At 23.0% G+C, this 57,671-nt stretch carries 49 protein-coding genes, 3 tRNA genes and 2 rRNA genes (2 of these 54 only partly in view); 25 read left to right on the forward strand and 29 right to left on the reverse strand.

The features are described from left to right. From fbaA to recD, 5 genes are all read left to right on the forward strand, one after another. Positions 1-826: the 3' portion of a class II fructose-bisphosphate aldolase gene (gene fbaA / locus AB4W51_RS01980; protein WP_367676461.1), read on the forward strand. 266 nt of this gene lie to the left of the window's left edge; only the last 826 of its 1,092 coding nucleotides appear in the window; its start codon lies off the left edge, out of view; its stop codon occupies positions 824-826. A 296-nt stretch (positions 827-1,122) separates the two neighbouring features. Next, positions 1,123-1,968 (forward strand): small-conductance mechanosensitive channel MscS, encoded by an 846-nt coding sequence (gene mscS / locus AB4W51_RS01985; RefSeq protein ID WP_367676462.1) that lies wholly within the window; start codon positions 1,123-1,125, stop codon positions 1,966-1,968. A 200-nt stretch (positions 1,969-2,168) separates the two neighbouring features. Continuing rightward, positions 2,169-5,411 carry an exodeoxyribonuclease V subunit gamma gene (locus AB4W51_RS01990; RefSeq protein WP_367676463.1) on the forward strand — a complete coding sequence of 1,081 codons (3,243 nt, stop codon included), beginning with the start codon at positions 2,169-2,171 and terminating at the stop codon, positions 5,409-5,411. Between the two features lie 99 nt (positions 5,412-5,510). Next, positions 5,511-9,011, forward strand: a complete 3,501-nt coding sequence (gene recB, locus AB4W51_RS01995; RefSeq protein ID WP_367676464.1) for an exodeoxyribonuclease V subunit beta — start codon at positions 5,511-5,513, stop codon at positions 9,009-9,011. 72 nt (positions 9,012-9,083) lie between these two features. Next, entirely contained in the window at positions 9,084-10,868 is a 1,785-nt protein-coding gene (gene recD, locus AB4W51_RS02000) for an exodeoxyribonuclease V subunit alpha (protein WP_367676830.1), read from the forward strand. Between the two features lie 60 nt (positions 10,869-10,928). On the opposite strand, the gene argA is transcribed toward recD, so the two are convergent. Together argA and AB4W51_RS02010 are read right to left on the reverse strand one after the other, a co-directional pair. Next, positions 10,929-12,260 carry an amino-acid N-acetyltransferase gene (gene argA / locus AB4W51_RS02005; protein ID WP_367676465.1) on the reverse strand — a complete coding sequence of 444 codons (1,332 nt, stop codon included), beginning with the start codon at positions 12,258-12,260 and terminating at the stop codon, positions 10,929-10,931. Positions 12,261-12,475: 215 nt separating this feature from the next. Then, positions 12,476-12,552, reverse strand: a tRNA-Met gene (locus AB4W51_RS02010). Positions 12,553-12,801: 249 nt separating this feature from the next. Between AB4W51_RS02010 and ribE the strand changes: the two genes are divergently transcribed. The 3 genes from ribE (at position 12,802) to nusB (ending at position 15,391) form a co-directional block, all read left to right on the forward strand. Next, complete coding sequence (gene ribE / locus AB4W51_RS02015; protein WP_367676466.1) at positions 12,802-13,272, forward strand: 6,7-dimethyl-8-ribityllumazine synthase; 471 nt, start codon at positions 12,802-12,804, stop codon at positions 13,270-13,272. A 463-nt stretch (positions 13,273-13,735) separates the two neighbouring features. Further along, positions 13,736-14,848 (forward strand): bifunctional diaminohydroxyphosphoribosylaminopyrimidine deaminase/5-amino-6-(5-phosphoribosylamino)uracil reductase RibD, encoded by a 1,113-nt coding sequence (ribD, locus tag AB4W51_RS02020; RefSeq protein ID WP_367676467.1) that lies wholly within the window; start codon positions 13,736-13,738, stop codon positions 14,846-14,848. 102 nt (positions 14,849-14,950) lie between these two features. After that, positions 14,951-15,391 (forward strand): transcription antitermination factor NusB, encoded by a 441-nt coding sequence (gene nusB, locus AB4W51_RS02025; RefSeq protein ID WP_367676468.1) that lies wholly within the window; start codon positions 14,951-14,953, stop codon positions 15,389-15,391. A gap of 291 nt (positions 15,392-15,682) precedes the next feature. Here nusB and AB4W51_RS02030 read toward each other — a convergent pair whose 3' ends face one another. Continuing rightward, the gene (locus tag AB4W51_RS02030) at positions 15,683-16,873 is read right to left on the reverse strand and encodes an MFS transporter (RefSeq protein WP_367676469.1); all 1,191 of its coding nucleotides are present in this window, start codon (positions 16,871-16,873) and stop codon (positions 15,683-15,685) included. 251 nt (positions 16,874-17,124) lie between these two features. Here AB4W51_RS02030 and AB4W51_RS02035 point away from each other — a divergent pair, with 251 nt between their 5' ends. Next, complete coding sequence (locus AB4W51_RS02035; protein ID WP_367676470.1) at positions 17,125-17,457, forward strand: TusE/DsrC/DsvC family sulfur relay protein; 333 nt, start codon at positions 17,125-17,127, stop codon at positions 17,455-17,457. 70 nt (positions 17,458-17,527) lie between these two features. Here the strand turns inward: AB4W51_RS02035 and cyoE are convergent, their stop codons facing one another. The 5 genes from cyoE to cyoA form a co-directional block, all read right to left on the reverse strand. Continuing rightward, on the reverse strand, positions 17,528-18,382 hold the full coding sequence (gene cyoE, locus AB4W51_RS02040; RefSeq protein ID WP_367676471.1) for a heme o synthase: 855 nt from the start codon (positions 18,380-18,382) through the stop codon (positions 17,528-17,530). 11 nt (positions 18,383-18,393) lie between these two features. Beyond that, positions 18,394-18,729 carry a cytochrome C oxidase subunit IV family protein gene (locus AB4W51_RS02045; RefSeq protein ID WP_367676472.1) on the reverse strand — a complete coding sequence of 112 codons (336 nt, stop codon included), beginning with the start codon at positions 18,727-18,729 and terminating at the stop codon, positions 18,394-18,396. Then, complete coding sequence (gene cyoC / locus AB4W51_RS02050) at positions 18,729-19,328, reverse strand: cytochrome o ubiquinol oxidase subunit III (RefSeq protein WP_367676473.1); 600 nt, start codon at positions 19,326-19,328, stop codon at positions 18,729-18,731. Before cyoC ends, AB4W51_RS02045 begins: the two co-directional genes overlap by 1 nt. Positions 19,329-19,350: 22 nt before the next feature. After that, positions 19,351-21,303: a cytochrome o ubiquinol oxidase subunit I gene (gene cyoB / locus AB4W51_RS02055; protein ID WP_367676474.1), complete on the reverse strand. Its 1,953-nt coding sequence runs from the start codon at positions 21,301-21,303 to the stop codon at positions 19,351-19,353. Between the two features lie 97 nt (positions 21,304-21,400). Continuing rightward, positions 21,401-22,255 carry a ubiquinol oxidase subunit II gene (gene cyoA, locus AB4W51_RS02060; RefSeq protein WP_367676475.1) on the reverse strand — a complete coding sequence of 285 codons (855 nt, stop codon included), beginning with the start codon at positions 22,253-22,255 and terminating at the stop codon, positions 21,401-21,403. Between the two features lie 533 nt (positions 22,256-22,788). Between cyoA and AB4W51_RS02065 the strand changes: the two genes are divergently transcribed. The 12 genes from AB4W51_RS02065 to AB4W51_RS02120 all read left to right on the forward strand — a co-directional run bounded on the left by AB4W51_RS02065 (position 22,789) and on the right by AB4W51_RS02120 (position 40,119). After that, on the forward strand, positions 22,789-23,109 hold the full coding sequence (locus tag AB4W51_RS02065) for a BolA/IbaG family iron-sulfur metabolism protein (protein WP_367676476.1): 321 nt from the start codon (positions 22,789-22,791) through the stop codon (positions 23,107-23,109). Between the two features lie 234 nt (positions 23,110-23,343). Then, positions 23,344-24,666: a trigger factor gene (gene tig, locus AB4W51_RS02070; protein ID WP_367676477.1), complete on the forward strand. Its 1,323-nt coding sequence runs from the start codon at positions 23,344-23,346 to the stop codon at positions 24,664-24,666. 180 nt (positions 24,667-24,846) lie between these two features. Then, positions 24,847-25,452, forward strand: coding sequence for an ATP-dependent Clp endopeptidase proteolytic subunit ClpP (gene clpP / locus AB4W51_RS02075; protein WP_367676831.1), 606 nt, complete (start codon positions 24,847-24,849; stop codon positions 25,450-25,452). A 54-nt stretch (positions 25,453-25,506) separates the two neighbouring features. After that, positions 25,507-26,769, forward strand: a complete 1,263-nt coding sequence (gene clpX, locus AB4W51_RS02080) for an ATP-dependent Clp protease ATP-binding subunit ClpX (protein WP_367676478.1) — start codon at positions 25,507-25,509, stop codon at positions 26,767-26,769. Between the two features lie 193 nt (positions 26,770-26,962). After that, positions 26,963-29,305 carry an endopeptidase La gene (gene lon, locus AB4W51_RS02085; protein WP_367676479.1) on the forward strand — a complete coding sequence of 781 codons (2,343 nt, stop codon included), beginning with the start codon at positions 26,963-26,965 and terminating at the stop codon, positions 29,303-29,305. Between the two features lie 166 nt (positions 29,306-29,471). Beyond that, positions 29,472-31,343, forward strand: coding sequence for a SurA N-terminal domain-containing protein (locus AB4W51_RS02090; protein WP_367676480.1), 1,872 nt, complete (start codon positions 29,472-29,474; stop codon positions 31,341-31,343). A gap of 395 nt (positions 31,344-31,738) precedes the next feature. Further along, positions 31,739-33,490 (forward strand): SmdA family multidrug ABC transporter permease/ATP-binding protein, encoded by a 1,752-nt coding sequence (locus AB4W51_RS02095; RefSeq protein ID WP_367676481.1) that lies wholly within the window; start codon positions 31,739-31,741, stop codon positions 33,488-33,490. A gap of 15 nt (positions 33,491-33,505) precedes the next feature. After that, a complete protein-coding gene (locus AB4W51_RS02100) occupies positions 33,506-35,254 on the forward strand; it encodes a SmdB family multidrug efflux ABC transporter permease/ATP-binding protein (protein WP_367676482.1) in 1,749 nt (582 codons plus the stop codon). A gap of 291 nt (positions 35,255-35,545) precedes the next feature. Further along, positions 35,546-36,694 carry a DNA polymerase III subunit gamma/tau gene (gene dnaX / locus AB4W51_RS02105; protein ID WP_367676483.1) on the forward strand — a complete coding sequence of 383 codons (1,149 nt, stop codon included), beginning with the start codon at positions 35,546-35,548 and terminating at the stop codon, positions 36,692-36,694. 244 nt (positions 36,695-36,938) lie between these two features. Then, positions 36,939-37,268, forward strand: coding sequence for a YbaB/EbfC family nucleoid-associated protein (locus AB4W51_RS02110; protein ID WP_367676484.1), 330 nt, complete (start codon positions 36,939-36,941; stop codon positions 37,266-37,268). 187 nt (positions 37,269-37,455) lie between these two features. Further along, positions 37,456-39,330, forward strand: a complete 1,875-nt coding sequence (gene htpG / locus AB4W51_RS02115) for a molecular chaperone HtpG (RefSeq protein ID WP_367676485.1) — start codon at positions 37,456-37,458, stop codon at positions 39,328-39,330. Positions 39,331-39,471: 141 nt separating this feature from the next. Beyond that, entirely contained in the window at positions 39,472-40,119 is a 648-nt protein-coding gene (locus tag AB4W51_RS02120) for an adenylate kinase family protein (protein WP_367676486.1), read from the forward strand. A 24-nt stretch (positions 40,120-40,143) separates the two neighbouring features. Here the strand turns inward: AB4W51_RS02120 and AB4W51_RS02125 are convergent. Then, positions 40,144-40,217 (reverse strand) — tRNA-Arg (locus AB4W51_RS02125). Positions 40,218-40,359: 142 nt separating this feature from the next. Between AB4W51_RS02125 and folD the strand changes: the two genes are divergently transcribed. Beyond that, complete coding sequence (folD, locus tag AB4W51_RS02130) at positions 40,360-41,220, forward strand: bifunctional methylenetetrahydrofolate dehydrogenase/methenyltetrahydrofolate cyclohydrolase FolD (protein ID WP_367676487.1); 861 nt, start codon at positions 40,360-40,362, stop codon at positions 41,218-41,220. Between the two features lie 38 nt (positions 41,221-41,258). Here the strand turns inward: folD and cysS are convergent, their stop codons facing one another. Then, positions 41,259-42,662: a cysteine--tRNA ligase gene (gene cysS / locus AB4W51_RS02135; RefSeq protein WP_367676488.1), complete on the reverse strand. Its 1,404-nt coding sequence runs from the start codon at positions 42,660-42,662 to the stop codon at positions 41,259-41,261. Positions 42,663-42,946: 284 nt separating this feature from the next. On the opposite strand from cysS, the gene ybeD reads away from it, so the two are divergent. Then, positions 42,947-43,210: a DUF493 family protein YbeD gene (ybeD, locus tag AB4W51_RS02140; RefSeq protein WP_367676489.1), complete on the forward strand. Its 264-nt coding sequence runs from the start codon at positions 42,947-42,949 to the stop codon at positions 43,208-43,210. A 244-nt stretch (positions 43,211-43,454) separates the two neighbouring features. Here ybeD and cspE read toward each other — a convergent pair whose 3' ends face one another. From cspE to AB4W51_RS02170, 6 genes are all read right to left on the reverse strand, one after another. After that, positions 43,455-43,664 (reverse strand): transcription antiterminator/RNA stability regulator CspE, encoded by a 210-nt coding sequence (gene cspE, locus AB4W51_RS02145; protein ID WP_265196743.1) that lies wholly within the window; start codon positions 43,662-43,664, stop codon positions 43,455-43,457. A 308-nt stretch (positions 43,665-43,972) separates the two neighbouring features. Continuing rightward, positions 43,973-44,088 (reverse strand): 5S ribosomal RNA (rrf, locus tag AB4W51_RS02150). Positions 44,089-44,171: 83 nt separating this feature from the next. Beyond that, positions 44,172-47,088, reverse strand: a 23S ribosomal RNA gene (locus AB4W51_RS02155). 159 nt (positions 47,089-47,247) lie between these two features. Next, a tRNA-Glu gene (locus AB4W51_RS02160) sits at positions 47,248-47,319 on the reverse strand. A gap of 269 nt (positions 47,320-47,588) precedes the next feature. Then, positions 47,589-48,422: a shikimate dehydrogenase gene (gene aroE / locus AB4W51_RS02165; RefSeq protein ID WP_367676490.1), complete on the reverse strand. Its 834-nt coding sequence runs from the start codon at positions 48,420-48,422 to the stop codon at positions 47,589-47,591. Then, a complete protein-coding gene (locus AB4W51_RS02170; RefSeq protein WP_367676491.1) occupies positions 48,415-49,002 on the reverse strand; it encodes a Sua5/YciO/YrdC/YwlC family protein in 588 nt (195 codons plus the stop codon). Before AB4W51_RS02170 ends, aroE begins: the two co-directional genes overlap by 8 nt. A 237-nt stretch (positions 49,003-49,239) precedes the next feature. Between AB4W51_RS02170 and def the strand changes: the two genes are divergently transcribed. After that, positions 49,240-49,740 (forward strand): peptide deformylase, encoded by a 501-nt coding sequence (def, locus tag AB4W51_RS02175; protein WP_367676492.1) that lies wholly within the window; start codon positions 49,240-49,242, stop codon positions 49,738-49,740. A gap of 4 nt (positions 49,741-49,744) precedes the next feature. Continuing rightward, on the forward strand, positions 49,745-50,686 hold the full coding sequence (gene fmt, locus AB4W51_RS02180) for a methionyl-tRNA formyltransferase (RefSeq protein WP_367676493.1): 942 nt from the start codon (positions 49,745-49,747) through the stop codon (positions 50,684-50,686). 218 nt (positions 50,687-50,904) lie between these two features. On the opposite strand, the gene rplQ is transcribed toward fmt, so the two are convergent. The 13 genes from rplQ to rpsH all read right to left on the reverse strand — a co-directional run. Then, positions 50,905-51,273: a 50S ribosomal protein L17 gene (gene rplQ / locus AB4W51_RS02185; protein WP_367676494.1), complete on the reverse strand. Its 369-nt coding sequence runs from the start codon at positions 51,271-51,273 to the stop codon at positions 50,905-50,907. A 41-nt stretch (positions 51,274-51,314) separates the two neighbouring features. After that, a complete protein-coding gene (gene rpoA / locus AB4W51_RS02190) occupies positions 51,315-52,304 on the reverse strand; it encodes a DNA-directed RNA polymerase subunit alpha (RefSeq protein WP_367676495.1) in 990 nt (329 codons plus the stop codon). A gap of 27 nt (positions 52,305-52,331) precedes the next feature. Next, positions 52,332-52,952 (reverse strand): 30S ribosomal protein S4, encoded by a 621-nt coding sequence (rpsD, locus tag AB4W51_RS02195; protein WP_367676496.1) that lies wholly within the window; start codon positions 52,950-52,952, stop codon positions 52,332-52,334. Positions 52,953-52,982: 30 nt separating this feature from the next. Then, complete coding sequence (gene rpsK / locus AB4W51_RS02200; protein ID WP_367676497.1) at positions 52,983-53,372, reverse strand: 30S ribosomal protein S11; 390 nt, start codon at positions 53,370-53,372, stop codon at positions 52,983-52,985. 18 nt (positions 53,373-53,390) lie between these two features. Continuing rightward, a complete protein-coding gene (gene rpsM, locus AB4W51_RS02205) occupies positions 53,391-53,747 on the reverse strand; it encodes a 30S ribosomal protein S13 (RefSeq protein ID WP_367676498.1) in 357 nt (118 codons plus the stop codon). Between the two features lie 92 nt (positions 53,748-53,839). After that, positions 53,840-53,956, reverse strand: a complete 117-nt coding sequence (gene rpmJ / locus AB4W51_RS02210) for a 50S ribosomal protein L36 (protein ID WP_367676499.1) — start codon at positions 53,954-53,956, stop codon at positions 53,840-53,842. 43 nt (positions 53,957-53,999) lie between these two features. Beyond that, positions 54,000-55,322, reverse strand: a complete 1,323-nt coding sequence (gene secY, locus AB4W51_RS02215; protein ID WP_367676500.1) for a preprotein translocase subunit SecY — start codon at positions 55,320-55,322, stop codon at positions 54,000-54,002. A gap of 6 nt (positions 55,323-55,328) precedes the next feature. Next, positions 55,329-55,769: a 50S ribosomal protein L15 gene (gene rplO / locus AB4W51_RS02220; protein ID WP_367676501.1), complete on the reverse strand. Its 441-nt coding sequence runs from the start codon at positions 55,767-55,769 to the stop codon at positions 55,329-55,331. A gap of 4 nt (positions 55,770-55,773) precedes the next feature. After that, positions 55,774-55,956, reverse strand: a complete 183-nt coding sequence (gene rpmD / locus AB4W51_RS02225; protein WP_367676502.1) for a 50S ribosomal protein L30 — start codon at positions 55,954-55,956, stop codon at positions 55,774-55,776. Between the two features lie 3 nt (positions 55,957-55,959). Then, positions 55,960-56,466, reverse strand: coding sequence for a 30S ribosomal protein S5 (gene rpsE, locus AB4W51_RS02230; protein WP_367676503.1), 507 nt, complete (start codon positions 56,464-56,466; stop codon positions 55,960-55,962). A gap of 15 nt (positions 56,467-56,481) precedes the next feature. Then, positions 56,482-56,853 carry a 50S ribosomal protein L18 gene (gene rplR, locus AB4W51_RS02235; protein ID WP_367676504.1) on the reverse strand — a complete coding sequence of 124 codons (372 nt, stop codon included), beginning with the start codon at positions 56,851-56,853 and terminating at the stop codon, positions 56,482-56,484. Position 56,854: 1 nt separating this feature from the next. Further along, positions 56,855-57,391, reverse strand: coding sequence for a 50S ribosomal protein L6 (rplF, locus tag AB4W51_RS02240; RefSeq protein WP_367676505.1), 537 nt, complete (start codon positions 57,389-57,391; stop codon positions 56,855-56,857). 19 nt (positions 57,392-57,410) lie between these two features. Next, positions 57,411-57,671 carry the 3' portion of a 30S ribosomal protein S8 gene (gene rpsH, locus AB4W51_RS02245; RefSeq protein ID WP_367676506.1) on the reverse strand. Its footprint extends 132 nt past the window's final position, so the window shows 261 of its 393 coding nt (coding positions 133-393); its start codon lies off the right edge, out of view; the stop codon is at positions 57,411-57,413.

Consider the following 57,671-nt stretch of genomic DNA (forward strand, 5'->3'; position numbering starts at 1 on the left):
TGGAGCACAACATGTTCATTTATTAGCTAAACATTATAAAGTACCTGTTATATTACATACCGATCATTGCCATAAAGATATATTACCTTGGATAGACCAATTGTTAGAAGAAGGTAAAAAATTTTTTAAAAACAATGGAAAACCATTATTTACTTCTCATATGATAGATTTATCAAAAGAAAACATTAAAGATAATATACAAACTTGCACTCAATATTTTGAAAAAATGAATAAAATTAATATGATGTTAGAAATAGAATTAGGATGTACAGGAGGGGAAGAAGATGGAATAGATAATAGTTCAATAAATATAGAATCTTTATATACTAAACCAGAAGAAGTAAATTATGCATATCAAAAATTAAAATGTATCAGTCCTAATTTTACAATAGCTGCTTCATTTGGAAATGTTCACGGAGTTTATAAAACAGGAAACGTTCAATTAATCCCTTCTATTTTAAAAAAATCTCAAAAATTTGTTAAAGAAAAAAATTATTTATCTTGTTCTAAACCATTAAATTTTGTTTTTCATGGAGGATCGGGATCATCAATTAATGAAATCAAAAAATCAATTAATTATGGAATTATAAAAATGAATTTAGATACAGATATGCAATGGGCTACATGGAATGGAGTTCTAAAATTTTATAAAAAAAATAAAAATTATTTACAAGGTCAATTAGGGAATCCAGAAGGAATTCATGTTCCAAATAAAAAATATTATGATCCTAGAAATTGGATTCGAGAATCACAAAAATCTATGTCAATAAGATTACAAAATGCATTTAAAATACTTAATTCAAATCATATTTTTAAACGAAAATAATATTGATATGATCAATATATTTTTTTGTGTAACAAAATAAATGATATATATATCATAAATATTATTTAAATTTTTATAATTCAAATATAAAACGTGATACATAAAAATATTTTATAGATATATAAATTATTTTTTATAAATAAAAAAATAATATAAAATATAAGAATAACAAAAATAATAATATGAATTATAATTACAATCTATAATTCATATTATAAAAAATAATTTTTATTTTATTTTTACAATATGATTTAAATTGAAAAATTTAATATTATTATTTACTATCAGGAATAAAGATGGAAGATTTAAATGTAGTAAATGATATCAATCATGCAGGAAATTGGATTATTCGAAATCAAGAATTACTACTCAGCTATTTAATTAATTTTACATCAGCTATTATTATTTTAATTGTAGGAATGTTTGTAGCCAGAATAATATCTAATGGTGTGAATAAAATATTAATTACTAGACATATAGATGCTACTATTTCTGGATTTTTATCTGCTTTAGTAAGATACGTTATTATTACATTTACATTAATTGCTTCGTTAGGTCGTATAGGTGTACAAACAACATCTGTTATAGCCATTTTAGGTGCTGCTGGCATGGCAATTGGATTAGCATTGCAAGGATCATTATCTAATTTTGCTGCTGGGGTACTGCTTGTTACATTAAGGCCTTTTCGAACTGGAGAATACGTAGATTTAGGAAATGTAGCTGGTACTGTTTTAAACGTACATATTTTTTATACTACTTTAAGAACTTTAGATGGAAAACTTGTTGTAGTTCCAAACGGGAAAATTATCTCTGGTAATATTATTAATTATTCTCGTGAACCAGTTAGAAGAAATGAATTTATTATTAGCGTTAGTTATAATTCCGATATTGATTTAGTAATTCAAGTTCTTAGAAATGTCATCGAACAAGAAAAAAGAGTCTTAAAAGAATTAGGTGTAATCATTGGATTAAGTGAATTAGCACCTTCTTCTCTAAATTTTATAGTCAAATGTTGGAGCAATACTGATGATTTAAATATGGTTTATTGGGATTTAATGGCACAATTCAAAAAAGCATTAGATAATAATAATATTAATATTCCATATCCTAAAATGGATGTTTATTTGCATAAATCAAAATAATTTTTTTAACACAATAAATTAGTATTAATTATGACTAATATATTCATTAAAATCATAGTAATAGTGTTATTAATTATAGATATAACAATATATTAGTCATAATAAATATTATGTAATATAATATAAAAATAAAATATAATATTTTAATTTATCTAAACATTAAAAAACAAAATTAATTATTAAACGATTTTATAAAAAATATGTTAATTATATATAAATCAAATCAATTTAAAAAATTATTAAATAAAGTATGTCAAATTATACAAAAAGAACCACTTAAAAATCCTTTGCAAAATGAATTATTTATAGTCAATAACAAAGAAACAGAAAAATGGATGAAAATCCTTATTGCAAAAAAGATTAGTATTTGTTCTAATATTCAATTTTATCAACATGAAGCATTCATATGGAAAATAATACATCGTCTCTTACCTGAAGATTATCAAAAATATAATTTTCATCGGGATATGATTTTTTGGAAAATATTATCTATCATTCAAAAATATAATAATAAATTTATTTTTGATACAAAAATAAAAAACAAAAAAATACAAAAATTTAATTTTGCATATTATATGTCTTATTTATTTCATCAATATTTAATTTATAGACCAGAATGGATTAATTGTTGGGATAAAAATATTAATATAAATATTTCATCTAAATCTCAATTATGGCAAAAAAAACTTTGGACCATGATATTAAAATATAATCATAAAATTAATCAAAACAATAATCATTTTTACTATATAAAAAAAAAAATTATTGATATATTTAATCATAAAAAAAATATTATCAAAAATTTTTTACCTATGCGAATATTTATTTTTAATACATCAAATATTCCTCATAATTATATAAAAATAATAAATTCAATGAGTAAAATATATAAAATATATATTTTATTAAATATAAATCATAATTATAATATCAACTATCAAAAAAAAATAAAAAATGAAAATAATTTATTTTTATATGAAAAAAAATATATTTTTAATCATATTCAATATTTATATTCTATGAATCATAAAACATATAATTTATTTTCAAAAATAAAAAAAAATAATTTACTACAAAAAATACAAAAAAAAATTTTATGTAATCAATATAATAACACAATTAAAAAAAAATATATTCATCCAAAAATAGATACATTCCTTTCAACTGATAATTCAATTAGTATACATATTTGTCATTCTTTAAAAAGAGAAATAGAAATATTACATAATAACTTACTAAATATATTACAAAAAAATAAGATTATTCATCCTCAAGATATTATAGTATTATCTATCGATATCAATATTTATGTACCATTCATTCATGCAATATTCAATTCTGCTCCAAAAAATTATTTTATACCATTTACAATAGCTAATTCATGTATATCTAAAAAAAATACAATATTTTATACATTTGAAAAACTGTTAAATATTGCTAATAGCATATTTGAAAATGAAGAAATATTATCATATTTGTCATTACCAATATTATTAGAACAATTTAAAATTAATTTAGAAGAATTAAAAATATTAAAAAAATGGATAAAAAATACCAATATAAAAATAGGATTTGATAAACAACATTTAAATCAAATATTAAATATAAATACAAATTACAATAGTTGGAATTTTGGAATTGATCGCATGCTTCTAAATTATGCTATTAATAACAAAAAATTCATATGGAAAAATACTGTTCCTTACAATGAAATTAATTATGAACGCTCTGAATTAATTTCTAAGCTAAACCAATTTATAATTTTATTAAATAAATGGAGAAAAATACTTTCCATTCCTAAAACTCTTAAAAAATGGTTACCATTACTATCAGAAATAATTGAAGATTTTTTCCCTATTAAATATTTGCAAAATAAAGAAATACTTTTTTTAAAAAAAATATGGAATAACATTATTTCTAATGGACTTAAATCTCATTTTGAAAAAAAAATTACAATAACAATATTGCAATCAATGATTGCAAACCAATTGAATAAAAAAGAAAATTATTCTAATTTATTTTCAGGAAAAGTAAATTTTTGCAATATAAATTTATTAGAAAATATACCATTTCAAGTTATATATTTAATAGGTATAAATGAGGATGTTTACCCTAGAAAAATTGATTCTATATCATTCAATTTAATAAAAAAATTCCCAAAAATAGGAGATAAAAATCATAGATTATATGATCATTATATATTTCTAAATTATTTATTAAATGCACAAAAATATTTTTACATTAGTTGTATAAATTTAAAACAACAAAATATAAATAATATTTCTTCATCAATCCTCATTGAACAACTAATTAATTGTGTTACTAACCATTTTCAATTAATTGATCAAAATTATATAACAAATCAATATTTTAATAAAATAAATGACAATAAAAAAAAAATTATTAATCATTTATATCATTTTGACAATATTCCTTATGGTGAACAAGATAATTTTAAAAAACAACATTTTAATCAAAATTTTAAAAATCAAAATTGCAATATAACATATATTCAAAAACAAACAGAAAAAAAAACAGATCAAAAATTATTCATCATTAAATCTAATAAAATTGATATAATAAATTTTATACAATTTTGGAAAAATCCTATAAAATTTTTATTCTTTAATCTTTTAAAAATAAAAACAAAAATAATAAATAAAAAAGAATGTAATATAGATTATTTTTCTATAAATTCTAAAAATATTTATTGTATTAAACAAAAACTATTAGATTATTTAGTCTATAATAAAAACATAAAAACCCTCTATGAATTTTATAAAAAATCAGGCATATTACCATATGGTAATTTTGGACAATATATTTGGGATCAAATAAAAAAAGAAATGATTGAAATATATAAAATGATATTCAAATTAAGAAATCAACCTGAAAAAAAAATAATCAATATTAAAATCAATCAATATCAGTTATATAATTATGAATTAAAAGAAATACATAAAATAGGATTAATACGTTGGAAACCACATGTAATTAATATTCAAGATAAAATGTCTTTGTGGATTGAACATTTAATATATTGTTTTTTAAATGGTGAAGGAAATAGTTATATCTTTGGTAATAAAAAAAGTAATTGGGTTTATTCAAATTTATCTTCAAAAAAAGCATTTGATTATTTAGAAAAATATATTAAAGGTTATTTAATAGGAATTAATCAACCATTAATGCTAACTCAATCCGGTTTTGAATGGATAAAATCCCAATACGACAAAAAAAATAAAATAATTTTTAATAATGAAACTAAAAATAAAATGAGCAAAAAAAAATTTTTTAATGAATGGAATGGAAATATAAATAAAAATGGTGAAAAAGATAATATATTTATTAGAAAAATTATTACAGAAATAAATAAAAATGATTTTATTAATTTATGCAATATTGCTAAACAATGGTTTTTACCTATATTAAAAAATCAATTGTAATATTTTATTAAAAATAATATTCAATTATTATTATAAACAAATATTATAATAAATAATTACTAAAATAATCTCTTTTAACAATTCAAAAATATAAATTATATGAATTCTCAATCATCTCCTATAAATGTTTTTAATTTTAATTTTAACCAAAATACATTAATTGAAGCTTCTGCTGGAACAGGAAAAACTTTTACAATAGTAATATTATATTTACGATTATTATTAGGATTAGTTAATATAAACCATGTATCTTCAAAATTATCTATAGAAAAAATATTAATTGTTACATTTACACAAACAGCTAAAGAAGAAATAAAAGATAGAATTAAAAAATATATTCATGATTTAAAAATAGCATGTATTGAAAAAAATACCAAAATATTTATTTTACAAAAAATCATGAAAGAAATTAAAAATTTTAAAAAAGCAATTATGATATTAAGTCAAGCAGAAAAAAAAATTGATTTAGCTGCAATTTATACTATTCATGGTTTTTGTCATAAAATATTAAAAACTCATTATTTTTATTCAAAATTATTAATACATGATCATTTTATAGAAAATAATTACAAAATATATTTAAAAGCAACTAATATATTTTGGAAAAAACATTGCCATTTATTACCATATGAAATTTCAAAAATTATTTATCAAGAATGGTTAAATGAAGAGAAACTATTAAAAATTATTTATCCATTATTCAAATTTTCATCAATCAAATTAAATACTAATATATTAAAAAACACAAATATTATATTGTTTCATAAAAATTTAATTATAAAAATTAAAAAATTTAAAATACTATGGTTGAAAAATATAATTCAAATTAATAATTTTTTTCATAATTTAAAAATCAACTTATATATTTATAATAAAACAAATTTAAATAGATGGATTAATATTATTAATAAATGGTCAAATAATTCTACTGAAAACTATATAGTTCCATCTGTATTAAATTATTTTAACTATATTACTATAAAAACCAATATTTTAAATAAAAATGAAAAAATACCAATTTTTTTTAAAAAAATCCAATATTTTTTAAAAATAAATTTTTCAATTAAAGAAATTATAATAGTGAATGCATTACAAAAAATACCTGAAATTATTCAAAAAGAAAAAAATAAAAAATTATTTTATGAACATAACGATTTGATTATTTTTTTAAATAAATTTCTTAAAAACAAAAATATAATTAATAATATACAAAAACAATATCCTATTGCTTTTATTGATGAATTCCAAGATACTAATTTAGAACAATATAAAATATTTAAAACAATATATCATCAATCTAAAAAATCAAATTTAGTTATTATTGGTGACCCAAAACAAGCAATTTATAGTTTTCAAGGTGCTGATATTTTTGCTTATATCAAAGCAAAAAATGAAACTAAAAAACATTATTATCTTACAACTAATTTCCGTTCATCAAAAAATATGGTTCTTAGTGTAAATATGTTATTTTCAAGAATGAATAATCCATTTATATTTAATCAGATATTATTTCAACCACTATTATCTAATACAGAAAACCAAAATATAAATTTTACAATAAATGGATTATTACAACCTGCATTAAATCTTGTCATAGAACCAACAATAAATAAAAAAAAATATCCATATTGGACAGCAAGACAATGTGCAGTTAATATTTTTAATTGGATAAATTATTCTAAAACAAATCTATCTAACATTCAAATTCACAAAAAAATTCATAAAGTCACTGAAGAAGACATAGTTATTCTTGTTAGAAATAAAAATGAAAGTAAAATAATACAATTGGAATTAGATAAAATTAATATTAATTCTATATATATATCTAATAAAAATTGTATTTACGACATACCAGAAGCTATAGAAATATTATATATATTAATATCATTATTAGATTTAAGAAATGAACAAGCATTTATAAATGCCTTTTCTACAAGTATCATGCAAAAAACTATTCAAGAAATAAAAAATGTCCAATATATTCATAAATATCGATCTATTTGGATAAAAAAATTTTATATATATTTATCAATTTGGAATAAAAATGGAATTTATGCCATGTTGAAAAAAATTACTGAAGAACAAAAAACTTCTTTAACACAAAAATGTTTAAAAAAAACCAAATCCACTATTAATAATATTTTACATATAGGAGAATTACTACAAACTAAAGAGATAGAAAATGTAGATAAATATAATTTAATACAATGGTTCAAAAAAAAAATTAAAAATAAAAAAGAAATTATTTCAAAAGAAGAAATATTAAGACATCATAATATAAAAAATGCTATTAAAATTATTAATATACATGCATCTAAAGGATTAGAATTTTTTATTGTTTGGATACCATTTGCAATAAATTATATTAAATCACAATATCCAATTTATCATGATCAAAATCATAATTTAATTTATGATTTAAAAAATAAAAATAATAGTATAAAAAATGCGGAAAAAGAAAGAATAGCAGAAGATATCAGATTATTATATGTAGCTATAACTCGATCTATAGTACATTGTTGTATAGGAATAGAAACATCAAAAATCAAAATAAAAAAAAATACCAATACAACCGATATACATTGTAGTGCAATAGGATATATTTTACAATTAGGTAAAAAACTAAATAAGCAACAATTTGATACTATTATTAATAATTTAAAAAAAGAAACATGGATTAAAATAACCACAAAAGAACAATATTTGCAAAAACAATATAAAAATAATCATATAAATATTAATAATCATATTCCAGAAAAAAAATATAATATTAATAAAATATGGACTATCACTAATTACACGCAATTAAAAAAAGAAAATGAAATTATACTGAATACTAAAAACCAAAATATTATAGATATAAAATTTAAAAAAAATAAAATATTAAAAAATGATTTATATAACAATCACAATTTTATAAAAGGATCATTATCCGGTCAATTATTGCATAATATATTAAAAAAAACTAATTTTTCAGAAAATATGCAATCTGAAACAATTTGCAAACAATTAAAAAAATATAATTTCAATATAAATTTAGAACCATTACTATCATCTTGGATATACAATATTTTTCATACAATATTAGACAATAAAAATTTTTCTTTATCTCATTTAAAAAAAAACGAATATATAAAAGAATTAGAATTTTTATTACCTATTCAAAAAACATTAAACTCTAGTCAATTAAATTATATTACAAAAAAAAATGATCCAATATCAATTGCATCTCCTAATTTAACATTTAACAATAAAAAAGGCATGATTAATGGATTCATTGATTTAATATTTTATCTCAATAAAAAATATTATATATTAGACTACAAATCTAACTGGCTAGGTGAAAATAATAAATACTATTCATCATTAAATATAAAAAATGAAATGATTAAACATCGATATGATTTACAATATCAAATATATTCTATAGCTTTGCATAGATATTTAAAACAAAGAATTAAAAATTATACATTTAAAAATTATTTTGGGGGTATTTTTTATTTTTTTATCAGAGCTGCTGATGGAAGTAATAAAAATAATGGGATTTTTTATCAAGCTATACCAAAAAATTTAATTCAAAAATTAAATCAAATAATATAATTATATTATAAAAATAATGATAATATCTATGAATATAAAAAATATATTAATATTGACTTTTAAAAAAAAAAAATTAGATCTATTGATCTATATTTTGCATTATATATTGGACAAAAACAACATAATTTAATTATACTGGCTGCAGCATTAACAAGTTATGCAATTGGAAATGGTCATATTTGTTTACCAATTAAAATTCTTAAAAAAAATATTCTTAATTTAGAACATGTTTTATTATTAAAAAATAAAATATCTAATTTAATTGGACCTGAAAAGTTATGGCATGAAATTTTTTTAAAAAGTGATACTATTGGTAATGAATTTATAATAAAACCATTAATTTTATATAATAATTGTTTATATTTATATAATACTTGGAAAGCCGAACAATCAATATTAAATTTTTTGTATCAAAAAAATAATATATATATTCAAAATCCTATCCAATATAAAAAAATATTAAACAATTTATTTCAAGGTGATAAAAAAAATTTTCAAAAAATAGCTGTTGCTATGGCAATGATGCAAAAAAAATTATTTATTATTGGAGGACCTGGTACAGGAAAAACTACTATTATTGCTAAAATTATTATAGCATTAAATAAAATAAATTTAAAACCAATTAAAATAAAACTAGCTGCTACCACAGGTCAAGCCGCTTCTCATTTAACGCAATCATTAAACAATACATTATTGCAACATTCATTAAAAAACAATACTAAAAATTTAATCTATACAGCTACAACCATTCATAAATTAATAGGAATTAAATCTGATTGTAATCGTGTAAAATTTCATAAAAAAAACACAATAGATGTTGATACTTTAATTATTGATGAAAGCTCTATGATTGATTTATTTATCATGGAAAAAATAATTCAAGCATTACCAAAAAACGCACAAGTAATTTTTTTTGGAGATATAAATCAATTACCAGCAATAGGAAATGGGACAATTTTAAAAGATATTTGTTGTTTTGCTCAAAATAAATTTAATAAAATTTCAAATTTATTAAATTTAATCACTAATTATAATATAAAAAATAATAAAAATTCTAATTTTATTAATGATCATGTTTGTATTCTAAAAAAAAATTATAGATTTAACAATAATTCTGGAATTCATAAATTATCACTATCTTTAATGAATCAAGATCAAAAAATATTTTTAAAAATAAAAAATAATTATTTTAAAAATGTCAAAATATATACAATTAATTCTCAAAAAAAATATATATATATGTTAAACAATATTATTAAACAATATTCTATTTATTGGGAAAAAATTTTTAATCAGGAACCAATTAAAAAAATAATTAAAACTTTTTATGAATATAGATTAATAGGTGCAATACGTCATGGTATATTTGGAATTGAAGATATCAATAAAAACATAGAAAAAAAAATGCAAAAAGAAGGATTTATTCAATATAAAATTAAAAATAATTATATAGATTACTTAGGAAAACCTATTATCATTACTAAAAATAATAAAATGTTAGGATTATTAAATGGAGATATTGGTATTATGCTCTATAATCATAACAATTTAGAAGCATGTTTTTTGTCAAACAATGATAAAATTAAAAAAATACCAATAAATATTCTGCCAGAATATGAAACAGCCTGGGCTATGACAATACATAAGTCCCAAGGTTCAGAATTCCTACATACTGCATTAATTTTACCTAATATTATGAATTTATTATTAACAAAAGAATTACTCTATACTGGAATTACTAGATCTAAAAAAACATTAATCATATATTCTGAAAAAAAAATATTATTACAAACCATGAAACAAAAAACGAAACGTTTTTCTCAAATTTCTAATAATATATTAAAATATCAATCATAATATTCAAAAAATTTTAAATTATTTAAAAATTAAAAAATTTTAAATAATTTAAAATTAAAATTAATTTATAATATCTAACATTAATATTTTAGATTTTCTTTGATAATTGTACATTTTTTTCTTACTTTCTGGTAATAAATTTAAATCAATTGGAATAAAACCTCTTTCTTGAAACCAATGAATACTTTGAATAGTTAAAACAAAAATTTTTATTAAACCTAATATTTGAGCACGATATATTATTTTTTTAAGTAAAATATCTCCTCTAGAAGAACTTCTATAATCTGGATGAACAACTAAACATGCCATTTCTCCAATTTTATCTTCCATAAAAGGATATAATGCAGCACAACCAATCGTTAAATTATCCTGTTTAATAATAGTAAATTTATTAATTTCAATTTCTAATTGTTTTCTTGAACGACGAACTAAAATACCTTGTTTTTCTAAAGGACGAATTAAATCTACAATACCTCTAATATCATGTATAGTAGCTAACCTTACCTGTTCGGTAGATTCCATCACAATTTGCGTTCCAATACCATCTCTTGAAAATAATTCTTGTACTAAAGCACCATTAGTTTTATAACTAATTAAATGACTACGTCGAACCCCTTGTTTACAAGCTTCGATTGAACCACGTAAAAACTTTACTGTACTAGAAAAAAAATCTTGTTTTTTTTTTAATAATTCTAATATTTTTATGACTTCATTAGGAAATAATTCAGAAATAATAACATTATTTTTATCTAAAACCCCTTGTTCACTACAAAAACCAATCATTTTTTCTGCTTGCAATTGTATGGCTAATTGTGTCGCAATTTCTTCAGAAGTTAAATTAAAACTTTCCCCTGTCACTGATGATGCTATTGGACCAATTAAGACAATCGAACGATTTTTTAATTGACTAAATATAGTTTTTTTATCAATTCTTCTTACACGACCACTATGACAATAATCAACACCATTATCAATACCCAATGGTTGAGCAATTATAAAATTACCACTAACAACATTAATACGAGCACCTTGCAAAGGAGTATTGCTAAGACTCATAGATAATCTAGCTGTAATTTCTAATTGTAATCTACCTGCTTCTTGTTTAATACATTTCAGAGTATCAATATCAGTCACACGTGTATATTTATGATATACTGATTTCATATTAAATTGAGATAAATTAGCGTTAATTTGTGGTAAAGCACCATAAACAACAATTAAATTAATACCTAAACTATGCAACAATCCAATATCATTTATAATTTCTGTAAAATTTTCATGGTTAATGACTTCTCCTCCTAACATAATTACAAATATTTTTCCTCTATGAGCATTAATATATGGAACTATATGTCGAAAACCATTTACTAATTCTGTACTTCTATTTTTCATAAAAATACCTATATTTACAATTTAAAACAAATACGTATCTATGAAATAAAAATAAATTAAAAATAATTTTTTAATATTATTTAAATTCATATTAAAAATTAAATATAATTTTATAAATTATTATGAACGATTAAAAGAAATAATTTTATGGACTGTTATTTATTAAAAATGAAGAAAAATTGAAAAGAGATATTATTTTTTAATATTTTTAAATTTGGTTGCGGGGGGCGGATTTGAACCACCGACCTTCGGGTTATGAGCCCGACGAGCTACCATACTGCTCCACCCCGCAATATATATATACTATATAATATTTATTAATGCAATAAATATTTTATATTTAAATCATTTTTATTGAAAAATTAAATAATGATGCATTTAAATTACTATTTTTGTCATCCATTATAAAAATATATGTGTATATATTTATAATAAAAAATAGTAATATAGTAAATATATATTTTTTAAAAAACAAATTTAATGAATTAAAATATATATTAATATATATTCTCTAATATTAATTTTAAAAAAAAGAGATCAAATGAAAATTATACAAGCAGGAATTACAGTTAATAATGAATCTATTGCTATAATTATATCTAGATTTAATGATTTTATTAATAAAAATTTACTATCTGCTGCAATTGATACATTACATAGAATAGGCAAAATAAAAAAAGATAAAATAAAAATATTTCAAGTACCTGGATCATACGAAATACCAATCATTGCTAAAAATATAGCTGATACTAATAATTATAGTGCAATAATTACTTTAGGTACTATTATAAAAGGAAATACATCACATTTTGAATATATTGCAAAAGCAATCACAAATGGTTTAATGAAAATTAGCATTGAAAATGTTATTCCTATTACATATGGAATATTAATTACCAATACTATTGAACAAGCCATTGAAAGAGCTGGGACAAAAATGGGAAATAAAGGCTATGAAGCAGCACTATGTGCATTAGAAATGATTAATCTTATAAAAATAATTAAACAATAACATAATAATTATAAAATATTTGTCATCAAAATATTATTTCATGTGTATCATCACTACACAATAATTATATTTTTATATCAATCATACAGATTATTTTAATAATCAATATATAAAAAAAAATAATTTATCTTTCATTTTAAATATTTAAAAAACTTTTTTAAAATTAGTAATAATAAATTTTTTGATTACAGATATTAATATTAAATATATTAATTATCTTTTTATTCAATATAATAAATTATTTCATTTTAAAAAAAATAATATTTAAATTAATGTCAAAAAATATATGAAAAAATTTTTTAATTTTTATATTTCAACATCGATGTATAATTAGGACTAAATAATTCATATATATAAAATATTTTTAATATAAAAATAATTTTTTAAATAAAAAAAAATAATACATTGTATTATTTTAAAGTAATATATTAAGATTATTAATATTTTTACAAAAGAGATAATTATGAATGATATTTTTTATATGAAAGAAGCACTCAAATTAGCTGAAAAAGGAAAATTAACGACTGCTCCTAATCCAAACGTAGGATGTATTATTGTAAAAAACAAAAAAATAATAGGAATGGGATGGCATAAAAAACCTGGTGATTTACATGCAGAAATTATTGCTATAAATATGGCAAAAGAAAATACATTCGGATCCACAGCATATGTAACATTAGAACCATGTAATCATTATGGAAAAACTCCACCATGTTGTCAAAAGTTATTAACTTCTGGTATTCAAAGAATTGTAATTGCTACTATTGATCCAAATCCAAAAGTATCAGGAAAAGGAATAGATTTTTTAAAAAAAAATGGAATTATTATTAATTATGGAATTATGGAAAAAGAAGCAAAAGAAATTAATAAAAATTTTTTTAAAAGAATGAAAACAGGATTACCCTGGACACAATTAAAGTTAGGTGTTTCTCTTGATGGAAGAATTGCATTAAATAATGGAGAAAGTAAATGGATTACATCTCATACTTCAAGAAAAGACGTACATAAATTTCGATCTCAAAATCAAGTTATTTTAAGCAGTAGTAAAACTATTATAAATGATAATCCATTACTAAATGTAAGATACAAAAATATTAATGAAAACAAAGAAATGGAAATTATTAATCAACCCATTCGTATTATTATAGATAGTAAAAATAAAATTCAACCAAATCATCCAACAATAAAAATGTCAAAAAATAAAATATGGTTAATTAGAATCAAAAAAGATAATCAACAATGGCCAAATCATGTAAAACAAATAATTTCATGTCAAATTAAGAAAAAAATTGATTTATTAAAATTATTATTATTAATAGGAAAAAATGAAATTAATTCTGTTTGGATAGAAGCAGGTTCTTCTTTATCAGGATCATTAATAGAAAAAAATTTAATTGATGAATTAATTTTATACATGTCGCCAAAATTACTAGGTCAAACAGCAAAACCCATGTTTATTTTTAAAAAATTTTTAAAAATCAATCAAACAACACAATTTTTATTTCATAAAATAGATCAATTTAATACAGATATTCGTATTATTTTAAGAAAAAATAAAAATTTTATTGTAAAATAAAAATATTGATTTATTTATTTATAAAAATATTATATATTTTATATAATCATCTATTTTTGTAAAAAAATTATTAATATTGATTTTTAATATATCAGGAAAAACATGAAACCATTATTCCGTAGAAAAGCACGTGAAAAAGCTATACAAGCATTATACGCTTGGCAAACTTCAGGAAATAGTATCAAAAAAATTGCATCGCAATTTTTAGAAGATCAAAATATGAATAATGTTGATTTAGAATATTTTAATAATTTGATTACAGGTGTATCAACAGATTATAAATATATAGATAATACAATTGAACCATATCTATCAAGAACACCCAATCAACTAGATCCAATTGAAAAAACTATACTTAGGATTGCTTTTTATGAATTATTAAAAAGAAAAGATATTCCTTATAAAGTATCTATTAATGAAAGTATTGAATTAGCCAAAATTTTTGGATCTAAAGATAGTCATAAATTTATTAATGGTGTTCTAGATAAGGCAGCAATTAAAATTAGATCTAATTTTAATAATTCAAAAACAAAAATTTTATAATAAAAATATATTAATATATCAAAATTGTTTTTAAAAAATATATCAATATAATTCATTCATATTAAAAAAATTTTTTAAATACCAATAAAAAATTTTTTATAAAATATACTATATAGGAATGAATATAAAAAATAATTTATTTTAAATAATTTAATTCATTTTGAAATCAAAATATAAATTTAACATAAAATTAATATTTCTTGATAGATAAAAAATTAAAATGCTATTGTTAAAAATAAATAAAAAATTATTCATGAATATAAGTTAAAAAAATTAATTTTAAAATAGTTATTATATTAAATAATTTTTTATACAATATGTAAAAATTAAGATTAACCATAAAAAACATAATCCGATAATAATGTATAAAATCATATTCAGACCATAAAGATATAATACCCAACCACCAATTCCTCCTCCTATAGCTGAACCAATAAACTGACTTGTAGAATATATACCCATAATTAAACCTTTAGACTGACTAGAAATAATTTTACTTAAAGTAGAAGGAATAAAAGATTCTAAAAAAACAAATGCTATAAAAAAAAATTGTATAGATAAAAATAACAAAATAATACTATTATAAGAAAATAAAAAAATCAATTCAGATATTGTTAATAAAAAAATGAATGAAAACAATAAAAATATTTTAGAAAATTTCTTTTCTAAATAATGAATCATAAAAATAATTAATAAAAAAGAAATCAAAATAGTTAAAAAATAGATTTTCCAATGATCAGATAAAACTATACCAAGCAATAATAATTTCTTAGGGAAAATAATAAAATTAAACATTAATATAAAATGCAAACAAAAAATGCTAAAAAATAAAATGTATGTATCAAAATTTAAATTACTTTTAATAGAATCAAAAATATTTTTTCTTAATATGATTTTTTTAATATTTAAATTTAAAGTTGAAGGAAAAAATAACAAAACAATTAATATAAAAAAAATAATTAATATTGAAATAAAAAAAAATAATTTTCGAAAACCATAATGATTTAAAATAAATGGTCCTAAGATAATTGATAAAGCAAAAGAAAAACCTAAAAATATACCTAAAAAAAATATTACTTGTGTTCTATTTTTTTCTTCAGTGATTTCTGATAAATATGCCATAATTGTTGAAGAAATAGCACCTAATCCTTGTAAAAAACGACTAAAAATAAATTGCTCAATAGAATTACTCATAGCTGCACAAAGACTACCTAATAAAAACAAAAACAAACACAATATAATAACTAATTTTCGTCCTATAAAATCAGATAAAATACCTAATGGAATTTGAAATAAAGCTTGAAATAATCCATATATACCTACTGCAATACCTATCAAAAACGTATTAGCATGTTCCAAATTTAATCCAGTAATAAATATAACTGGAAGTATCATGAACATTGAAAATATTCTTAAAGCAAAAATCATATATAATATAACAATAATATATAATTTATGTATTGCTACTTTATTTTTATTCATAAAAAACCTGTTATAATATTTTTATTATTAATATATTCTTAAACATTCAAAATATATTAAAAAAATTTAATAAAAATATAATAATATATGATTTATAAAAAATATATTAATTTATTTTATAAAAAATATTTAAAAATATTTAAATTAAAATAATAATTTTTAAAATAATTTTTTTTAATATATATATATATAAACAAATTAATCTAATAAATTCAATTTTTATTGAGTTTTTATTAATAAAAAGATAAAAAATGAAATATTTTTTAAAAAATTCTAATATTCAAATAGATCAAGAAGGTTATCTATACAATCATCAAGAATGGAATATAAAAATTGCAGAAAAAATAGCTGAACAAGAATCTATTCAGCTAACTTTTGAACACTGGGAAATAATATACTTTATTAGAAATTTTTACTTTAAATATCAAACTACACCATCTATGAGAATGTTATTCAAAACAATACAAAACACCAATAAAGAAAAGAAAATTACCAGTATATATTTATATAAATTATTTCCAAAAGGACCAGCATATCAAGCTAGTAAAATTGCCGGAATTCCTAAACCATATCATTGTTTATAAAAAAAATATTTTTAATACCAATTATTAAATTTTTTAAAAAATATTTCTATTAAAAATATTTGTTAAAAGTTTAATTAATATAATTAATTGAAATCATAATACTTAAATTAATTATTACAACAATAGAAAAAAAAAATAATATTTTTGATATAAATAAATAATAAATAGATTTCGGAAAAATTAATAAAGAAAAATAAAACCATATAAGATTTAAAAAAAGATTACTGAAAAAATATAATCTACCAGTATATCCAAAAACAGTTAATAAAGAAGAACTAAATAAAAACAATAAAATATAAATACTAATATGTTTTTTAGTAACAATAATTCCTTTTTTTAATGAAAAAATTGGAATTTTAGCTTTTTGATAATCTTTTATATAGCGAATACCAATTGAATAAAAATGTGGAATTTGCCATATAAAAGAAATAAAAAATAAAATAAAAGAACATAAATCTAATACTTTAGAAACAACACAATAACCAATGACTAATGGCATAGCTCCTGCAATACTTCCTATAAAAATTGAATTAAAAGTACTTCTTTTAGTATATTTAGTATAAAATAATACATAAAATATAAATGCAATCACAACTTCTATAAAAACAAGAAAATTTAAAAAAAAATAAAAAATTAAAAAACCAAAAAAACCTAATAATATTGAATAAATTTTAGCTAAATATAAAAAATGAGGCTTGATAACTAATAATCTATTTTTAGTACGATTCATATACTGATCAATATCGCGATCTATAATGTTATTAATAATACAACTTGCCGCTATTACTAATGATAATCCTAAAATTGTTAAAAATAATAAAGAATAATTAATATTGCCTTTAGAAGCTAAAAAAAAACCACCAATCATAGAAAATAAATTACCAATAATAATACCTGGCTTTATTAACTGAATATAATATGACATATAATATAATTTTAATGAATCATCAAATGATGATTTAAATTATACATAATCCAGATAGAACCAGAAATAATAATTAATATAACTATAATAGTAAAAATAATAAAAACTATGCTCCAAATGTCATAATCAATTGTATTAAAATTAAAAAAATATCGAAAATGAACTAAAATTTGCAAAAAACAAAATATTAAAATAATACTGATTATTATTATTTTTGATAAATGATATTTTGTTACTAAATAAAATGGAATTAAAGTAAAAATCATTGATAATAATAATCCTATACAATAAAATTTTTTTAAATCATTAATTAATTGTAAAGAATAATTATTTTTTTTAAAATTCATTAACAAACTCCAAATAAATATACAAAAGTAAATAAAAAAATCCATATAATATCTAAAAAATGCCAAAATAAACCCAAACATTTCATTCTAGTATACATGACATTATTTAAACCTATTTTTTTTAATTGTAATAAAATCACTATAATCCATATTAATCCTATTATAATATGTATTGCATGTAATCCAATTAAAGTAAAATAAGCAGACAAAAAACCACTTCTCTGAGGTCCATAATTTTTAGATAATAATTTACAAAATTCATATATTTCAATACTAACAAAACATAAACCAAACAAAAAAGTGTTAGACAACCAAAAATAAATTATTTTTTTTTTAGATTCTAAAAAACTAATAACAGCCATACCAAAAAAAAACGAACTAAATAATAAAACAAAAGTTTCTGCTAACACCAATGGTAAATTTATGATGATCATTCCATAAATGTTGTAATCTAAATCATTTAACAATACTGCATAAACAGCAAACATCGTTGAAAAAATAATACAATCACTCATTAAATACAACCAAAAACCTAATAATATTTTTTTATTGACAACATAATTACTATTCAAACTATTATTTTTATTTAAAAATTGCATATTGATTTTTTTGTCCTATTATTTATAATTTTGATTTTTCTATTAATTCTATTTGTTTTGATGAAATAAAATAATCATGTTTTTGATTAAAACTATTTAAGATAACAAAATATATTATTAATAATAATGATAAAATTAATAACCACCAAATATGCCAAATAGCAGAAAAACCAAAAAAAATAGCTAAAACACCAATTATAAAACCAATATTATTATTTTTAGGCATATAAATATCTTGATAAATAATATTTTTTAATTGTTGTTTAGAAGATTTAACTCTCCAAAAATCATCTCTAGAAAAAACAATTGGTAATACTGCAAAATTATATAAAGGAGGTGGAGATGAAGTCGACCATTCTAAAGTTCTAGCATTCCAAGGATCTCCTGTATTATCAACATATTTTTTTCTATCACGTAATGAAACATAAAATTGTATACATTGACATATAATTCCAATCAAAATAATGAATACTCCAAAAGCAGCAATTGATAATAAAAAATGAAACTCACTATCTATATTCTGACTTAACCTACGAGTCATACCCATTAAACCTAATATATACAATGGTATAAAAGCAAATAAAAAACCAATAATCCAAAACCAAAATGCTCGTTTTCCCCATAATTCATTAAGCATAAAACCAGATATTTTTGGAAACCAATATGTTATTCCAGAAAAACAACCAAAAACAACACCACCAATAATTACATTATGAAAATGAGCAACTAAAAATAAACTATTATGAAGTACAAAATCTACACTTGGTAATGATAATAATACACCTGTCATTCCTCCAATAGAAAAAGTAATAATAAAACCAATAGCCCATAGCATTGAAGAATGCATTCTTACACGACCTTGATACATCGTAAATAACCAATTAAATATCTTTACTCCTGTTGGGACAGCAATAATCATAGTAGCAATACCAAAAAAAGCATTTACATTAGCACCAGCACCCATAGTAAAAAAATGATGCAACCAAACCATAAAAGACAAAATAGTAATTGATATTGTAGCCCAAACTAAAGATACATACCCAAATAAAGATTTTTTAGAAAAAGTAGCCACTACTTCAGAAAAAACACCAAAAACAGGCAATATTAAAATATATACTTCAGGATGTCCCCAAATCCAAATTAAATTCACATACATCATCATATTTCCTCCATTTTCAAATGTAAAAAAATGAAAGTCTAAATAACGATCTAGTGTTAATAAAAAAAGAGTTAGTGTTAAAACTGGAAATGAAATTAATATTAAAATATTTGTACATAATGCTGTCCAAGAAAAAATTGGCATTTTAAACAAATCCATCCCAATTGTTCTCATCTTTAAAATTGTTACTATAAAATTAATACCAGTCAATGTTGTACCAATTCCTGCTAACTGTAAACTCCAAATCCAATAGTCTACACCTACCCCTGAACTATATTTAATCCCTGACAACGGTGGGTAAGCTAACCACCCTGTTTTAGCAAACTCTCCAATACCTAAAGATAAATTGATTAAGACAACTCCCGTTACAGTTAACCAAAAACTTAAATTGTTTAAAAATGGAAAAGCTACATCACGAGCACCTATTTGTAATGGAATTACTAAATTCATCAAACCAACCACTAATGGCATTGCTACAAAAAAAATCATAATAACACCATGAGCTGTAAAAATTTGATCATAATGATGTGCAGGTAAAAAACCAGCATGCCCTGAAGATGATAAAAATTGTTGTGCTCTCATCATGATAGCATCAATAAATCCTCTAAAAAACATAATAAAAGAAACGATAAAATACATTACAGCTATTCTTTTATGATCCACAGAAGTAAACCATTCTAACCATAAATATTGCCATTTTTGAAAATAAGTAATAATAGAAATGATGAATAATGTGAAAAAAATAATACCTAAATATGTAAACATAATAATTGGTTCATTATAAGGAATAGCTGATAATGTTAATTTTCCAAACATAATGATTTCCTTATGATAGACTATATTTTTATAAATTGATTTTTATAAAAATAATTTTGTAAATTTTTATAAAAATTTTATAGAAAATTTTAAATAATTATATTAAATCTATATTTTTTAAAATTTTTATAAATAAATTCGGCATAATATAAGAAAAATATTCAGTTTTATGATTTTTATCAGGAACTAAAAGTCTTTTAAAATCATTAATAGTACTTATTTTTACTGTAGAATTTTTAACTGTTTTGATCCATTGATAAAAAATATTATAATTATCAGCAACGATTACTGAAAATTTCATACCAGAAAAACCTTCACCACTATAATTAGCTGATATCCCCTTATACTGTCCTGGATGATCAGAAATTAAATTCAATTTACTTTGCATACCTTTCATTGCATAAATTTGACTTCCTAAAGAAGGAATAAAAAATGAATTCATAACAGAATAAGAAGTAATATTAAATTTTATAGGAGTGTTAACAGGAAATACAATTTTATTAATTGTAGCAATTTTATAATCTGGATAAATAAATAACCATTTCCAATCTAATGCTACTACTTCAATTTTTATTGGATGATGAATTGATATAATTGATTTACTTGGTTCTAAAGCATGTGTGGAATGCCATGAGACCAAAGATAAAATAAAAATAATAAAAACAGGCAAACTCCAAATAAAAAATTCTATTTTCTTTGAATAATTCCAATTTGGTAAATATATAGAATTAACATTAGATTCTCTGTATTTCCATACAAAATAAAATGTCATAATAATTACTGGTATTACTACACATGACATCATTCCTAAAGATAATAATATTAAATGATATTGTTTTTTTGCTATATCTCCTTGAGGATTTAATATTCCATTGGAGAAACCACTTAAACATATAGTTATAATTATTAACATAACTTTTTTAAAAACATGATTTTTTTTTATAAAATCCATGTTACACCTCAATAAGGAAAATTATGTAAGATTTTTGTATCAAGAATTTAATAAATTGTTAATATGAAAAAATTATATAAAATTTTTAATCATATTTTTATTTTAGTTGTTTATTCAATTAATTTATATATACAATAATTGTTATAATAAAATATCATCAAAAATTTTAAACAAAAATTAATAAATAAAATATATTTTATTATAATATTTAAATGTCAAAATAATTTATTAAAATGAAAAATATTAATAAATATTATTATATTTAAAAAATATAAAATAATTGAAATTAATAATAACTGTCAATAATCTATCATTAAAACTATATTTATTAACAATATAATAAAAATATGGTTTAATATAAAAAATTATATTCTCAATCAAAAATCAATATATAGATTCAAAAATTATTAATAATTAAAGATCTATATATTTAAATCATTTTATTTCAAGATATATATATTTTGGTCATATTTTATAAAAAACACAAATATAAATAAAAAATAAATTTATTATAACAAGAAAGATACGCAACTATGAATATTATTGAAATAAAAATTAAAAAATTAATTAAAGATACAATAAAAACTAACTTAATTAAAATATTGAATCATAGTGATCAACATCAAAAAAAAAATAAAAATATATTAATTACACATTTAACAATTATTATTGTAAGTCAATCATTTTTAAAACAATCATTATTAAACAGACATCGAACAATACAAAATATTATTCATAAAAATATTCAACCATATATTTATAGTATTTCACTATATACATATACTCAACAAGAATGGGAAAAAATTAATAAAAATATGATATATAATACAATATGTATACAAAAAAAATCATAATAAAATTGTTTTTTTGATTGATATTATTACGTAATAATATCAATCAAAAAAACAATTAATAAAATTAATTAGTAAAAATATCTATATATTGTCATCTAGACGATATATAAACTTATATATATAATAGAATGAAATTAAATTATAAAAACAACATTTTTTGATTTAATTAATTATAATTTTATCTAATCATATCTCATTCCTACTATATAAGTCATTTTTCTTGGAGTAAATAAAATGCATGTTGTAATAACAAAAAAAGAAGCTTGCAAACATTGCATGAAAATTACCATGTCATCAAAAATAATAAAAGAAAATATTAAAAAAAAACTTATAAAAATTCAAAAAGAAACTTCAATTAATGGTTTTAGAAAAGGAAAAGTGCCTTTATCTATTATCAAAACAAATCATATTAATGTAGTTGAAAATAATATAATTAAAGAATTAATGCAAAAAAAATTTTTAAAAACAATACAAAAAAATAATATCAATGTAATAGGAAAACCTATTTATACTATTAAAAAATATCAACCAGATTTAATATTTACTTATTTGATTGATTTTGAAACATATCCAGAATTTAATTTAAAATATCCAAAAATAAAAAATATTAAAAATTTATCAATAAAAATAACTGAAGAAGACATAAAAAAATTTATTGAAAATATTGAAAACAAAAAAAAAGAAATATGGAATACAGTTCAAAGACCTATCATAAAACAAGATTTAATTACAATAAACTATAAAATATCTATAGATAATAAAATAATACATAAATACACCAAAACAAATTTTAAATTTATTATTGGAAACAATTATTTATTACCGATAATAGAAAAAAAAATACTCAAAAACGAAAACAAAAACAAAATTATTATTGAAACAACATTCCCTAATTATCATTGTGACAATTTTATACAAGGAAAAACAGCAAAAATCAGTCTTGATATTCAAAAAGTAGAAGAAAAACAAAAATATTCATTAAAATCAATATCAAATAAAAAAACTAATAAAAATTATAATGACCAAGATTATATTAAATTTTACAATACTATTAAAAAACAAATGAATATTGATGCACAAACTATATCAAGAAATTATTTAAAAAAACAAATACAATATCATTTATTAAAAGAAAATTCAATTACAATACCATCTGTAATATTAGACCATGAAGTAATGAAATTAAAAAATGAAATCCATGCAATCTATAAAGAAAAAGGAGAACCAATTTTATTATCCACACTAAGCTATGAAGATTTGATTAATAACGCAAAAAATAAAGTCAAACTTAAATTGTTGTTTAAAAAAATAGCTGAAACAAATAACTGTACTGTTGATGAAACTATCATGAAAATATTAAAAAATAATTTGTTAGCAATTATGAAAAACAATAAAAAACTAAATCAATTATATTTAAATAATAATTTTATGAAAATTACTCAAAATTTAGCATTAGAAGAAACAATCTATAACTTTTTGCTAAAAAAACTTAATTTTGTTGAAAAAAAATGTAATTTTCAAGAAGCTTTAAAAAATACACTAAATGTTTATTTATAATCTTGAAAAACATATATTGATTAATAATATTATTATTACGTTATAAACATAATAGAAAAATAAAAATATTTAATATAGTTTATAAAATATTTTTAATTAAAAAATTAATAATTATTATGTTTATTTGTTCATTTAAAATCAAAATAAAAATTATGGAAAAAAATGTTTTATAATTACAAAATGAAAAAAAAAGAAAATAAACAAATGAATTTGATTCCTATAGTTGTAGAAAAAACTATTAGAGGAGAACGTTCTTATGATATTTTTTCAAGATTATTAAAAGAACGGATTATTTTTATTAATGGGAATATTGATGATGTATTATCTAACATAATTATTGCCCAATTATTATTCTTAGAATCCGAAAATTCTAAAAAAGACATTTATCTATATATTAACTCTCCAGGTGGTATTATTACTTCAGGTTTATCTATTTATGATACTATGCAATTTATCAAACCAGATGTCAGTACTATTTGTATTGGTCAAGCTTGCTCCATGGGTGCGTTTCTTCTTGCTTCTGGAACCAAAGAAAAAAGATTTTCATTACCAAATTCTCAAATTATGATTCATCAACCACTTGGTGGATATCAAGGACAAACTACTGATATTGAAATACATACTAAAGAAATAGTTAAAATAAAAAATAAAATTAATAAAATTCTATCTTTTCATACTAAAAAAGATCTCAGTCTAATAGAAAAAGATACTGAACGAGATTTCTTTTTTACAGCAGAAGAAGCTATTCAATATGGATTAATAGATAAAATACTCTATAAAAGATAAATAAATAAAAAATACAGCTATTAATAATATATAAAATTATTTAAGAGGTTTCTAATGTCAGATTATCAACAAGAGGATAACATAAAAATGTTATATTGTTCCTTTTGTAATAAAAATCAAAAAGAAGTAGAAAAAATGATAGCTGGTCCATCAGTATATATCTGTAACGAATGTATAAAATTATCTTATACTATAATCAACAATAATGTTATAGAAAATAATAAAAATAAAAATGAAAAAAATATACATTTTAATTTCACCCCAGAAAAAATTAAAAAACATTTAGATCAATATATTATAGGTCAAAATCAAGCAAAAAAAGTTCTTGCTGTTGCTGTATATAATCACTATAAAAAAATACATCATTTAAATAAAAACGAAGAAGAAGTAGAATTAGGTAAAAGTAACATTTTATTAATTGGACCCAGCGGTAGTGGAAAAACATTACTAGCTGAAACTTTATCAAAATTTTTAGATGTTCCATTTGCTATTGCTGATGCTACTAGTTTAACTGAAGCCGGATATGTTGGGGAAGATGTAGAAAACATTCTATTAAAACTATTACAAAAAAGTAATTTTAATGTTAAAAAAGCTGAATTAGGGATAATATACATAGATGAAATTGATAAAATAGCTAAAAAATCTGAAAATATTTCAATTACTCGAGATGTTTCTGGAGAAGGCGTACAACAAGCATTATTGAAATTAATAGAAGGCACAATAGCAACTGTTCCTCCTAAAGGAGGAAGAAAACATCCGAATCAAGAATGCATACAAATTAACACATCTAAAATACTATTTATTTGCGGAGGCACATTTTCAGAATTAAATCAAATTATCGAAAAACGAAACAATCAAAATACAAAAATTGGTTTTCAATCAAATTTGAATAATTCATATAAAAATCACAATAAAATTTTAACAAAAGTTATACCAGAAGATTTAATGAAACTTGGTTTAATTCCAGAATTTATTGGCAGATTGCCAATTCTTATCACACTTGAAGAATTAAATCAAGAATCGTTAATTAAAATTTTATCTCAACCAAAAAATGCCTTGATTAAACAATACCAAAAATTATTTGATTTAGAAGGTATTAAACTTAAATTTGATAATAATTCTCTTATTGAAATTTCAAAACAAGCAATTTCAAAAAAAATAGGTGCTCGAAGTTTACGTTCTATTTTAGAAATGATTTTATTAGAAACAATGTATAATTTACCTTCTTTATCTAATGTTAAAAAGGTATTAATTAATCAATCTGTTATAGCTGGTGAATCATTACCGATATTAATATACAAGAATGAAAAAAAATAAAATATTATCAATGAATTAAATTAAATAAATAATTCTATTTTATGAAATAAAAACATTACTCTTTTATCATCTTAATTTAATTAATATTAAATCTCAAATATCTATTCCGATATACTCCATTAATTATGGATATCAAAATATAAATAATTTATTTTGATATCTTATATTAAATGAAAAAACAAGAGAGAGATCTATGAATATTGAGCTTTCTAAACGCATTGAAATTCCTGTGTTACCATTAAGAGACGTAGTTGTATATCCATATATGGTAATTCCGTTATTTGTAGGTCGTGAAAAATCAATTAAATGTATTGAAGCAGCCATGACTCACGATAAAAAAATTATGCTAATAGCTCAAAAAGAAGCTACTACAGATGAACCGAATATAAATGATTTATTTAAAATAGGAACAATATCTTCCATTCTACAAATGTTGAAACTCCCTGATGGAACTGTAAAAGTTTTAGTTGAAGGATTACAAAGAGCTAATATTCAATTACTAATCAATAAAGGACAATATTTTTCTGCAGAAATAGAATATCTAAATTCTTCAAAAATCGAAGACAAAGAAAAAGAAATACTAATTTCAACTACAATTAACACATTTGAAAAATATGTAAAAAACAATAAAAAAACATCAATAGAAATATTAAATTCTATTCAAAATATTAAAAATGCTGAAAGATTAGCTGATACTATAGCCGCTAATATACCTTTAAAATTAATCAATAAACAATCTATTTTAGAAACATGTAATATTAACGAAAGACTTGAATATATTATGGCTATGATGGAAACAGAAATTGAATTATTATCAATTGAAAAAAAAATCAGAAATCGTGTAAAAAAACAAATGGAAAAAAGTCAAAGAGAATATTATCTTAATGAACAAATGAAAGCAATTCAAAGAGAATTAGGAGAAATGGATGAAATACCAGACGAACATGAATTATTAAAAAGAAAAATTAAATCTGCAAAAATGCCAAAAGAAGCTAAAGAAAAAACAGAATCTGAATTACAAAAATTAAAAATGATGTCATCAATATCTGCCGAAGCTACCGTTGTTCGTAGTTATATTGAATGGATGATACAAGTGCCATGGAATAAAAGAAGTAAAATAAAAAAAGATATCAACAAAGCAAAAAAAATATTAGATATTGATCATTATGGTCTTGAAAATGTAAAAGAAAGAATTTTAGAATATCTAGCAATTCAAAATAGAATCTCTAAAGTAAAAGGTCCCATCTTATGTTTAGTGGGACCACCAGGAGTAGGTAAAACTTCATTAGGTAAATCAATTGCTAAAGCAACAGGAAGAAAATATATCAGAATGGCTTTAGGAGGAATTAGAGACGAAGCAGAAATCAGAGGACACAGACGTACTTATATCGGTTCCATGCCAGGTAAACTAATTCAAAAATTATCAAAAATTGGAGTAAATAATCCTCTTTTTTTATTAGATGAAATTGATAAAATGTCTTGTGATATGAGAGTTGATCCAGTTTCAGCATTATTAGAAGTATTAGATCCTGAACAAAATGTTTCTTTTAATGACCATTATTTAGAAGTCGATTATGATTTATCAGATGTCATGTTTGTTGCTACTTCAAATTCAATGAATATACCAGCTCCATTATTAGATAGAATGGAAGTTATTAGACTTTCTGGTTATACTGAAGATGAAAAATTAAATATTGCTAAAGCACATTTAAAAAACAAACAAATTCATAGAAATGCCTTAAAATATGACGAATTAACTATAGAAGATAACGCTATTACTAGTATTATTCGTTATTACACAAGAGAAGCTGGTGTAAGAAATTTAGAAAGAGAAATATCCAAAATATGTCGTAAAACAGTAAAATCAATTTTATTAGATAAATCAATTAAACATATCCAAATTAATGAAAATAATTTAAAAAAATATTTAGGTGTTAAACGTTTTGATTATGGAAAAACAGAAAACAAAAATCAAATAGGACAAGTGATTGGGTTAGCATGGACAGAAGTAGGAGGTGATTTGCTGACTATTGAAGCTGCATGTATCTCAGGAAAAGGTAAATTAACTTATACCGGTTCATTAGGAGAAGTAATGCAAGAATCAATTCAAGCTGCATTAACAGTAGTTAGATCTCAATCAAAAAAATTAAAAATCAAACAAAATTTTTATGAAAAACATGACATTCATATTCATGTACCAGAAGGAGCTACTCCAAAAGACGGACCTAGTGCAGGTATCGCAATGTGTACGGCTATAGTATCTTGTTTTACAAATAATCCTGTTCAATCTAATATTGCCATGACAGGAGAAATTACATTAAGAGGTCAAATACTACCTATTGGTGGACTAAAAGAAAAATTATTAGCTGCCCATAGAGGAGGTGTAAAACAAGTTTTAATTCCTAAAAAAAATCAACGCGATTTAGAAGAAATACCAAAAAATATTCTATCTGGTTTACATATACATCCAGTAAAACATATCAAAGAAGTATTATTAATAGCATTAAAACACAATCCATACACTACAGTAAATTAAATATTTTTATTAAAAATATAATATTTTTTTTAATTGGTTGGGAAAAATTTTCCAGCCAATTAAATCCATTAAAACATAAATTATGTATGTTTTATATAACTATATTATGCATAAAATTTAAAATATATAGTTTCGATTATAAAAATTATAAAAATGGCATTTTAATATGATTAAATATTTTAACATATTCTCAAAAAAAATTATTTTAAAAATTATTTTAATAATAATATTAATATCCATCATATGTAATAATATTAAAAATTACCAATACAAAACAACAAAAATATACGCAGCAAAAGTAAATAATGAAATCATTAGCTATCAACAAATAAAATACATATATATGTTAACTGAAAAACAACAAAAAAAAGAACTAGGGAGGGGATTTTCAAAAATAATTAATACAAAAAAAAATCAAGAAATTACTTATAATACAATTTTAAAAAATATGATTAATGAAATAATTTTAAAACAATATGCAATAAAATTAGGATTTGATATATCTAATAAAGATATTAAAAAAATAATTTCTAAAATACCTTATTTTCAAAAAAATAATAAATTTAATTATAATTTATATCTTGAAAAATTAAAAAATATAGGAACTAATAGTTATGAATACGAAAATAACTTAAAACAATACAAAATAAAAGAACAAATCATGCAAAAAATTACTGATAGTGATTTTACATTAAAACATGAAAATAATTTTTTTATAAAATTATTATCAGAAAAAAGAATGATTAAAAATATACATATCAAAATGAAAAACTTATTTAAAAAACAAAAAATCAATAATCAAAAATGTTATGAATATTTTCAAAAATATTCGAATTTATTTATTTTACCTGAAAAATTCAAAATAGATTATATCAAAATTAAAATGAATAAAATACCTATTCATGTCAATAATATAGAAATAAAAAATTGGTATTTTAAAAATATTAAAAAATATATAAATCCAGAAAGTAAAAAATATAGTATGATACAAACTAATTCATTAGAAGAATCTCAAAAAATATTATCCTATTTAAAAAAAAATAAAAAATTTTTTTATTTAGCAAAAAAATATTCTATTGATCCTATATCATCAATATCAGGAGGTAATATAGGATGGATCAAAATTAATCATGAAACACCAGAAATAAAAAAAATAAAATTAAATAAAATTAATCAAATTTCTCCAATTATTAAATCAAAAATTGGATATTTAATATTCCAATTAAATCAAATTCACTCTAGTTCTATTAAACCATTATCTGAAGTTAAAAATACTATCTTTAAAATAATAAAACGAAAAAAACAAATTTTAAAAAAACAATATATCAAAAAATTAATTAATCATGATCATTATAAAAAATTAGAAAAAATATCAAAAAAAATATATACAAACACAAGAATAAATAATATTCAAACAAATTGGTTTAGTAAAGATTTTAATGTTTACAATAATGAAAAAAAAGATATAATTCAATATATTTTTAATACAAAAAAAGATAAGAATAAAAATAACATAAATCAAAATATTCAATTAATAAACATCAATGACAATATTATTTATCTTATTAAAATTCAAAAATATATTCAAAAACAAAAAATAAAATTTAAGAATGTAAAAAATGACATCCAATCTATTTTACAATATCAAAAAAATAGAAAAGAAATTTTTAAAATAAGCAAAAAAATTATTTTAGAAATTAATAAAAATGAAAGAAAAACGATTAAAAAATATCAATTAATTGTTGAAAAACCAATAATAATTCATAGAAATAATCAAAATGATCTTTCTAATTTAGTTTTTAAACTAAATTATCCTCACCAAGAAAAAAAAATTTTTACCTTAAAAGAAAAAAAAAATGGAGATGTAGTAATAATATCATTATATAAAATTATTAATAATAATATAAATAGTCAAGAAAAAAAAATGATTACAAGTTATTTAAATCAATATCAAAAAACAATAATATTAAAAAATTTCTTACTTAATCTCAAAAAAACATCAGATATAAAATATGGCAATCAAAAATTTTTTAAATGATTTTTACAATAAAAAATATTAAACATTAAAATATATTTTTTAATATAATGAAAATATCAATAAACATTTAACAGAATTAAAACTTTTATTGATGCAAATTAATTTTTAAAACAAAAATATTTAAATATTTTTTAAATAATATTCTAAAAAATAAAAAACAAAAATATATTGAATAAAAAAATAATATTTTCAAATTTAAAAAACTATAATTTTTATGATAATACATTTTTTAAACATTTGTTTTTTAATAAAAGTTCAATTCATAATTACAATTCTTATTTTTAAAGATTTTTATTTATAAAAACAACTATTATATCGATAAAAATAAAAAATAAAAATAATAATCAAAAATAATAATAACATCACATTAAATTATTTAAATTGTAGGAATCCTTGTGCAACTATTTAGACAATTAAAATGGTATTTTATAAAAGAATGGAAAAGATATTTAGGATCAATTTCTTTATTAATAATAATTTCTATTTTACAACTATTACCCCCAAAATTAGTAGGAATTATTGTAGATATAGTAATGCAACCAAAAATCCATAATCATAAAAACACAATAATATGGATCATAATAATGTTTTTTACTGCATTAGCAGTATATATACTACGTTATATATGGAGAATACTATTATTCGGGGCTTCATATCAACTAGCTGTTGAATTAAGAATTAAATTTTATTCCTGTTTAAGTAAACAAGAATCAGTTTTTTATTTAAAAAACAGAACTGGTGATCTGATGGCAAGAGGAATTAATGACGTCGATAAAGTTGTTTTTGCAGCCGGAGAAGGAGTTTTAACTTTAGTAGACTCATTAGTCATGGGTTGTTCAGTATTACTTGTTATGAGTCATCAAATTAATTTTCAATTAACCATGATTTCTTTACTTCCAATGCCTATAATGGCAATATTAATCAATAGATATGGAAAACAATTACATCAATATTTTAAACAAGCCCAAGCAGCATTTTCATCTCTCAATAATCAAGCTCAAGAAAGTTTAACAAGCATTAGAATGATAAGAGCTTTTGGATTAGAAAAACATCAATCAAAAAAATTTTTTTATACAGCAAATGAAGCTGGTAAAAAAAATATGAAAGTTGCTAAAATAGATGCTAAATTTGATCCAACCATACATTTATCTATTGCTTTTTCTAATTTACTAGCTATTACTTTTGGAGGATGGTTGGTATGGCATGGAAAAATTAGTTTAGGTCAATTAACAAGTTTTATTATGTATTTAGGATTGATGATATGGCCTATGTTAGCATTTGCATGGATGTTTAATATTGTAGAACGAGGGAGTGCTGCTTGGGATCGTATACAATCAGTCTTAAAACAAAACAAAAATATTTATAATGGAAAAATAAATGTTCCTAAAAAATCCGGTGATCTAGAAATACAAATAGAAAAATTTTATTATCCAGAAAATATTAATATTTGTTTAAAAAAAATTAATATTTCTATCAAACCTGGTCATAAAATCGGTATTTGTGGACCTACTGGATCTGGAAAAAGCACTTTAATTAGATTAATTCAAAAAAATTTTAATATTTCTCAAGGTAAAATTCTTTATCATAATTGTTCTTTGTCTAATTTCAAAATAAAACAATGGAGAAAGAAATTAGCTGTTGTTAATCAAACTACTTTTTTGTTTTCAGATAGTATATCTAATAATATTGCTTTTGGAAAACCAGATGCTACTCAAAAAGAAATAGAAGAAGTAGCAAAAATCTCTTATGTTCATAAAGATATTATCAGATTACAAAATGGATATAAAACAAAAGTAGGAGAAAAAGGAGTAATGTTATCAGGAGGACAAAAGCAAAGAATTTCTATTGCAAGAGCATTGTTATTAAGATCAGAATTTTTAATATTAGATGATGCTCTGTCTTCTATTGATGCATATACTGAAAATAAAATTTTAAATAATTTACAATTATGGAATAAAAACCAACATACAATAATACTTACAGCTCATCGATTATCAGCATTATCCAAAATGAATGAAATTATTGTAATGAAAAATGGTTCAATTAATCAAAGAGGATCACATAATGATCTAATGAGAGAAAAAAATTGGTATAGCGATACATATTTATATCAAGAATTACAAAAAAATCTGAATAATAAAAAATAAAAGGATAATTAAATTATGGCTAATTTGATAAAATTTTGGCCTATACTTAAACGTTTGCTAAAATATGGAATACCTTGGAAAAAATTGTTATTTTTAGCTAGTATATTACTATTAATCGCATCCATTGCTGAAGTTTTAGGACCAATACTAATTAGTTATTTTATTCATCATATTTTAGAAAAACAATGTTTTAATATAAAAAAAATATTATCTATTATAATTTATTTTATAGCATTACAAATTATTTCAATATCTTTACATTATCTTCAAACAATTTTATTTAGTAAAATAGCTATTAATATAGTACAAAAATTAAGATCTGAAGTAATAAATGCTGCATTAAAACAACCTATGTCTATTTTTGATACACAACAAATCGGACAAATTATATCAAAAGTTACCAATGATACAGAAGTAATAAAAGAACTATATGACACTGTCATAGTAACATTTTTTCGTAGTATAACGTTAATTAGTGTGATACTTGTAGCTATGTTTACTTTAGAATGGCGTATGGCATTAATTTCGATTACTATTTTCCCATTTATTATTGTTGTAATGATTATTTATCAACATTACAGTATACCTATTTTGAGAAATATTCGTTATAATTTAGCTAATATTAATAATAAATTCAATGAAATTATTAATGGAATGGATGTTATACAACAATTTTCACAACAAACAAGATTTAAAAAATCAATACAGAATACATGCCAAGAACATTATAATGCTAGAATGAAAACTTTAAAGTTAGATGGGTTTTTACTTAGACCTCTTTTAAGTTTATATTCAGCAATTATTTTATCAAGTTTAATGATTTTATTTAGTGTATTTCCAATGAATTTTTTTGAAGTAGGCGTACTATATGCATTTATAAATTATTTAGGTCGTTTAAATGAGCCATTAGTGGCTATCACTACTCAACAATCTATTTTACAACAAGCAATAGTTGCTGGAGAAAGAATATTTGAACTCATTGATGCACCTCAAGAATATTATGGACATGATGAAATTCCTTTAAAAAGTGGACAAATTGAAATAAAAAATTTAAATTTTAAATATCAAAAAGACTCAATAAATAACATATTAAATAATATTAATATAAAAATACCATCAAAAAGTTTTTTTGCATTTGTAGGTTACACTGGAAGCGGGAAAAGTACTTTAGCTAATATTCTAATGAAATATTATCCTATTGAAGAAGGAGAAATTTATTTCGATAATAGACCTTTATATTCATTAAGTCATAAGTTATTAAGAAATAGCATCAGCATGGTCCAACAAGATCCTATAATTCTTGCTGATACTTTTATGTCTAATATTACATTAGGTAAAAATGTATCAGAAGAAACCGTATGGAAAATATTAGAAAAAGTAAAATTAGCTAATTTAGCTAAATCAATGAAAAATGGTATTCATTCTTTATTAGGTGAACAAGGAAATAATCTATCTGCCGGTCAAAAACAATTATTAGCTATTGCTAGAATATTAATATTACATCCAAAAATTTTAATATTAGATGAAGCTACCTCTAATATAGATTCCGAAACAGAACAAGCTATTCAAAAAACAATTTCATTTATTCAAAAAAAAAGCACTTTAATTGTGATAGCACATAGATTATCTACTATTATAGAAGCAGATAAAATTATTGTTTTTGAAAAAGGAAATGTAATTGAATCAGGAACACATCAGCAATTAATTTCAATAAAAGGAAAATATTGGCAAATGTATAAATTACAATTAAACCAAAAAAATTAATAATAATTACTATAATAAATTTTTTATTTTTAATTTGTTCTGTTAGTTCTATTAGTACCTGCTTTATTTAATTTGGCTGCTTTTTTCCAAATCTGACCAGATAATTAAATTAACATTACTATGTTACTAACAGAACAAATATATTAAAAATTATACTTTCAAAAATAATCATAACATAATTATAAAAAAATATAAATATTATTTATATAAATTGTATTGAATTAGTATTTTAAAACATATTAATTTATAATATGATAATATATTAATAAATGAATTAAAATATATTAATATATGAAATATCAAGTATTAGCAAGAAAATGGAGACCACAAAATTTAGATCAAATAGCTGGTCAAAAAAATATAATTCAAGCTATTAAAAATAGTTTTATTTTAAACAGAATTCATCATGCTTGGTTATTATATGGAATGAGAGGTACTGGAAAAACCAGTATTGCTAGAATATTAGCTAAAATTCTTAATTGTAAAAATAAAAATAATGAAATAGCATGTAGAATATGTACAAATTGTAAAAATATAGAAAAAGGTACGTTTTTAGATCTGATAGAAGTAGATGCTGCTTCAAGAACGAAAGTAGAAGATATGAAAGACCTACTAAAAAATATACAATATTTACCTATAGAAGGTCAATTAAAAATTTATTTAATTGATGAAGTGCATATGTTATCAAGACATAGTTTTAATGCTTTACTAAATTATATTGAAGAACCACCAATACATGTAAAATTTATTTTAGCTACAACAAATATAGAAAAAGTTCCTAAAACTATTATTTCTAGATGTTTGCAATTAAATTTAAAACCAATTAAAGAATTAGAAATAATTGATAAAATTAAATATATTTTAAAAAAAGAAAAAATTAATTTTGAAGAACATGCTATTAAATATATTGCAAGAGTTTCAGAAGGTAGTTTAAGAGATGCATTAAGTTTAACTGAACATGCTATATTAATCGGGAAAGGAATGATTTCAGTTCAATTAATATTAGTTATAACAGGTTCACTTCATGATCATCAATCTATAAAAATTATTACCGCATTATTAAACAATCATACTGTATCTATTACATATATATTTAAAAAAATTAATCAATTAAATATAGAATGGGATCAAATTTTATTAAATATATTAAGAATTTTACATCAAATAGCTATGATACAATCTTTTCAATCTACTTGGGACAATTATGAATTTAGTAAAACAAATCATAATCAACTGATATATTTAGCAAAATCTATATCACCTCTATTGATTCATAAAAGTTATCAAGAATTGTTATTAGGAAGAAAAGAATTACCATTTGCACCAAATTCAAAAATAGGTGTTGAAATGTCTTTATTACGTTTAATCAATATTGCTAAAAAATACAACAAAACAAAAATCAAACAAAATATTGAAATTAAAAATAACAATATCAAATAAAAATAAAAATAACCGATATCCAATTAAATAAAATGCAACAATATTAATTTTATAAATATAAAAAGTATATTCCAATAATAATATAAATTTTTATAATAAAAATTATATTATTAATTGATATTAAAAATAATCAATAACATAAATATTTTTAAAAAAATTAATAACAAAGATCATAAAACAATATTAAATACATTTTAAATATTTTATATTTATCATAATTAATTTTTACTACAAAGGTGAAAAAATGTTTAATAAAAATGGATTCGGTAATCTAATGCAAGAAGCAGAAAAAATGCAAGAAAAAATAGAACAAGCACAAAAAGAAATTTCTTTAATGGAAGTTACAGGAGAATCAGGAGCTGGTTTAATAAAAATAACCATTAATGGTTCATATAACTGCACACAAGTAAAAATAGATCCTAGTTTACTTATTGATGATATTGAAATATTAGAAGATCTTGCTGCAGCTGCTTTTAATGATGCTTCAAGAAGAATTAACGAAGCAAAAAAAAAGAAAATGGAAACAGTATCTACAGGAATGACTCTTCCTTCTGGGTTTAATATACCTACATAATTAAAATAAATAAAATCTATATATTTAAATATATAAAAAATGTAATTAAATATTAGAAAATTATTTTAAAAATATAAATTAATAAAACATAAAATATATATTTTTGAATAAAAAAATACAAAAAATATCATTAATAACTTATTATTTAAAAAATAAAAAATTTATATTTATTCTCAAGGATTAATAAATGAATATTAACAAAAAAACTACATATAATTTTCAATCAGAATCAAAACAATTATTAAATCTAATGATTCATTCTTTATATTCCAATAAAGAAATTTTTATTAGAGAATTAATTTCTAATGCTGCTGATTCTATAGAAAAACTAAATTTTTATTCTATTTCTCAACCAAATTTATTTGAAAATGATCCAAATAATAAAATACAAATTTCAATTAAAGAAAAAGAGAAAATGTTAATTATTAGTGACAATGGAATAGGTATGAAATATCAAGAAGTTATTGATAATCTAGGAACTATTGCAAAATCAGGAACTAAAATATTTTTAGAATCTATAGAAAAAATTACAAAAAAAGATAATAAACTAATAGGAAAATTTGGAGTAGGATTTTATTCAGTATTTATTGTCTCTAAAAAAGTTTCTGTTTCTACTCGATATGCCGGTATGCCTATAGATCAAGCAGTATTATGGGAATCATCTGGAGAAGGAGAATTTACTGTATCACTAATTAAAAAAGAAACTAGAGGAACAGAAATAAAGCTATATCTTAAACCAGAAGAAGAAGATTTTCTACAATCATGGAAAATTAAAAATATTATTAACAAATACACCGATCATATTAGTATTCCTATAGAAATAGAATCATTTGATCCAAAAAGTAAAATATATTCTTGGGAAAAAATAAATAAAGCATCAGCATTATGGACAATCAAAAAAAATAATATTAATGAACAACAATATAAAGATTTTTATAAACAAATTACAAATGAAGACAATGAACCATTAACATGGAGTCATAATCAAGTTGAAGGGAAAATAGAATACATTAGTTTAATTTATATTCCTTCAAAATCTACATGGGATTTATGGAATAAAGAAAATAAACATGGTTTAAAATTATACATTAAACGTATTTATATTATGGATAATGCTGAACAATTTCTTCCTAATTACCTTAGATTTATTAAAGGTATTATTGATTCTAATGATTTACCATTAAATATTTCTAGAGAAATATTACAAGAAAATAAAATTAGTCAAAAACTCAAAACATCTATTACTAAAAAAATATTACTAATGTTAGAAAAATTGTCAAATCAAGATAATGAAAAATATAAAATTTTTTGGAAAGAATTTGGTTTAGTTTTTAAAGAAGGACCAGCAGAAGATCAAGAAAATAAAGAAATGATACTTAATTTATTAAGATTTACATCAATTAAATTAAACCATAAAGAACAAACATTATCATTGAAAGATTATGTAAAAAATATGTTACCGGAACAAGAAAAAATTTATTTTATTACTGCTGATAATTATGATTCAGCATATAGTAGTCCTCATTTAGAATTATTTAAACAAAAAAATATAGATGTTCTACTGTTGTCTGATCGTATTGATGAATGGATGATGAATTATATTACAGAATTTCAAGGAAAAAAATTTCAATCAGTGAGTACTACAGATAATTCAATTGATAAATTAACTAATAAAAATTCTATAGAAAACAAAGATAATAAAAATGAAATATTGTTATTTATAAAAAAAATAAAAACCATATTAGGAAATCAAATTAAAGATGTTCGATTAACTTATCGATTGACTAATACCCCTGCTATAGTAGTAACTGATGCTAATGCTATGACAACACAAATGGCAAAATTATTTTTAGCAGCTGGTCAAACAGTAAATCCTATACAATACATATTAGAAATCAATCCAGATCATAAATTCATTCAAAAAATTATTAATATTAAAGATGATACAATTAAAGATTGGATTCAATTACTTTTAGAACAAGCATTACTTGCAGAAAAAGGAACATTAGAAAACCCTAATAAATTTATTAGTTTAATGAACAATTTATTTTTAAATAATTAATAATAAAAATAACTAAAAAATAAAAAATAGTTCATTATTTAAAATATTGAACTATTAAATAAATTTCAAAACAAATAACAAGTTGATTGAATTATAGTAATAATTTAATCAACTTGTTTAAATATTTTTAAAGGATATTTTATGAAAATAATTTTAATAGGAGCTCCAGGAACAGGAAAAGGAACACAATCAAACTTTATTCAAAAAATATATAACATACCAAAAATATCCACAGGAGATTTATTAAGGAAAATTTCAATCAAAAACAATAAAAAAAATGATAGTGCAATATTCGATCAATTAAAAAAAGGAAAACTTATTAATGATAATATTATTATAGACTTAATAATCAAAAGAATTAATAAAAAAGATTGCAAAAATGGTTTTTTACTAGATGGATTTCCAAGAACTATTATTCAAGCAACAAATATAGAAAAAAATAACATAAAAATAGATCATGTAATTTACTTTTGGTTGCCCGAAAAATTAATTATAGATAGAATTATAGGTAGACAAATACATATTGCGTCTGGTAGAATTTATCATGAAAAATTAAATCCACCTAAAAGAAAAGGAATAGATGATATTACTGGAGAAAAATTAATAACTAGATTAGACGATTGTAAAAATACTATTAAAAAAAGAATAGAAGAATATAATATATTCACTGCTCCTCTAATACAATATTATATTGAAAAATTTAATCAAAATAAAATAATATTTAACAAAATAGACTGTAGAGATTCTATTTTTGATATAAAAATAAAAATAAATAATATATTAAAATAATAAAAATAAATATAAAAAATATATTGCGTTCTATAGGATTCGAACCTATGACCTACGGCTTAGAAGGCCGTTGCTCTATCCAACTGAGCTAAGAACGCTTTCTTAAAAATAAAAATATAGTATACTTCTTAAATATAATACAGGTCAATATTATTTTGATTTTTTTAAATTGATAAAAGATTAATTATATTTTTAAATATATTAATCAAATCTTACAAACAGGAAATAAAGAAATTTATTATGAAATCAAAAATTATAAATGGAAGTTTAATAGCAAATCAAATCAATTCTAATATAAAAAAAAGAATACAAAAAATAATCAAAAATGGAAAAAGACATCCAGGTTTAGCGATTATCTTTATTGGTGATAATATTGCATCTGAAATTTATATTAAAAAAAAAGAAAAATTATGTCATGAAGTCGGTATAAAATCTACTATTATACATATCCGAGAAAACATTACTGAAAAAAAAATATTATCTAATATTCATCAATTAAATGAAGATGAAAATATTGACGGAATTTTAATACAATTACCTATTCCAAAAAATATCAATCCTATTAAATTACTCAGTCAAATTAATATCAATAAAGACGTAGATGGATTACATCCATATAATACTGGACTTTTATGCCAACGTTCCCCTCGATTACGTTCATGTACTCCATATGGTATCATTACTTTGCTAAAAAAATATCATATAAACACTTATGGATTACATGCAGTTATAATAGGAGCATCTAATATTGTTGGAAGACCAATGAGTATGGAATTACTTTTAGTTGGATGCACTATTACTGTTACTCATAAATTTACTAAAAATTTAAAAAATCACGTAAGAAATGCAGATCTATTAATAGTTGCAGTAGGGATTCCAAATTTTATTAATGGAAAATGGATTAAAAAAGGTGCAATTGTTATTGATGTTGGAATTAATAGATTAAAAAATGGTAAAGTTGTAGGAGATATCAATTTTGATTCTGCTATTATTAATGCTTCTTATATTACTCCTGTTCCAGGAGGAGTCGGACCAATGACAGTTTCAATATTATTAAAAAATACATTGCAATCTTATGAAAATAAAAAATACCTTTATTAAAATTACTGTTTTATTAAAAATAATATTTTTAAATTTAATTATTTTATAACATTCCAAATAGTACCATTAACCGTATCTTCAACATAGACACCAAGGGAAACCAATTTTTTTCTTAAAATATCCGCTTTTTTCCAATTATTTTGAATTCTATATTTTTTTCGTAATTCAATTAAAAATTCTATATGATGAAAATCATAATCATATTTTTTTAAATCATTATGAAAAAAATATTTTTTATAATCTAAATTAAAACCTAAAATTTTACCTAAAATACGTAATTTTAATGCAAAAAAATTAACTTTTTCTAATTTTATATCAATAAATTTATAATAATTTATTTTTTTTGCTAAATGTAATAAAATTTTTAAGGCTGAAGGTGTATTAAAATCATCTTGCATAAAATTATGAAAATCCAATTCATATTTTGTTTGTGTTTTTTGAGAAGATATATAATTATTATCGGTATTATTTAAAGCAAAATAAATTTTTCTTAAACACAATTCTGCATGTTTTAAATTTTTTTCATTATAATATAAAGGACTTCTATAATGAGTAGAAAGACAAAAATAACGAATAGTTTCTCCATTAAATTTTTTAAATAAATCATTTAAAGTAAAAATATTATTTAAAGATTTAGACATTTTAAGATTGTTTAATACCAACATCCCTGAATGTATCCAATAATTTATAAATGATTTTTTATTATAACAAATAGACTGTGCTCTTTCATTTTCATGATGAGGAAATAAAAGATCAATTCCTCCACCATGAATATCAAATTTAGAATCTAAAAATTTATTGGCAATTGCTGAACATTCAATATGCCAACCAGGACGACCTTTACCCCATGGAGAATCCCAAAATGGTTCTGATAAATTATATACTTTCCATAAAACAAAATCTTTTTTATTTTTTTTATAATCTGAATCTAAAGATGAATAAGTGTTAGATTTTATTTTTGTTAAAAATTGATTAGATAAAATTCCATAATCCAAATAACTATCAACGGAAAAAAATACATCACCGTTTTGACCAATATAAGCATGATTATTGTTAATTAATCCAATAATCATATTAATAATATATTCAATTGAATGTGTTACACGCGGTTCAATATCAGGTGGCAAGATATTTAATTTTTTAAAATTATCATGCATGGATGAAATTATACGATTAGTTAATTCTGAAAAATTTTCTTTATTTATTATAGATTGATTAATAATTTTATCATCAATATCAGTAATATTACGTACATAATATACTGTATAACCACATTCCTGTAAATATCGAATAATACAATCAAAAACTAAAAAAGTTCTACCATGTCCAAGATGGCAATTATCATATACAGTTACTCCACAAACATATATGCTAACTTTTTTTTCTACAATTGATCTAAATATTTCTTTTTTTCTAGTTAACGTATTAAAAATCTTTAACATGAAAAATCTCCATGAACATTTATATATATATTAAATATATAATTATTAAATAATTCATTATTGATCAAAAATTAATTTATTATAAAAATATTATTTAGATTAATTAAAATAATATTCATAAATAAAAAAAAATAATATATAATTTATCAACATAAAATATATATTATTTTTTTTTATTTATGAATATTATTTTAATTAATCTAAATAATATTTTTATAATAAATTAACAAAATCCGAATAATTAAATTAAGAATATCAATTATTTAAAAATTAGAAGGTAAATAATGAGAAAAAAACTACAAGAAATGTTAACATTTCCTTGTTATTTTACATATAAAATAATTGGACTTTCTCGTCCTGAATTAATTGACCAAATTATAAGAGTTGTACAACTATGTATACCTGGAGATTACGTTCCTCAAGTAAAGTCTAGTAATAAAGGAAATTATTTATCTATTTCAATTACTATTTGTGCAAATGATTTTACACAAATTGAACAATTATATAATGAAATTAGTCAAATTAGTATGGTTAGAATGGTTTTTTAAAATTTTTATATACAATTGATTGTATAATAACAAATATAGAAATTTATTGTAAAATATTAAAAAAAAATATTATTCATTTTCAATAAAATATTATTAATTTGATTGAAATATATTTATTAATAAAATAAAAAATCAATCATTATTCCAAAATATATTTTTTTAGAGCATGTAGAATAAAAATTCCTACACGCTCTACTGCTATAAAAATATAAAACTAAAAAATAAAATCTAAGACTACAAAAAATTATAAACTAATAACATTAGCAGCTGATGGACCTTTAGCGCCTTCAGTAATTTCAAATTCAACACTTTGACCTTCAGTTAAAGTTTTAAATCCATTACTTTGGATTGCTGAAAAATGAACAAAAACATCTTTACTTCCATCTTCAGGAGTGATAAATCCAAAACCTTTAGACTCATTAAACCACTTAACATTACCTTTAATCTTAGACATCTATTATTACCTTACATGAAAATATATACTATACTTAAACAATAAGTTAGTAAATTAAATATAGTGATTGTGTTAAAAAATGATTTTTTAAAAATAAAAAATTTTCTAATATAAAAAAAAATAAAAATATTAATTTTATATAAAAATATTTTAAACAAATAATGTTTTTTAAATTAGAATTTTATAATTTTTAATAAAAGAATAACAATGTTATTGTATTATTTTTAATAATATAAATTTTAAAAAATTTAATAAATTTAATACATAAAAAATAACATTATAATAAAAATAGGAAAGAGATTTTTAATGCCTGGTAATTTCCTACTCTCACACAGGGAGACCCTGCACTACCATCGGCGTAAAAATGTTTCACTTCTGAGTTCGGAATGGGATCAGGTGGTACCATATTGCTATTATCACCAGGCAAATTATATTTTATTTTATATATTGTAATTTGTCAACAAGATTATTTATATTTATTATTTATCAAAACACCTCTGGTGTTGTAAGGTTAAGCCTCTCGGGTCATTAGTACTAGTTAGCTAAACATATTACTATGCGTACACATCTAGCCTATCAACGTCGTAGTCTTCAACGTCCCTTCAGATGACAATAAATTATTGTCCAGGGAAGATTAATCTTGGGGCAAGTTTCGTGTTTAGATGCTTTCAGCACTTATCTTTTCCGCATTTAGCTACCGGGCAATGCCATTGGCATGACAACCCGAACACCAGTGATGCGTCCACTTCGGTCCTCTCGTACTAGAAGCAGCCCCCCTCAATCTTCCTACGCCCACGGCAGATAGGGACCGAACTGTCTCACGACGTTCTAAACCCAGCTCGCGTACCACTTTAAATGGCGAACAGCCATACCCTTGGGACCTGCTTCAGCCCCAGGATGTGATGAGCCGACATCGAGGTGCCAAACACCGCCGTCGATATGAACTCTTGGGCGGTATCAGCCTGTTATCCCCGGAGTACCTTTTATTTGTTGAGCGATGGCCATTCCATGCAGAACCACCGGATCACTAAGACCTGCTTTCGCATCTGCTCGCATTATCACGCTTGCAGTTAAACTGGCTTATGCCTTTGCACTAACCTCACGATGTCCGACCGTAATTAGCCAATCTTTGTACTCCTCCGTTACTCTTTGGGAGGAGACCGCCCCAGTCAAACTACCCACCAGACACTGTTTCCATACCGGATAACGGTACTAGATTAGAATTTTAAACTGTAAAGGGTGGTATTTCAAGGATGGCTCCACTATACCTAGCGATTTAGTTTCATAGCCTCCCACCTATCCTACACATTAAAGATCAAAATTCAGTGTCAAGCTATAGTAAAGGTTCACGGGGTCTTTCCGTCTTGCCGCGGGTATACTGCATCTTCACAGCAATTTCAATTTCACTAAGTCCCGGGTGGAGACAGCCTGGCCATCATTACGCCATTCGTGCAGGTCGGAACTTACCCGACAAGGAATTTCGCTACCTTAGGACCGTTATAGTTACGGCCGCCGTTTACCGGGGCTTCATTCCAAAGCTTCAGGTTACCCTTGACTTCTTCGATTAACCTTCCGGCACCGGGCAGGCGTCACACCGTATACTTCCACTTTCATGTTTGCACAGTGCTGTGTTTTTAATAAACAGTTGCAGCCAGCTGGTATCTTCGACTAATTTCAGCTTTAGGAGTAAATCCTATTACTTACATATTAGCGTGCCTTCTCCCGAAGTTACGGCACTATTTTGCCTAGTTCCTTCACCCGGGTTCTCTTAAGCGCCTTAGTATTCTCTACCCAACTACCTGTGTCGGTTTAGGGTACGATTTAATGTTACCTGATGCTTAGAGGATTTTCTTGGAAGCGTGGTGTTGATTACTTCATCACCGTAATGATTCGTCATCATGCCTCAGATTAAAAATGATCGGATTTTCCTAATCATTATACCTACACATTTAAACCAGGACAACCGTCGCCTGGATAATCTAACCTTCTCCGTCCCCCCGTCGCAGTAACACCAAGCACAGGAATATTAACCTGTTGTCCATCGACTACGCCTTTCGACCTCGCCTTAGGTGTCGGCTTACCCTGTCCCGATTAACGTTGGACAGGAACCCTTAGTCTTTCGGCGAGCAGGTTTTTCACCTGCTTTATCGTTACTCATGTCAGCATTCGCACTTCTGATACCTCCAAAATACTTCTCAATATTTCTTCTTTGGCTTACAGAACGCTCCCCTACCCAATTAAAAATATTTAATTGCCGCAGCTTCGGTGCATAGTTTGAGCCCCGTTACATCTTCCGCGCAGGCCGACTAGACCAGTGAGCTATTACGCTTTCTTTAAATGATGGCTGCTTCTAAGCCAACATCCTGGCTGTTTATGCCTTCCCACATCGTTTCCCACTTAACTATGACTTTGGGACCTTAGCTGGCGGTCTGGGTTGTTTCCCTCTCCACAACGAACGTTAGCACCCGCTGTGTGTCTCCCGTGATAACATTCTACGGTATTCGGAGTTTGCATCGGATTGGTAAGCCGGGATGGCCCCCTAACCGGAACAGTGCTCTACCCCCGTAGATGAATTCACGAGGCGCTACCTAAATAGCTTTCGGGGAGAACCAGCTATCTCCCGGTTTGATTGGCCTTTCACCCCTAACCATAGGTCATCCGCTGATTTTTCAACATCAGTCGGTTCGGTCCTCCAGTTGGTTTTACCCAACCTTCAACCTGCCCGTGGCTAGATCACCGGGTTTCGGGTCTGTATCTTGAAACTAAATTTCGCCTATTTAGGACTCGGTTTCCCTACGGCTCCCCTATTCGGTTAACCTTGCTACAAAATACAAGTCGCTGACCCATTATACAAAAGGTACGCAGTCACTTTAAAAAAACAAAGCTCCCACTGCTTGTACGTACACGGTTTCAGGATCTATTTCACTCCCCTAACCGGGGTTCTTTTCGCCTTTCCCTTACGGTACTAGTTCACTATCGGTCAGTCAGGAGTATTTAGCCTTGGAGGATGGTCCCCCCATCTTCAGACAAGATTTCTCGTGTCTCGCCCTACTTTTTGAATTCACAATATAAATTTTTTCGTATACTGGGCTATCACCATGTATCGCTGAATTTTCCAAATCATTCTACTAAAACGTATATTGATATAAATTCTAGGCTGCTCCCCTTTCGCTCGCCACTACTTAGGGAATCTCAATTGATTTCTTTTCCTCAAGATACTTAGATGTTTCAGTTCTCTTGGTTTGCTTTACTAACCTATGAATTCAGTATAGTAATGATACTTTGTTAAGTATCGGGTTTCCCCATTCGGATACCACCGGTTATAACGTTTCTTATCAACTTACCGATGATTTTCGCAGATTAGCACGTCCTTCATCGCCTCTGACTGCCAAGGCATTCACCATGTACGCTTATTTGCTTAACCTTACAACCCACAGGTGTTTCAAAATTAAAATAATAAATATTTTTCTTGTTGCCAAATTTTTAAAGAGCATTTTAATAAAAAATTACATAAAAATTATAACTTCAACAATATAACATAAAAAAATCAAATAGTATACAAATAATTAATAAATCTAATCTATGTCCCCTAGGGGATTTGAACCCCTGTTGCCGCCGTGAAAGGGCGATGTCCTAACCACTAGACGAAGGGGACGAATATTTATATTTTTTACAATATTTTTATATACTAATATTATTAATATAAAAGAGTCAAGTTTTATTTTAAATTTTAAAATTTTATATAATTTTTTATAATAAAAATAATTTTTAAAATTAATTATAGTATTTATTTTTTAAAAAATATTAATATAAAATAACACATATTTTTATATTAACGCATATATGGCATATATTGATACGTATATCAATATATGCCATATATGCGTTAATATAAAAATATGTGTTATCCAAAATAAAAATTATTTATGTACATTTTAATAATTTTTTTAAAGAATTAATAACTGGATCTACTTTTGGTCGAATTCCATGCCATAAGAAAAAAGAAGCTGCAGCTTGATTAACTAACATTCCTATACCATTTTTTATATATTTTGCTCCATTTTTTTGACACAAAATTAAAAATGGAGTTAGACCAGATTGGTAGTACATATCATAAAAATATTTACTATTATTCAAAACTTCATCTGGTATGACGAGTTTGTCACCCGTTATACCAGATGAAGTAGCATTAATAATTAAATCAAAAGATAAATGATATAAATCGTTTAACATAACAGCTTTTATATTTCCATATTTTGAAAAGTGTGAAACTAATATTTTTGCATTATTATACGTTCTATTAAAAATAAAAATAGAACAATTAAAATCCAATAAAGAACCTATTACACCATAAGCAGCACCACCTGCTCCCAATAACAATATATTATTATTTTTTTGGATAAAATTTAAATGACATAAATCATATAACAAACCTTCTCCATCAGTGTTATCACCTAAAATAATTCCGTTTTTAAATTTTTTCAAAGTATTAACAGAATGAGCTAATTTCGCACGATAAGTTAATACATCTGAAAAAAAAAATGCTTGTTTTTTAAATGGAGCAGTAATATTAACACCTTCTCCTCCATTATTAAAAAAACCAGTTAAAAAATCAATGAAATTATTTTTAAAAACTTTTTTTGAACAATATTGATGTTGAATTCCTGTTTGTTCAGAAAATTTTTTATGGATAAAAGGGGATTGAGAATGCTTAATAGGATTACCGATTACAATAAATTTAGATAAATAATTATCCATGACGAATTATTTCCCCTGTTAAAATATTTATTATATTCGAAGGATTTTTTTTTACACCTAATTTGCCAGTCAATAACTGGATTTTATTGCCAAATTGTTGAAAAAAATCTTTTTTTGTACGACATGGTAAACTACCAGTTATATTAGCACTAGTAGAAATAATTGGTTTTCCAAAATTTAAACAAAGTTTTTTTAATAAGGAATGATTAGTAATACGAACAGCTATTAAGGATGAATTACCTACTAACCAATATGGTATTGTATGCTTTGCTGGTAATAATAATGTTGTATGACCGGGCCATAAAGAAAAAAATTTCTTTTTATGTAATATTGAAATTTTATCTTCTAATAAATAAGGTTTTAATTGATGATAATTTGCTGCTACTAGTATAAAACCTTTTTTAATACATCTATTTTTTAATTGAATTAATTTCATTACTGCTGATTTGTTATCTGGATCACAACCTAAACCAAATACAGATTCTGTAGGATAGGCTATAACATTATTTTGACGTAATTGTTTTAAACTATCATATAAAGAAATAATATTACATTGATAATTATCATCACTATATTTCAAAATATTCTCTTAATAAATAATTTTTAAATTATAATAAAAGATTATATTAATATGTTTAGTAAAAATTGAAAATAAAATATAAAAATATTCAATTAAATATTTTTAAAAATATATATCTCAATAAAAATAATATTTTATATATTCAATATAAAAACTAAAAAATTTAAGCTTTAAATTTAAATAAAAAAGTTTATAATAATTAATAATGATTATTAATTAAAACATATCAAAATATCTATGTCAGTCCTAAATCTATTATATTATCCAGATCCAGGTTTAAGAATAAAAGCTCAACCAGTTAAGATTTTCAACAACCAAATTAATAAAATTATACATGACATGTTTGATACAATGTATGCTCAAGATGGAATAGGGCTTGCTGCACCTCAAGTAGGTATAAATCTAAAAATAATTGTAATTAATATCAATCAAATGGAAGAAATAGTATTAATTAATCCTCAATTAATAGAATATTTTGGTAATTCTTATGTTGAAGAAGGATGTTTATCTATTCCTGATCAAAGATCTAAAATAAATAGATCACAAACAATTAAAATTAAAGCAATCAACAAACAAGGTGAAAAAATTGAAATTATAGCATCATCTTTACTGGCAATTTGTATTCAACATGAAATGGATCATTTAGAAGGTAAATTATTTATTGATCATTTGTCTCTTATAAAAAAACAAAGAATAGAAAAAAAAATAAAAAAATTAATTAAATTAAATAAAATATAAAAATATGTTAAAAATAATATTTGCTGGTACACCAGAATTTGCTGCTCAACATTTAATCGCATTAATTAAGTCTCAATATGTTATTTCAGCTGTTATAACAAAACCTGATAAACCCTCTGGAAGAGGAAACAAAATAATTTTTTCAGCAGTTAAAACAATTGCAAAAAAATATAATATTCCATTATTACAACCAGAAAAAATAAATAAAACAGTAGAACTATCTTTATATCATTTTCATGCTGATGTAATGATAGTAGTTGCCTATGGATTAATAATTACAGAAACGATATTAAAGATGTTTCCTATTGGATGTCTAAATATTCATGCATCTTTACTACCTCGATGGAGAGGGCCTTCACCAATACAAAGTGCATTACTTCAAGGAGATACACAAACAGGAATTACTATTATTAATATGGATAATAAAATAGATACTGGAGATATTATTTATGCTATGAAATGTAATATTTTAAAAACAGATAATACAATAACTTTAACAAAAAAATTAATTCAATTAGGTATTCAATCTATATTGATTACATTAGAAAAAATTTCAAATAATACATTTAATTATCAAAAACAAAAACAATGTCAAGCGACTTATTCAAAAAAAATAACAAAAAAACATGCAAAAATTAATTGGAAAAATGATGCTGAAATATTAGATAGAATGATTCGAGCATATAATCCATGGCCAATTAGTTATTTTATCATGAATAATATTCAAATAAAAATATTAGAAGCAAAAATTATAAAAAAAGATATCACAGAAAAAAAATCTATAGGAGAAATTATTTCTATTGACTGCAAAGGTATAAATATACAAACAAAAAAAAATATCATACAAATAAAAAAAATACAATTTCCTGGGAAAAAAATAATTACAGTAAAAGATTTTATTAATGCTCACAAAAATTGGTTTAAACTAGGAATGATACTAAAATAAAATTAATAATGATAATAAAAATTATAATAATTATTCTTTAAAATAATTGTACTGTAATTAAATAATCAAGATTAAAAAAATGGTATGAATACCATTTTTTTAATCTTGATTATTTAATTACAGTACAATTATTTTATATATTAAAATACAAAATTAAATATATTAAATACTAAAAATTTTTATTAATTACAATATTAACTATTCATCAATAAAAAAAATTATTTATTTTTTTCTCGGTCAATTAATTCAATATAAGCTATTGGTGCATTATCACCTACACGAAATCCACATTTTAAAATACGAGTATAACCACCAAGTCTAGAAATATATCTAGGACCAAATGTTTGAAATAATTTTGAAACAATTTCATTATCTCTTATTTTAGAAAAAACTAATCTACGATGAGATATAGTATCTACTTTAGAAATGGTAATTAATGGTTCAATAAACATACGTAATTCTTTTGCTTTCGATAAAGTAGTTTTTATAATTTCATGACGTAATAATGAACATGACATATTTTTAAACATAGCTTTGAAATGACTTCTTTTTCGATTTAATTTTCTACCACTCTTTCGATGCCTCATAATAATACCCTTAATTATAAATATCTTATAAAATATGAATGTTATTCATCGACAACTGATAAAGGAGGCCAATCATCTAAATGCATTCCTAATGATAAATTTCTAGCTGCTAATACATCTTTAATTTCAGTTAAAGATTTTTTTCCTAAATTAGGAGTTTTTAATAATTCCACTTCAGTTCTTTGTACTAAATCACCTATATAATGTATTGATTCAGCTTTTAAACAATTAGCAGAACGAACTGTTAGTTCTAAATCATCGACTAAACGTAATAAAAGAGGATCAACAATTGGTTTTTCTTCATGTACTTCTGGTACAAGAACATCTCTTAAATCTACAAATGCTTCTAATTGTTCAGATAATATTGTAGCTGCTCTACGGATTGCTTCTTCAGGATCAATTGTACCATTAGTTTTTATTTCAATAATTAACTTATCTAAATCAGTACGTTGTTCTACCCGTGCTGCTTCTACATTATAAGAAATCTGATCTATAGGACTATAACATGCATCTACTAATAATCTTCCTATTGTTTTTTCATTATCTTCTAAAGAAATTCTTGAATATGCTGGAATATATCCACGACCCCGTTGAACTTTAATTCTCATTTTTATTTCAGAATTCACGTCAGTCAAATGACAAATAATATGTTCTGGATTGATAATTTCAACATCCGTATTATGTATAATATCAGAAGCTGTAACTAATCCAAAACCAGATTTATTTAATGTAATTATTACTTCATCTTTACTATACAACTTTACTGCAAGATTTTTTAAATTTAATAAAATTTCAATTATGTCTTCTTGTATACCTTCTTTACTACTATATTCATGAAGAACTCCATCAATTTCCACTTCCGTGACTGCACAACCAGGCATTGAAGAAAGAAGAATACGACGTAAAGCATTTCCAAGAGTATGTCCAAATCCTCTTTCTAATGGTTCAAGAGTAACTTTTGCATGTGTAGTATTTATTTGTTTGATATCTACCAATCTTGGTTTTAAAAAATCATTAACAGAACTCTTCATGAATTTCCTCAATTCTATATTAATATTTTATTTTGAATAAAGTTCAATGATCAAATGTTCATTAATTTCTGCAGATATATCAGTACGATCAGGAATTCTCTTAATATAGCCTTCCATTTTATGTATATCTACTACTAACCAACTTGGTTTTTCTCTACTCTCTGACAATTCTAAAGCTGCTTTAATACGAGATTGATTCTGCGATTTTTTGCGGATTGTTATAATATCATTTTTAGATATTTGATAAGAAGCAATATTAACTAATTTAGAATTGACTAAAATTGATTTATGACTAACTAATTGTCTTGCTTCTGCACGTGTAGAACTAAAACCCATTCGATATACTACATTATCTAATCGATCTTCTAATAACTGCAATAATTTTTCTCCTGTATTACCTTTTAAACGTGCAGCTTTTTTATAATAATTTCTAAATTGTCTTTCTAAAATACCATACAATCTTTTAACTTTTTGTTTTTCTCTTAATTGAATAGCATAATCTGATAAACGAGGTTTTCTAGAACCATGTTGACCAGGTGGGTGGTCTGCTCTACATTTTGAATCAAGAGTACGAAAACCAGACTTTAAGAATAAATCTGTACCTTCTCGTCTACTTAATCTTAATTTAGGTCCTAAATATCTTGCCATTATATTTTATTCCTATATCTAAAAATTGTTTTAGACTCGACGTTTTTTTGGAGGACGGCATCCATTATGAGGTATTGGTGTCACATCAGTAATATTAGTAATACGAAAACCAGCTGCATTTAAAGCCCGAATAGTAGATTCACGACCAGGACCTGGTCCTTTTACCATGACTTCTAAATTTTTTATACCATATTCTTTAACTGATTCAGCACAACGTTCTGCCGCAACTTGAGCAGCAAAAGGTGTGGATTTTCTCGATCCTCTAAAACCAGAACCACCAGAAGTAGCCCAACCTAATGTATTACCTTGACGATCAGTAATACTCACAATTGTATTGTTAAATGAAGCATGTATATGTGCCACTCCATCAATAACTTGTTTTTTAACACGTTTTCTAGTACGAACTACTGGTTTAACCATAAATAATCTACTCCATAACTATTTCTTAATCGATTGCCGAGGACCCTTTCTAGTTCTAGCATTTGTTTTTGTACGCTGACCACGAACCGGTAGTCCTTTTCGATGTCTTAAACCACGATAACATCCTAAATCCATTAAACGCTTGATATTTAATGTTCGATCTCTTCTTAAATCTCCCTCTACAACAAATTTAGAAACTGCTTCTCGTAATAATTCTACTTGTGATTCTGACAAAGTAGAAATTTTTTTATTTTCAGCAATTCCTGTAGAAACACAAATTATCTTAGCACGAGTTTTTCCTATACCATATATTTCTGTTAAAGCAATAATAGCATGTTTATGATCAGGAATATTAATACCTGCAATACGAGCCATTACTTTACTCCTCGATATAATAATAAAAATAACAAATAAAAATAAAAAAATTTTAAATTATAATAAAATATTTTAACAATAAAAAAATTTTTTTAACCTTGACGTTGTTTATGTTTTGGATCATTAGTACAAATAACTCGAATAACATTTTTTCTACGTACAATTTTGCAATTTCTACATAATATTTTCACTGATGCTCGTACTTTCATTATTATTCCTCAAAAATTAACAACAATTAAAATATTTTAATTCTCAAAAATTAAAATTAGATTTTTTTAATATAGAATCATATTGATTCGACATAATCAAAGTTTGTAATTGAACAATAAAATCCATAATCACTACCACTACTATTAATAATGAAGTTCCACCAAAATAAAATGGAACATTCATAGCACTACGAAGAAATTCTGGAATAAGACAAATAAAAGTAATATATAATGCATTAATTAAAATTAGACGTAACATAATTTTATTAATATATTTAGCAGTTTTTTCTCCTGGTCTAATTCCTGGTATAAAAGCTCCTGATTTCTTTAAATTATCAGCTGTTTCACGAGGATTGAATACTAATTCTGTATAAAAGAAACAAAAAAAAATAATAGTTATCACATACAAAATTAAATATACTGGCTGATTCGGTTGAAAATAAAATGTGAGAGATGATAACCAATAAAAATAATTGATACCACTTAACCAAGATGTTATAGTCGCTGGAAATAACATTAAACTAGAAGAAAAAATAGCTGGAATTACACCAGACATATTCACTTTTAATGGCAAATAAGTATTATTTGAAATATACATTCTTCTACCTTGTTGTTTACGAGCATAATGAACAACAATGTTTCTCTGACTTCTTTCAATAAAAACCACTAAAAAAGTTACTAAGAAAATTAATAATAAAACAATGCATAATGTAAAAATATTTAAATTTCCTTTTCTCACTTCTTCTAATGTATTTCCAACAGCACCAGGAAAACCTACTAAAATACCTGCAAAAATTATAATTGAAATTCCATTTCCAACACCACACTCAGTAATTAACTCTCCTAACCACATTAAAAATATAGTACCTGTAACTAAACTTAAAACAGCTAAAAAATAAAAATTAAAATTTGGGTTAATCACCAAATCCTGCATTCCAGGTATAAAAGGTAAACTAGTAGCAATACCAATCGATTGCAACAAAGCAAGAAACAAAGTAGTATATCTTGTATATTGATTAATTTTTTGTCTACCTATCTCACCCTCTTTTTTTAAATCTTTAAATTTAGGATATATTAATGTTAAAACTTGTAAAATAATAGAAGCTGAAATATATGGCATAATTCCTAAAGAAAAAACAGAAGCACGACTAAGAGCTCCACCAGAAAACATATTAAACATTTCAATAATTGTACCTTTTTGATTATCAATCAATTGGGACAAAACAATAGTATTAATACCTGGTATAGGAATAAACGCTCCGATTCGAAAAATTAATAAAGAAAGAATAACAAAATACAATCTTTTTTTTAATTCTGTTAATCCATGATTAACACTTGTATGATTTGTTCTTATTTTTTTATCCATGATATACTACTTAACCTCGATTATTTTACCACCTAATTCTTCAATTTTAGCACGAGCACCGCTTGTTATACGAAGACCTTGAATAGTAAGTGGTATATTAATCTCACCAGAAAGAATTATTTTTACATACTTAATATTACGATTTACTAAATTATAAAATTTCAATTTTTCTAAATCAATAATATCATCTGTAATGTTTTTTAATTCACACAATCTAACTTCTGCTGTAATAGATTTTTTACGAGATACAAAACCAAATTTTGGAATACGACGATATAATGGCATTTGACCTCCTTCAAATCCACGACGAATAGTACCACTAGATCTTGATTTTTGACCTTTGTGACCTCTACCAGCTGTTTTTCCAAATCCAGATCCTATTCCTCTACCTAATCGCTTTTTAGTTTTATGAACATTTTTACAAATTGATATAGTATTTAAATACATTAGATTATTCCTTGTTAACGAATAACATGTAAGATACTTTTTTTATCATACCCTGAATAGAAAGAGTATTTTTTCGATATACACTATGTCCAATACGCTTTAATCCTAATCCTATTAAAGTAGCTTTATGTTTAGATAAACGACCTATTGAACTTTTTATTTGAGTAATTTTTATTATTTTATTCATAATCTAATTACCTAAAATATCATTTATAGATTTATTACGTTTAGCTGCTATCATATCTGGAGAACTCATATTTTCTAATCCTTTTATTGTAGCTCTAACAATATTAATCGGATTTGTTGAACCATAAGCTTTAGCTAATACATTATGAATTCCTGCTACTTCTAATACTGCACGCATAGCACCTCCTGCAATTATCCCAGTTCCATCAGAAGCTGGTTTCATAAATACACAAGAACCTGTATGCGAACTTTTTAAAGAATGTTGTAATGTTTTATTTTTTAAAGGTATTGTTATCATATTTCTTCTTGCTTTTTCCATAGCTTTTTGAATCGCTGCAGGAACTTCTCGTGCTTTACCATAACCAAAACCTACTCGGCCTTCACCATTCCCAACTACTGTTAACGCTGTAAAAGAAAAAATACGACCTCCTTTTACAGTTTTTGAAACACGATTAACAGAAATTAATTTTTCTTGTAATTCATTACCTACATTTTTTTCTAAATTAGCCATTTCAATTTTTTTACCTTAAAATCTGAGTCCAAATTTTCTCGCTGATTCTGCTAATACTTGAATTCTACCATGATATTGAAAACCAGAACGATCAAAAGAAACTACTGTTATTTTTTTATCTAATGCTCTTTCAGCAATAATTTGACCAAGCAATGCTGCTGATTCTTTGTTTCCAGTATATTTTAAAGATGAAAACAAACTTTTTTCTAACGTTGATGCTGAAACTAACACATTAGAATTATCTGCAGAAATAATTTGAACATACATATGACGAGAAGTACGATGTACTACTAAACGAATCGTATGTAAATTTTTAAATTGACAACGTAAACGTCTTGCTCGACGCATCCTAGATACTTTTTTACTAATTGCTGTATCAGATTTCATCTTACTTCTTTTTAGCCTCTTTTATATTTATTATTTCGTTTTCATATCGAATGCCCTTTCCTTTATATGATTCAGGAACACGATATGAACGTAAATTAGCAGCAACCTGTCCAACTAATTGTTTATCGGCTCCTCTTAAAATAATTTCATTTTGAGAAGGAAGTTCTGCATAAATACCAGTAGGTAAAGTATATTTTATCAAATGCGAATATCCTAAAGACATATCAATTACATTATTTTTGTTTATAGTAATACGATATCCTACACCTAACAACTGTAATTTTTTACAAAAACCACGGGTTACACCTATTATCATAGATGCTACTAATGCTCTAATAGTACCTGCTTGAGCCCAACCATTAGAATGTTTTAATTTATTTCTAAACGTTAACAAATTATTATTATAATGCACTTCAACACTATGATGAATCTTTTTAGTTAATGTAATTTTATTATTTTTAATTGTAATACTATATTGATTTAATATTACATCTACTTCAGGAGGAACAACAACAGGACACTTAGCAATACGAGACATTTTCCCTCCTAATCATTAATTAAGCTATAGAACAAATAATTTCGCCACCAAGCCCCATTTTACGAGCTAAATGATCTGTCATTAAACCTTTAGATGTAGAAATGATAGCAATACCTAACCCATCCATAATTTTTGGTAATTTACTATTTTTTTTATATATTCTCAAACTAGGTCTACTAATACGTTTAATATTTACAATGACTGGTTTGCCACGAAAATACTTTAAATATATTTCAAGTTCTACAAGAGAAATATTATTTACACAATAATCTTTAATATA

This window comes from Buchnera aphidicola (Eriosoma grossulariae), assembly GCF_964059045.1.
Taxonomy (GTDB): Bacteria; Pseudomonadota; Gammaproteobacteria; order Enterobacterales; family Enterobacteriaceae; genus Buchnera_D; species Buchnera_D aphidicola_A.

What these genes read in the sequence shown, in the direction of transcription:
- nusB (WP_367676468.1), top strand. Translation starts at nt 14,951, where the DNA reads ATGAAACCATTATTCCGTAGAAAAGCACGTGAAAAAGCTATACAAGCA.
- lon (WP_367676479.1), top strand. Translation starts at nt 26,963, where the DNA reads ATGAATATTGAGCTTTCTAAACGCATTGAAATTCCTGTGTTACCATTA.
- AB4W51_RS01990 (WP_367676463.1), top strand. Translation starts at nt 2,169, where the DNA reads ATGTTAATTATATATAAATCAAATCAATTTAAAAAATTATTAAATAAA.
- tig (WP_367676477.1), top strand. Translation starts at nt 23,344, where the DNA reads ATGCATGTTGTAATAACAAAAAAAGAAGCTTGCAAACATTGCATGAAA.
- fmt (WP_367676493.1), top strand. Translation starts at nt 49,745, where the DNA reads ATGTTAAAAATAATATTTGCTGGTACACCAGAATTTGCTGCTCAACAT.
- cyoA (WP_367676475.1), bottom strand. Translation starts at nt 22,255, where the DNA reads ATGGATTTTATAAAAAAAAATCATGTTTTTAAAAAAGTTATGTTAATA.
- AB4W51_RS02045 (WP_367676472.1), bottom strand. Translation starts at nt 18,729, where the DNA reads ATGAATTTTAAAAAAAATAATTATTCTTTACAATTAATTAATGATTTA.
- AB4W51_RS02090 (WP_367676480.1), top strand. Translation starts at nt 29,472, where the DNA reads ATGATTAAATATTTTAACATATTCTCAAAAAAAATTATTTTAAAAATT.
- rpsM (WP_367676498.1), bottom strand. Translation starts at nt 53,747, where the DNA reads ATGGCTCGTATTGCAGGTATTAATATTCCTGATCATAAACATGCTATT.
- AB4W51_RS02065 (WP_367676476.1), top strand. Translation starts at nt 22,789, where the DNA reads ATGAATATTATTGAAATAAAAATTAAAAAATTAATTAAAGATACAATA.
- cyoE (WP_367676471.1), bottom strand. Translation starts at nt 18,382, where the DNA reads ATGTCATATTATATTCAGTTAATAAAGCCAGGTATTATTATTGGTAAT.
- secY (WP_367676500.1), bottom strand. Translation starts at nt 55,322, where the DNA reads ATGGATAAAAAAATAAGAACAAATCATACAAGTGTTAATCATGGATTA.
- clpP (WP_367676831.1), top strand. Translation starts at nt 24,847, where the DNA reads ATGAAAAAAAAAGAAAATAAACAAATGAATTTGATTCCTATAGTTGTA.
- rpsK (WP_367676497.1), bottom strand. Translation starts at nt 53,372, where the DNA reads ATGGTTAAACCAGTAGTTCGTACTAGAAAACGTGTTAAAAAACAAGTT.
- AB4W51_RS02035 (WP_367676470.1), top strand. Translation starts at nt 17,125, where the DNA reads ATGAAATATTTTTTAAAAAATTCTAATATTCAAATAGATCAAGAAGGT.
- rpoA (WP_367676495.1), bottom strand. Translation starts at nt 52,304, where the DNA reads ATGAAGAGTTCTGTTAATGATTTTTTAAAACCAAGATTGGTAGATATC.
- dnaX (WP_367676483.1), top strand. Translation starts at nt 35,546, where the DNA reads ATGAAATATCAAGTATTAGCAAGAAAATGGAGACCACAAAATTTAGAT.
- AB4W51_RS02120 (WP_367676486.1), top strand. Translation starts at nt 39,472, where the DNA reads ATGAAAATAATTTTAATAGGAGCTCCAGGAACAGGAAAAGGAACACAA.
- argA (WP_367676465.1), bottom strand. Translation starts at nt 12,260, where the DNA reads ATGAAAAATAGAAGTACAGAATTAGTAAATGGTTTTCGACATATAGTT.
- aroE (WP_367676490.1), bottom strand. Translation starts at nt 48,422, where the DNA reads ATGGATAATTATTTATCTAAATTTATTGTAATCGGTAATCCTATTAAG.
- cyoB (WP_367676474.1), bottom strand. Translation starts at nt 21,303, where the DNA reads ATGTTTGGAAAATTAACATTATCAGCTATTCCTTATAATGAACCAATT.
- rpmD (WP_367676502.1), bottom strand. Translation starts at nt 55,956, where the DNA reads ATGAATAAAATAATAAAAATTACTCAAATAAAAAGTTCAATAGGTCGT.
- rplO (WP_367676501.1), bottom strand. Translation starts at nt 55,769, where the DNA reads ATGTATTTAAATACTATATCAATTTGTAAAAATGTTCATAAAACTAAA.
- rpsE (WP_367676503.1), bottom strand. Translation starts at nt 56,466, where the DNA reads ATGGCTAATTTAGAAAAAAATGTAGGTAATGAATTACAAGAAAAATTA.
- recB (WP_367676464.1), top strand. Translation starts at nt 5,511, where the DNA reads ATGAATTCTCAATCATCTCCTATAAATGTTTTTAATTTTAATTTTAAC.
- AB4W51_RS02030 (WP_367676469.1), bottom strand. Translation starts at nt 16,873, where the DNA reads ATGAATAAAAATAAAGTAGCAATACATAAATTATATATTATTGTTATA.
- cyoC (WP_367676473.1), bottom strand. Translation starts at nt 19,328, where the DNA reads ATGCAATTTTTAAATAAAAATAATAGTTTGAATAGTAATTATGTTGTC.
- mscS (WP_367676462.1), top strand. Translation starts at nt 1,123, where the DNA reads ATGGAAGATTTAAATGTAGTAAATGATATCAATCATGCAGGAAATTGG.
- rplR (WP_367676504.1), bottom strand. Translation starts at nt 56,853, where the DNA reads ATGAAATCTGATACAGCAATTAGTAAAAAAGTATCTAGGATGCGTCGA.
- AB4W51_RS02110 (WP_367676484.1), top strand. Translation starts at nt 36,939, where the DNA reads ATGTTTAATAAAAATGGATTCGGTAATCTAATGCAAGAAGCAGAAAAA.
- AB4W51_RS02100 (WP_367676482.1), top strand. Translation starts at nt 33,506, where the DNA reads ATGGCTAATTTGATAAAATTTTGGCCTATACTTAAACGTTTGCTAAAA.
- folD (WP_367676487.1), top strand. Translation starts at nt 40,360, where the DNA reads ATGAAATCAAAAATTATAAATGGAAGTTTAATAGCAAATCAAATCAAT.
- ybeD (WP_367676489.1), top strand. Translation starts at nt 42,947, where the DNA reads ATGAGAAAAAAACTACAAGAAATGTTAACATTTCCTTGTTATTTTACA.
- ribE (WP_367676466.1), top strand. Translation starts at nt 12,802, where the DNA reads ATGAAAATTATACAAGCAGGAATTACAGTTAATAATGAATCTATTGCT.
- clpX (WP_367676478.1), top strand. Translation starts at nt 25,507, where the DNA reads ATGTCAGATTATCAACAAGAGGATAACATAAAAATGTTATATTGTTCC.
- rplQ (WP_367676494.1), bottom strand. Translation starts at nt 51,273, where the DNA reads ATGAGGCATCGAAAGAGTGGTAGAAAATTAAATCGAAAAAGAAGTCAT.
- ribD (WP_367676467.1), top strand. Translation starts at nt 13,736, where the DNA reads ATGAATGATATTTTTTATATGAAAGAAGCACTCAAATTAGCTGAAAAA.
- def (WP_367676492.1), top strand. Translation starts at nt 49,240, where the DNA reads ATGTCAGTCCTAAATCTATTATATTATCCAGATCCAGGTTTAAGAATA.
- rplF (WP_367676505.1), bottom strand. Translation starts at nt 57,391, where the DNA reads ATGTCTCGTATTGCTAAGTGTCCTGTTGTTGTTCCTCCTGAAGTAGAT.
- cspE (WP_265196743.1), bottom strand. Translation starts at nt 43,664, where the DNA reads ATGTCTAAGATTAAAGGTAATGTTAAGTGGTTTAATGAGTCTAAAGGT.
- cysS (WP_367676488.1), bottom strand. Translation starts at nt 42,662, where the DNA reads ATGTTAAAGATTTTTAATACGTTAACTAGAAAAAAAGAAATATTTAGA.
- rpmJ (WP_367676499.1), bottom strand. Translation starts at nt 53,956, where the DNA reads ATGAAAGTACGAGCATCAGTGAAAATATTATGTAGAAATTGCAAAATT.
- htpG (WP_367676485.1), top strand. Translation starts at nt 37,456, where the DNA reads ATGAATATTAACAAAAAAACTACATATAATTTTCAATCAGAATCAAAA.
- rpsD (WP_367676496.1), bottom strand. Translation starts at nt 52,952, where the DNA reads ATGGCAAGATATTTAGGACCTAAATTAAGATTAAGTAGACGAGAAGGT.